The following is a 57671-nucleotide window of genomic DNA, read 5'->3' on the forward strand; positions in this document are numbered from 1 at the left end:
GGAATATAATCGGGAAGCTCATTCGCAGCGATTTCAAGGCCGGCGCGCTCATAAAGGGCTCTGAGGTCCACCATCGCTTGGCCGCGATCGCGGGATTCCCCGTGCACATGCTCGAACAAATGCAGAGACAGCGAGCGCGTGCGGTCGAACAGGAACACATAGCGTTCCTGCAGCTCGTACAGGTCGAGCGACTCCAGCTCGTCGATCAACCGGTCAAGCCGATTTAACGCCCAGATGGGCGCCAGCCTTTCGTCATGAATTATAGCGCGAATATCCTCCGCCGCCTCTCTAATTTCCGCTGTCGGATAAGCGAGCAAAGCGCTCAGGGCCTTGAAGGTGTTGGTCATCGCAGCCTCCTACGCCGTTTCTTTCTGGCCGGTTTTGGCGAACAGGCCCGTCCACTGGATGGCGCGCTTGGGCTCGCCGCACCCCTCGCCGAAGCTGAAACCACATTCCCCGCGCAGGTTATATGCGTCCTCGGCGTATTCGCGGTGCGTCGTCGGAATGACGAAGCGGTCCTCATAATTGGCGATCGCCATCAGCCTGTACATTTCGTCGATCTCGCCCCCTGTCATGCCGACTTTCGCTGGAATGGACTCGTCAGGCGCGCCCTCATATGACTTGGAGCGCATATAGGCGCGCATGGCGATAAGCTTTTCGAGCGCCTGCGCGACGGGCTCCTCGTCGCCGGCCGTCAGCATGTTGGCGAGATATTTGAGCGGAATGCGCAGATCGCGCACTCTCGGCATGTCGCCCCTTTCGCCGAAAGCGCCAGCCTGCGCCATGGACTGGATCGGCGACAGGGGCGGCACATACCACACCATCGGCAGGGTGCGATATTCCGGGTGCAGCGGAAAGGCGATCTTCCATTCCATCGCCATCTTCCAGATGGGCGAGCGGCGGGCGGCGTCGATCCAGGCCTGCGGCACGCCGTCGGCGAGCGCCTGCGCGGCGATCTCCGGATCATTCGGATCGAGAAAGACATCGAGATGGCTTTGATAAAGGTCGGTTGGTTTTTCGACGCTGGCGGCCTCTTCGATCCTGTCCGCATCATAAAGGACGACGCCGATATAACGGATGCGCCCGACGCATGTCTCCGAGCACACCGTCGGCTGACCCGCTTCAAGACGCGGATAGCAGAGCGTACACTTCTCGGATTTGCCGGATCGCCAGTTATAATAAATCTTCTTATACGGACAGCCCGAAACGCACATGCGCCAGCCTCGGCACTTGTTCTGATCGATCAGAACGACGCCGTCCTCCTCGCGCTTGTAGATCGCGCCTGAGGGACACACTGCGACGCAGGCGGGATTAAGGCAATGCTCGCACAATCTCGGCAGATACATCATGAAAGTGTTCTCGAACTGGCCGTAGATTTCCTTCTCGACCTTTTCGAAATTGTAATCCTTTGAACGCTTGGAGAATTCTCCGCCGAGAATCTCCTCCCAGTTCGGTCCTTTGCTCACCTTCTCCATGCGCTCGCCGGTGACGAGAGAGCGCGGACGCGCGGTAGGCGCCGCCCTCATCTCCGGCGCCTTTTGCAGATGCTCGTAATCGAAGGTGAAAGGTTCGTAGTAGTCGTCGATTTCCGGAAGATCGGGATTGGCGAAGATCTTCGACAGAACGGCGAGCTTGCCCCCCATTTTCGGTTCAAGCTTGCCGCTCTTCTTCCGTACCCAACCGCCGTTCCAGCGCCCTTGATTCTCCCAATCATCCGGGTAACCAACGCCCGGTTTCGATTCGACATTGTTAAACCAGGCGTATTCAACGCCTTCGCGGCTCGTCCACACGTTTTTGCAGGTAACGGAGCAGGTGTGACAGCCGATGCATTTGTCGAGATTGAGCACCATGCTCAGTTGCGCGCGAATCTTCATTCCGCCGCCTCCATATGCGGTTTCGCCGGTTCGTCCATCCAGTCGACATTCTTCATTTTCCGGACAACAACAAATTCGTCCCGGTTCGAACCGACAGTGCCATAATAGTTAAATCCATAGGAAAGTTGCGCATATCCGCCGATCATATGCGTCGGCTTCAGCACAGCGCGCGTCACCGAATTGTGGATGCCGCCGCGCTGGCCGGTGATCTCCGATCCCGGCACGTTCACCACCTTCTCCTGCGCGTGATACATCAGCATCATCCCAGGCTTGACCCGTTGCGAGACGACGGCGCGCGCGGTCAGCGCGCCGTTCAGATTGTAGGCCTCGATCCAGTCATTATCCTCGATTCCGGCCTTTCTCGCATCGTCTTCATTAATCCACACGATGGGACCGCCGCGCGAAAGGGTGAGCATAAGAAGATTATCCGTGTAAGTAGAATGTATGCCCCATTTCTGATGCGGCGTGATGAAGTTGAGAACAATTTCCTTCTCGCCGTTCGAGCGTTCGGCCAGCATAGGCTTGATGGTTTTGGTATCGATAGGCGGTCGATAGACGCAAAAACCTTCGCCGAAGGCGCGCATCCACAGATGATCCTGATAAAGCTGCTGGCGCCCTGTCAGCGTGCGCCAGGGGATCAGTTCATGAACGTTAGTGTAGCCGGCGTTGTAGCAGACCTTCTCCGATTCGATTCCCGACCAAATGGGCGAAGAGATGATCTTGCGCGGCTGGGCGACGATGTCGCGGAAGCGGATCTTCTCGTCCTCTTTCGGGACGGCGAGATGCGCATGCGTGCGCCCCGTCGCCTTTCCAAGCGCCTCCCAGGCCTTCACTGCGACCTCGCCGTTCGTCTCCGGGGCGAGCATCAGCACGACTTCCGTCGCATCAATGTCGCTCTCGATACGCGGCAGCCCTTTGGTCGGCCCTTCCTCGGTCACCTCGCCGTTGAGGCACCTGAGCGCCTCGACTTCATGTTCCGTGTTCCAGCTGATGCCCTTGCCGCCGTTGCCGATCTGCGTCATCAGCGGCCCTAGCGCGGTGAAGCGTTTGTAGAGATTTGGATAGTCGCGCTCGACCACGGCAATCTGCGGCATGGTCCTGCCGGGTGCGGGCTCGATCTCGCCTCGCTTCCAGTCCCTCACGTCCGTCGCCTGCGCGATCTCGCCCGGCGTGTCGTGCAGAATGGGCGTGAGCACCACATCCTCCTCCACGCCCAGAACTTCCGGCGCAACGCGAGAGAACGCCTCCGCGATTCCTTTGAAAATCGCCCAGTCCGTACGGCTTTCCCATAACGGATCGACCGCCGCCGTAAGCGGATGAATGAAAGGATGCATGTCGGAAGTGTTGAGATCGTGCTTCTCATACCATGTCGCAGTCGGCAACACGATGTCCGAGTAGACGCATGTCGTCGACATGCGGAAGTCGAGCGTCACGAGAAGGTCGAGTTTTCCTTCCGGCGCTTCGTCGCGCCAAACAACCTCCTCGGGCTTCTGGCCGCCTGTTTCTCCCAGATCCTTGCCTTGCACGCCATGCGACGCGCCGACGAGATGCTTGAGAAAATATTCATGGCCCTTGCCGGATGCGCCTAGCAAATTCGAGCGCCACACAAAAAGATTGCGCGGCCAGTTTATAGGATTGTCGGGGTCGTCGCAGGATAGCCTCAACGCGCCTGACTTGAGTTCTCGAACAACATAGTCCTTAGCGTCGAGATCCGCTTTCCTTGCCTCGCGCGCGACTTCGAGAGGATTGCGTTCGAGCTGAGGGGCGGAAGGAAGCCAGCCCATGCGCTCGGCACGGGCGTTGAAGTCGATGAGCGCCCCGCTCCAGCGTCCCTGCGGCGCGAGCGGGGATAGAATTTCCTTTACGTCAAGCGTTTCATAACGCCACTGATCCGTATGCGCATAGAAGAACGAAGTCGAGTTCATCTGGCGCGGTGGCCTAGCCCAGTCGAGCGCGAAAGCGAGCGGCAGCCAGCCTGTCTGGGGCCGAAGCTTCTCCTGTCCGACGTAATGCGACCATCCGCCTCCAGACTGGCCGACGCAGCCGCACATCGCCAGCAGGTTGATAATGCCGCGATAATTCATGTCCATGTGGTACCAGTGATTAAGGCCGGCCCCGAGAATGACCATGGACTTGCCGTTCGTGACCTCTGCGTTTCGGGCGAACTCGCGCGCGACCATGATCGCCTGCTCGCGCGCAACGCCGGTGATCTTCTCCTGCCATGCAGGCGTATACGGAACGTTGTCGTCGTAGGATTTTGCGACGTTCGCCCCGCCGAGCCCGCGGTCGACTCCATAATTGGCGAGAAAAAGATCGAATACCGTGGCGACGAGCGTTTCGCCGTCTTTCAGCGCCATGCGCCGGGCCGGAACGCGTCGCTCCAGAATCTCCGGATGCTCCACATGCTCGAAATACTCGTGCGCGCGGCCGCCAAAATAGGGGAAGGCGACATCGACGGCCTCGTCGCGCGCGTCGATCAGCGAAAGGCGGGGGCGCAGGGGCGCGCCGTCGCCGGCCTTTTCTTCAAGATTCCATTTTCCTTGTTCGCCCCAACGGAAGCCGATGGAACCGCGCGGCGCAGCGACGCGCCCTGTCGCCTCATCAATGACGACGGTCTTCCACTCTGCGTTATTCGTCTCGCCGAGCGCGTCGTCGAAGTCCGATGCGCGCACGAATCGGCCCGGAACCAGCCGGCCGTCCTTCTTCTCAAGCCGCACCAGCATCGGCATGTCGGTGTATCGGCGCGCATAATCCTGAAAATAGGGAACCTGCCGATCGATATAAAACTCCTTGAGGACGACATGGCCCAGCGCCAGCGCAAGGGCGGAGTCCGTGCCCTGCTTCGGCGACAGCCAGATATCGGCGAACTTGGACGCTTCGGAATAATCCGGCGACACGACGACGCTCTTTGCCCCTTTGTAACGCACCTCCGTATAGAAATGAGCGTCCGGCGTGCGCGTCTGCGGCACGTTCGAGCCCCAGAGAATCAGAAAACCTGAATTGTACCAGTCGGCGCTCTCTGGAACGTCCGTCTGCTCGCCCCATGTCTGCGGCGAAGAAGGCGGCAGGTCGCAATACCAGTCATAGAAGCTCATGCAGACGCCGCCGAGCAGGGACAGATAACGCGATCCCGCCGCGTAGGAGATCATCGACATGGCCGGAATGGGCGAAAAGCCGATGACCCGGTCGGGACCGTATTTTTTCGCCGTATAAGCGTTCGCCGCCGCGATGATCTCGTTCGCCTCGTTCCAGTTTGCGCGCACGAAACCGCCGAGGCCGCGCTTTTTCACATAGGCGGCGCGCGTTTCGGGGTTTTCGACGATCGACGCCCACGCGGCGACGGGGGTCAGGGTCGCGCGCGCCGCGCGCCAGGCTTTCAGGAGTTGCGAACGGATAAGCGGAAATTTCAGCCGGTTGCCGGAATAGAGATACCAGCTGTAGCTCGCGCCGCGCGAACAGCCGCGCGGCTCATGATTGGGCAGATCGGGACGCGTGCGGGGGTAGTCCGTCTGCTGAGTCTCCCAGGTGACGATGCCGCCCTTGACGTAAATCTTCCACGAGCAGGAGCCGGTGCAGTTCACCCCGTGCGTCGAGCGCACGATCTTGTCGTGCTGCCAGCGCTTGCGATAGGCGTCCTCCCAAGAGCGGTCTTCCCTCGTGACGACGCCATGCCCGCCGGAAAACGAGCCTGCGCGATTCTTGAAGAAGGTCAGCCGGTTCAGGATGTGGCTCATGCGGTTCCTCCCTGGGGCGTCGAGAGCGCGACGCCAGTCGACCTTGCGCGGCTGCGTTCGATGTCATGCAGAAGGCCGCCTTTTCGCGCGTAGAAGAACCATGTCGCGGCGGCGCAAACGGCGTAAAATAGGAGAAAGCCCCACAATGCTGCGGCGGGCCCGCCGGTCATCGAGATCGACGTGCCGTAGGCCTTCGGGATGAAGAACGCGCCATAAGCGGCGATGGCGGCGGTGAAGCCGATGATCGCAGCGGATTCCTTCTCAGCCTGGCGCATCTGCTCCTGCGGCGAGAGATGCGGCATCAGGCGCGGCGTTTCCTCGCGCATGATGACCGGGATCATCTGGAAGGTCGACGCGTTGCCCACGCCGCTGGCGAAGAAGAGCAGCATGAACATGGCGAAGAAGCCCCAGAACGCGCCCGGTTGATGCTTGACGTCGAGGAAGTAAAGAACGCCCGCCGCGCCGAGCATCATAAGGACGAACACCCAGAAAGTGACTCGCGCGCCGCCCCAGCGATCGGCGACCCAGCCGGTCATGGAGCGCGACAACGCGCCGACAAGCGGGCCGAGAAACGCAAACTGCAGCGCGTTCCTTTCCGGAAATTCCAGATTGATCAGCAGCGGAAAGCCGGCCGAGTAGCCGATGAATGAACCGAAGGTTCCTGTATAAAGCAGGCACATGATCCAGTTGTGCCGACGGGTGAAGATGATCGACTGCTCGGCGAAGGACGCTTTCGCCGAGGCGATGTCGTTCATGCCGAGCCAGGCCGCCGCCGTCGCGACGAGCAGAAACGGAACCCAGATGAAACCTGCATTTTGCAGCCAAAGCCGCTCGCCCTCAGAGGTGATCTGCGGATCGCCGCCAATCGCGCCGAAAACGCCCGCGGTAATGGCCAAGGGCACGACGAACTGCATGGCGCTGACGCCCAGGTTGCCGAGACCGGCGTTGAGCGCGAGCGCGTTGCCCTTCTCGGCTTTCGGGAAGAAGAAGCTGATGTTCGCCATGGATGAAGAGAAATTGCCGCCGCCGAGGCCGCACAGAAGCGCCAGCACGACGAAGATTACATAAGGCGTATCCGGGTTTTGCACCGCGTAGCCGATGCCGAAAGCGGGGACGAGAAGGGAGGCCGTCGTCAAGGTCGTCCACAGCCGGCCGCCGAAAATCGGGACCATGAAGGAATAGAAAATCCTCAACGTCGCGCCGGACAGCCCCGGCAGCGCCGCCAGCCAGAACAGCTGATCGGTCGCGTAGTCGAAACCGATCGCCGGCAGCTTTGCGACGACGACGCTCCAGACCATCCACACCGCGAAAGCGAGGAACAGCGCGGGGATCGAGATCCAGAGATTGCGGTTGGCGATGCGCCTGCCCTTCTCGCGCCAGAACGTCTCGTCTTCGGGGCGCCAGTCTTCAAGTACGGGACCGATCGCCCTGCCGCGCTCGGGCGTATGGATCTCCTGCATCTCGGGGAATTGCGGCAGCGCCTCGAGCTCCGGCCCAAGCGCCTGACGCTCCATGCGCAGGACCGCCATATGCATCCATATGAGCGCCGTCGCCACGATGGCGAAGAGAAGCATGAAGCAGCTCGTCCAGATGCCGGTAAGATCGTTCATGACGCCGAACAGAATCGGCAGAACGAACCCGCCGAGGCCGCCGATCATGCCGACGAGGCCGCCGACCGCGCCCACATGCTCCGGATAATAGACCGGAATATGCTTGTAGACCGCCGCCTTTCCGAGCGACATGAAGAAGCCGAGCACGAAGATGAGCACGATGAAGGGAACGAGTCCCATCTCCGTCGAAAACGCGATCGGTCCCTCGATGCCGTGAATGATGTAATCCGTCTTCGGATAAGAGAGCATGAACAGCGCGACGATCGAGGCGCCGAACGTCCAGTACATTACTTTGCGAGGCCCGTGCGCGTCCGATAGATGACCGCCATAGATGCGGAAAAGGCTCGCCGGGATCGAATAGAACGCAGCGATCATGCCCGCTTGCTTGACGTCGAGTCCATAAACGCCCACGAGATAGCGCGGCAGCCACAGGGCGAGCGCTACGAAAGCGCCGAACACGAAGAAATAGTAGAGCGAAAACCGCCAGACCTGCAGATTGGCCAGCGGTTTGAACTGCTCGGCGAAACTTCTGGGCTTCGCGCCCGCCTCTCGTCGCGCCGCGCGTTCGGGATCGTCCTTCGCAAAAAGCCAGAAGGCGACGGCGATCACCGCAAGCGCTCCGGCCCAAACCTGGGCGACCGTCTCCCATCCGTACGCCACCATCACGAAGGGCGCGGCGAACTTCGTCACCGCCGCGCCGACATTACCCGCGCCGAATATGCCGAGCGCAGTTCCCTGCTTCTCGGTCGGAAACCACTTCGACACATAGGCGACGCCCACCGCGAATGATCCGCCCGCAAGACCAACCCCCAGCGCGGCGAGAAGAAACTGCGGATAGGTCTCGGCAAGCGTCAAAAGCGCGGTCGCGATGGCCGCCGACAACATCACCATCGTATAGACGATCCGCCCGCCATGCTGATCGGCCCAGATTCCGAGAATTAGCCGGGATAGAGAACCCGTCAGGATCGGCGTGCCGATGAGCAGGCCGAACTGCGTTTCGCTCAACCCCAGATCTTCTTTGATTTGCAAGCCGATGATCGAAAAGATGGTCCACACGGCGAAGCATGCCGTGAAAGCGAATGTGCTGAGCCACAGCGCACGCCGCTGCTCGCCTGTCGAAACATGCGCAAGGTTTTTCAAGGTCCGCCCCGACTTGCGATCGGCAGAAAGCGATCTCTGGATGCCTGACAACGACCTGATAGTCCGTACGGGACGCGCGCGCCGCAAGCCGGCGCGACGCGAAAATCGCAACGGAATCGAAGAAACAAGCCCGGCCGCGCGCGATTTCGCCCGGGCGATTGATGGACGTCGATTGAGGGCGTTATTTATGCGCGCGCCGAATTGACCTGGCGACCGATTTCGCTTGACAATAATCAAGTCCAGAGACGAAGAATCGAGACCCTATCCTGCGCCCCCAACTCGCCGGAGACCCGCATGCGCGACAACGACAAGCAGACGGTTCGCGGCCTCAGGCTGTTTTCAGGGATGGAAGAGGCCCATTTTGAGACGTTGCTCACTGGTTCGTATCTTCAGCGTTTCCCGGCTTCCGTTATTCTGTTTTCCGAAACCGACCCGACTGATTTTCTGCATGTGCTCATCGAAGGGCAGGTCGAGCTTTTCGCCTCTGCGAACAACCGCGAAGGAACGATGACCCTGATCCGGCCGGTGGCGACATTCGTGCTCGCCTCCGCGCTTCTCGACAGCCCTTATCACCTCTCCGCCCGAACGCTGGCTCCTTCCCGCATTTTGATGATTCCCTCCCGGAACGTCCGCGACGCGATGGAGCAGGACGCGAGTTTCTCCCAAATGGCGGTGCTCGAGCTCGCCGGCTGCTATCACGGTGTCGTGCGCGCCTATAAGAATCTCAAACTGCGCTCGGCGGTCGAGCGCCTCGCGAACTATCTGCTCGTCCAGAACGCCCGGCAGGGCGGCGAAGGCCGGTTCACCATACCGGTTGAAAAGCGCGTGCTCGCCTCGATGCTCGGCATGACGCCGGAAAACCTCTCGCGCGCCTTCGCCACGCTCAAACCTTATGGCGTGCGGGTCAGCGGGGCGGACGTCCGGCTCGACAATATCAAGGATCTCGAAACGCTAGCGAAACCCTCTCGTCTGATCGATCTGCGGTAACAAGGAGGCTCAAGTGGTGAAAAAGGCTTCGCTGCCCGCCGCCGCGGGGGACGTCGCGCAGAACTATCCGGAGCTTTGGAGCGCTTACGCCGCGCTCGGCGAAGCGGCGGCGAAGGCGGGCCCCCTTGACGCCCGCGCCTGTCGCCTCGTCAAGCTCGGCCTCGCGATCGGCGCAGGTTCGGAAGGCGCGGTGCACAGCCATGTCCGCCGGGCGCTTGACGAAGGCTTCAGCCCGGAAGAGCTTAAACAGGCCGCGCTCCTCGCGGTCACAACGCTCGGCTTTCCCCGCGCCGTCGCCGCTTTGAGCTGGGTCGAAGATGTCACGTCGCCCGTCCCGGCCGAGGCGCGATGAGATAACGTCCGTATACGATGGCGAAGAGCAGAAACGCCGCGCTCCACAGGCCGCTGGAGGCTCCAACCGCCAATGCATACTCGACGGGCAGGAACGGCGCCGCGACGCGCAGCGCAGCGCCGAGATTGACGAGCGCATAAATTAAGACCGTCCAGCCGTCGGCGACGAGCGGGCGGCCCGTATGGCCGCGCGTCGCGCGCGTCATCACCGCGAGAGTCATCACGCCGGCCGCTCCGGCGGCGAGCGCATGGAGCGCCGCCATCGGCGGAACGGCGCCCGGCGCCAGAGCGGACAGACCCAGCATCAGGAAGCTCGCCGGCAGCCAGAGATAGCCGACGTGAAGGATCGTCACGAGCGGCTCGGCGAAGGTCCGCAGGCCTCCCCACTGGGAAAGCCGGAGGAGATGGGCGACGCCCGCAACAACCAGGAGAATCCCCGTAAGCGGCCCGAACGGCGCGACCGTCCAGACCGCCATGGCCGCGCCAGCCAGCGCGAGCGCGACACTGTCGATCGCCCCGACGCCGGCCTTTATCGGCGCGCGCCCGGTTCTGGCGAGCCAGTTGCGCGTGAAGCTCGGCGTGATCCGCCCCCCGATCAGCGCAAGCAGCATCGCGACCCCGGCGAGGCCCCAGCGATAGCCGAGGCCCGTCTGCGCGCCCGACAACTGCTCCCCGTGCCAGATAATATCGCCGGCGGCGAACAGCGTCAGCAGCGCGCAGACCGGCAGATTGCGCCAGTTCCTGCCGGCGACGATCTCGCGCCATACGAAGAAGCTAACGCCGAGAAGAAAGGCGACGTCGATCGCGGCGGCGGCCCATAAGCCGAACGCGCCGGACATGGCGACGGCGATCCGGCCCGCAAGCCAGATCAGCAAGCTCCCGGCGAGCGGGGCGCCGACGACGGGCATTCGCCCCGTCCAGTTCGGCACGGCGGTCGTGAGAAACCCCGCAATGACGGCGGCGAGATAGCCGTAGACCATCTCGTGGCCGTGCCAGGCGAAAGGACCGTAGGCGCCGCCGACCTCGAACCGGCCGCCAAGCGCCGCCGCCGTGACGACAGGCAGAAGGCCGGCGAGGAGCGCGCCCGCGAGGAAGAACGGCCGAAAGCCGAAACTGAATAGCGCCGGCCCGGCGTATGCGCGGATTTTTTCAACGGATGGCATTACGCCCCTCTACCCTTGCCGGATGCAGACTGCATCGGGAAGCTGCGGCGCGCTGACGCCCGGGATATACTCGCCGAGCAGCCCCAGAGATCGCGCAATGGCGCAGCCGCCCGACACCATCCTGCGCGCCTCGCCGGAAGAAGCCGAAGCGATTCGCCGCGCCATACGATCTGCGCGTTGGGTCGACACGCCTTACGGCGCCTATCGCCCAGCCAGAGCCGCCGATGCGGAAGCGCTCCATGCCCTACTTTCCGATCCGCGCGTCAGCGGCCCGCTCTACACCATTCCCAAGCCCGTACATGCCGACTGGATTGCGCAATGGATCGACGCTCATGCCGCTGAAGCGGCGCGCGGCGAAGGCCTCTTGATGGTCGCACGCGACCGCGAAAGCGCGCTTTCCGGCTTCGTCGATCTTCATGTCTGGCCCGAGCGCGCTTCGGCCGAATTTGGCGGCGGCATTCGCGCCGATCTTCAGTCGGCCTCGCTGGGTTCGTGCGGGGCGGCCGCCCTCTTCTTCTGGCTTTTCGAGACGATTGGCATACGGCTGATCGCCATGACGAACGCGCTCGACAATATCCGCACGTCGCGGCTGCTTGCGCATCTTGGCTTTACACGGGGCGCCGACAGGATTTGCATCACAGCCGAAGGCGCTCGCCGCCCGTCCATGTATTGGGAGCTGCGGCGTAAGGACTGGCGTGCAACTTTCGATCATAACCCGCCCTAGAAAAGAATGCCGTGCGCGCCAAGCACGGCGGCGCCTATCGTCACGAGACTGACGATCAGCAAACAAAAATGGAAACGCTGTATCAACATGAAAGTCGATTCCGGCGCTGCAGCGGCGCGGCGGCGGAACCACGCGTGAAGAAACAGAGGTTCGGCGACGAAAAGAACGAAAGCGAAGAGGGCCCACACGAGCGTCATCGCATGCATCCACCAATATCCGGGATCGAGAAACCGGCCCCAGGCGTCGTAGCGATGCGTGATGTAAAAACCGGTGAGCCCCGCCAGAGTCACCGACAGCTTCGCCTGAGAGGAGAACCGCCTCTCCACCGCCTCGAACAGGGCGACGCGGCGCTCCGGCTCGGCCAGACGCGCGATCGCAGGCAGAATCACCGCCGTCGCCATGAACACCCCGCCGATCCAGTGCACGACGGCGAGAACGTGAAGCCCGCGGGCGATCGCAATGTCTGTCATGGCGTTTCATCCGTGCACATTATTTTTCGGACGCTGTCGCGGCGCGGCGGAAACGCTCGCCCTTGCGCAGCATGACGCCGCTGAAGCCGGCCACGCCAAGCTCGAGGCTCTCGGCGATGCGCTGCGCGCGAACGATGAAATGCGCCGCTGCGGCGGGCGGGCAGACCTCCGCCGCAGTCGCTCGGAAGAGCGTCAGCCAGCGGTCGAAATGCGCCGCGTCGACCGGCAGAAGCATGTGCTTTTCCATCGGCCGGCCGTGATACCGGCCAGTCATCAGCGCCACCGACGACCAGAACGCGCACATGCGCTGAAGATGTCCATCCCAGTCGTCGATGCGCGCATCGAAAACGGGACCGAGCAGCGGATCGGCCCTGACCTTGTCGTAAAAACGCCGCACGAGCCGGCCGATCATCGCTTCGTCGATGCCGGTTTCATGCGCGATTCTGGCTGCGGCCTCGTCGCGTCTGGCGCCGATCATGTTCGAAGTTCACTCCTCTTTTCGTCCGTCTCGGTCTTCACAGGCGGCGTGTAGCGCATTATAGATGTATTGTAAATACATCTTATCTGCGAGCGAGACGACGATGCCTTTCCTTTTCAAAACATGGTCGGCGACGCCTGACGGGCGAGGCGCGCAGACGGAGATGCATCCGACAGTCGCGCCGCCCGCGCATGAACAGCGGCCGCTGGAATTCGCCCCCTTGCTGGACGGCCTGTTGTTGGAGGCGGCCCTTTGCGCCTGCGCCTGCTCGAGCGAAAAGACGAACGAATGAATGCGCGACCTTTATGGCTGTTGCTCGGTTTCGGATGCCTCGCCGCCGGCGCGGCGGGCGCCGTGCTGCCGCTTGTGCCGACGACCCCGTTTCTTCTTCTGGCGGCCTTCGCCTTCGCGCGATCCTCGCCGCGGCTTCACGACTGGCTGCTCGCCCACCCCCATTTCGGGCCGTTGATCGACAACTGGCGCCGGCATGGCGCGATCGGACGACGCGCGAAGATTCTTGCGGTCGCCGTCATGGCGTTCGCTTTCGCGTTCAGCATTGCGCTCGGCGCGGGCGCATGGCCCCTCGTCCTTCAGGCGCTTGTGCTGGGCGGGGCGGCCCTGTTCGTGCTCACCCGGCCAGATGCGCCCTGATCCGGCCGCGCCCGCGCCGTGCTTGCCAAAAGCTTACCTCAGGATACTCCTTTAGCCTTCACAAACGGACACAACCATGCGACTGACCCTGTTCACCGATTATGCGCTGCGGGTGCTGATGTATCTCGGCCTCAAGCGCGACGAACTCGCCACCATCCGGGAAGTCGCGGCGCATTACCGCATATCGGAAAATCATCTCATGAAGGTCGTTCACCAGCTCGGAAAGGACGGCTTCGTGACCACCGTGCGGGGCCGCCAGGGCGGGCTCGCCCTCGCCCGGGCGCCGAAAGACATCAATATCGGCGACGTGGTCAGACGCTATGAAGACGATCTGCGGCTGGTCGAGTGTTTCGACCGCAAGACCAACACCTGTCCCATCGCCGGCGCCTGCGCGTTGACGGGCGTTTTCCACGACGCCCTCGCCGCATTCCTCAAGGCGCTCGACCGCAAGACGCTCGCGGACGTCCTGAAACGCAGCCCGGCGATCGGCGCCCGTCTTGGCATTGCGCAGCAGGCATGATGCGTGTTTAGCCGCTTTCCGCCTGCGGCGGGATGCTCCGCCAACCCGCCGACGCATTTTCACAGCGGCGCCAGGCGAACGCCATGCTCAAAAAGCGCCGACAACGCGGCGCAGCCTCTCGCGCGCCTGGTCGGCGATTTTCTCAAGCGAAGGATTGCCGATGATCGCCATCGCAGCCGTCGGATCGATCGCCGCGATTTCGACGCCGTCATTTTGGAGCTCGCGCAGAACAATGTTGCACGGAAGCATGACGCCTACCCTTTCTTCCGCCTTCAGCGCTTGATGAGCAAGCTTAGGATTGCAGGCGCCGAGGATTACATATCGCGGAAACTCGACGTTGAGTTTTGCTTTCAGCGTCTGACTGACGTCGATTTCTGAAAGCACGCCGAATCCCTCAGCGGCGAGGGACTCGATCATTTTCGCTTTCGCTTCATCAAACGGCGCATCTACGATTTTTGCGATGTAATATTTCATGGCGGCCTCTTTCGTTTCTGCATGAACGGCGAATCGCGCTTACCCTTTCAGCTTGTGAACGCCCATCAGATTCAGAACTGCTTTTTCATATATCGGTTCAGGGTTTCCGCGGCGAACTTTTCGCAAAAAATATTTCTCAAATGCGCCCTTCGCCATGTGAACCCACTTTCCTTGCGCTGACCAATTGACATTACGCGGCGGGATCTGCGGCATGGCGACGAAAGCGACGCCGCCGTCCCCGAAATCGGCGAGGCAAACCGCGTTCCATGTCGCTTCGTTTTCAGGGGAGCGTCCTTCGATCAGCGCTGCGATATTCTTCGCCGTCGCTGCGACCATCGATTCGATCATGAAGCCGGTTTTCGGCACGCCGACCGGGACCGGCGTCTTTCCAACCGGGGGAATGGCCACGCACACCCCGACCGAAAAGACGTTTGTAAACGTTTCATTTTGCTGATGCTTGTCGACGAGCACGAATCCGCGGGGATTGACGAGGCCGTCGATATCGCGCACCGCCTCCACCCCCCGGAACGCCGGCAGAATCATCGCATAATGGAAATCCAATTCATGGCTTGCAACGATGCCGCCGTCGGAGCCGATCTCTTCAACGCTCATCCTGTCGCGCTCGACCTTGGCGATTCTGGCGTTGACGATCCATTTGATATGCCGGTCACGCAGCTCCGACTCCATGAGGCTTTTCGTGTCGCCTACGCCGTCAAGTCCGAGGTGGCCAATGTAAGGTTCGCTGGTGATGAAAGTCATGGGAACCCTATCGCGAATCTTACGACGTCTAAGCTCCGTATCAAGAATGAAAGCGAATTCATAGGCTGGACCAAAGCATGACGCGCCTTGAGATGCGCCGACGACGACCGGTCCCGGATTTTTAACGAACGCATCAAACGCTTCGCCGGCCCTGGCGGCATGTTCGGTCGTGCAAATCGATTGCGTAAATCCTTTCGGACCCAATCCCTCGATTTCGTCGAAGGCGAGTTCCGGCCCCGTCGCGATGACGAGATAATCGTAATCGAGCATCTCGCCGTCGCTTAAAACAATCCTATTCTCCGAGGGGTTCACCTTCGCCGCGGCCTTATGAATGAAATCGATTTCTTTCCGCTTCATGGGAGTCTCAAGCGGAATCTGAATGTCCTCCGGCTTGCGCCAGCCCACGGCGACCCATGGATTAGAGGGCGTGAACTGGAATGACGACCTGTCAGAGACAAGCATCACCCGATCCGACTTCCGCGCCTCCTTGCGCATTTCGTAAGCCATCATCACCCCGCCGAGGCCGCCGCCTAAGATTGCTATCGTCGCCATGGTCTTGTCCCTCTCCGAACCTGTCTAGAAGCTACGGCGCACCGCGAAAAATATATTTGTATTATCTGTAAGCTGACTAAATAAAACGTCTTTACGTGGACCATAGAATAAATTCCCGCCGGCCTCCACAAGCCAGTCATCGGTCAGCTTGTAGCTTGCGCGCAGACGCAAATGACCGTCGTCCTGATTTGGACTCCAGAAATTGAACGCGCTCAAGGTCAGGTTCTGATTCAACGCGAGCTTGGTCAGTCTCATGGTCAGGAGGTGGCGCGTCCACGGCTCGGAGGAAGCATCGACCGGCAGGGCGGACAGGAATGCATTATGATCCGACCTTACTTGCGCATAATACTGGAAGCCGACCGTGAACTCGCTCGCCGCCTCGCGCTCAAAACCCACAAGAAGTCGGAGGTCGCTGTTCGGGAGCAGAGGGTCGTCGCCATCCGAATCGTCGCGGGAAAAATAACGGCCGATCTCAGCGGTCAGAATGCCGCCCAGAAACGGACCGCGCAGACTCGCTCCCACAACGGCAAGGCGCGGAAAAACGAATTCGCCTTCCGGCGACAGGCCGTTCGGCGCCTTGAAATAGCCGATATAACCGTAAACGGCACTCTCGAACGCTCCGATATTACGAAAGATTCTTCCCGCGAATTCGTCGTCTCTGAACCATTCGTCAGGCGTTAAAGAGTCAAGGATGAAACCCTTTCCTACAACGCGGTCACCGAGCGGATTGAAATAGGAAAGCCTTGACCCGTCTATGAAGCGGTCTGCATCGAAACGCGGCGTATAGACAATATCGAGATTGGCGAGATCATGGAAAAAAGAAACGCGGATCGCGTCCGAAGGCGCCTTCAGATACTCGTCATCGCGTCCGATGAAGAAAGATCTGAAATCCTTTGGAAACAGATCATTGATGAAAATGAGATCGCCGACGCCCCAGGTGAGAATTTGACGACCTGCTTTCATGTCGACGAAATCGAGCGGACGCCAAACGATGTTCGCTTCACGAAGATCAAAAGCGCCCTCGCCGGCCTCAAGATCAGGCTCTCGCCGATCATCGACCTCGTCATATACGGCGTCTCCGACGAAGCGCAGAACCAGATCGCCCGGACGCCACTCGGACTCCAGGCGAAGCCGCGTCTCTGCAATCGTGAATGCTCCCTCGTTCGGGTCCTCCTGCAACCGCGGTCCGACGCGCGCTTCCACAAAACCTGCGATCTCGCCGAATATGGCCGGCCGCGAGCCCTCGTTTCGCCATGCCCGCGCTTCCTTTTCGGCCGGTTCGCCGCCAAGACCGGCCGGCAAGGCTGGCTCCTCGGCAGGTTGTTCCTTCTTCTTCTCTTCAGGCTCGGCGAGTCCAGTCGGCAGAGGCGGTTCTTGCGCTACGGACGGCGCGACGAGAGCGAGCGTCAGAGCAAGGTATAGAGCGCGCAGAAACATCGCTTATCGCAGATGCTCGCGCGGCGGCGTGCGCAAATACCGTTCTGAAAAAATATCCATCGGCAGTCCGATGTCGTAATCGACCGCGCGGTAGACCATTGTAGTCACGCCGCCGATATTACGGTCTTCCATGCGCGATTCGACGACAGTCGGATGACCCTCGACATCCTCGACACGCAACGCCGAATAAGTTCTGTAGACTTCGCCGTATTGATCATAGTATTCAGTCTTGACAGGTATAAATGTAGACTTGTGTATCCAATTTTTATACTTTGAAAACTCGACAGCATCCGGCTTCTTCGGAGCGCTTTCGATCACGTAGTAATTTTCGGTCTCCTCAACGAGAATGTGCGTATCTTCTTCGGGGCTCCGGCCCGAGACATCCTCGTAGAAGAAGTGAGATCCGACGAAGCTCGTTCGCTCGTCGCTCGCCGCAATGCGCTTCACGAGGTCAAGCGCAGGAAGATAAAGCCAGCGGTCGTCGTCTGAGCCGACGTGCTTCCACACCAGGAAAGCGGTGCGATTCACGTCCGCGGGTCTGGAGAAATAAACGTAAAAGCGCTGCTCGCCGTTATCGAGGTCATCGACGTCGGCCCGCAGGATCACGAATTCCCTCGTGCGTTTGCGCCCCTGCGCGTCCGCGATGGTCATCGAAACTGTGGCCTTGCCGTCTGCTCCCTGGTAATAAGCCGCCGCGCTTGCCTTATTGACGATCGCCTGGGCGGAAATATCGGTTTCGGCGGACGCAGGAACGACCGCAACTGCTAGCGCAAGCGCGCCGGCCAACCTAGTTCGCATGGCGGACATAAAACTCTCCTTTTCCAGACTTTTTTCGAAACAGGGTCTTTTCGAACAGCGTAATGATCGCCGGCAAAGCAAGCAGGCTCGTCGCGCCGGCTAGCAACAGGATCGCTGATATGAATATGCCGACAGTCTGATACGGCACGAGCGGCGCAAGCAGAAGCGGCAGAAAGCCTACGCCGATGACAATTACGTTGCGCATAATCGCCCGAGCGGGCTCCCCGAATGTCATAGACGCGGTTTCGCGCCATGTCCCCAGTCGCTCGAAGATTTGTCGACTGCGCGCATTAAAGTGAATCGCATAATCAACTGCGAGGCCGAGACTGAGCGCTGACAACACGGCCACAGGCATGTCATAGTCTTTTCCGATAAGGCCAATGACTCCGTATATCATGGCGATCGTCACTGTTAGCGGCGCCATTGACACAAGCCCCCACCAGAACGAACGGAACAAAAATGTCATCAGGATAAGGACGATGAGAAAACTGCCAAGAAAGGCTGTCAACATTCCCCATACCATCTTCTTCTGCCAAATGACGTTGATGTAAGTGAGGCCGAACCAGTCGTGTTTCAATGCAACCGGCGCAGGGTTCGCAGCCATATAGGCGTCGACTTCCTCGATGACCTGGTTCATATCGATATTGTCGCCGCTCTTGAGCTGCAGCCAAATGTTCGCCTTGCGGAAATCGGGCGTCACGAGCTTGAAAAGATCCTGCGGTCGATGGCTGTTCTGATATGTAATGAGCGTTTGCGCCACGGCGCTCGCGCTGTCGGGAATGCGGAAGGCCGACTTCTCTCCGAGGAGAAGCTCCCGATGCACTGTCTTGACGATATCAGGAAGCGCGTTCGTTTTTCCAACAACCCCTTTCTCTTCGAGATGCGCCTGAAGGCCTTCGATAAATCGAAGCATGTCCGGGCGCTTGAAGATGTCGGCCGTCTGACGCGCCTGATCCAGAGCGAGAAGCACGTCGTCCCATTCGTACCATTGCGCATCGTCGCCAGCCGCCTCCCGCGCTTCGAGAGCCTGTTCTTCCAGCGTGGCGAGGAAAAGCTCGGACGAGTCGGCTTGCTCGAAAGCTTCAGGGATGCGCGCCGCCGTCGCTGCGGCGGCATCGGTGTCAAGCGCTTCGATCAGCCGACGGGTCTCTGCCGCCAGCGCAGCGAGTGTTTCAGCGCCAGCGGCGGGCTCCAACGTCAAATAGGCCATGTAGGTTCCGGCGAAACGCTCGTTGAGCGTCCTGTCCGCAACGCGGATCTGATGATCCGGCGCAAACCATTTCACGGGATTGTCGTTTATGCGGATCTGCGAAACGCCGTATAAGGAGACGGCAAGAGCGACGATGAGCATAGATACGATCGCTTTTGGCCGCTCGACAGCAAAATCCCCCACGCCATGTAGAAATCTAGCGAGCAGTCCCCGAGCCTCCCGGCTTTCCGAAGCCGCCCCTTTGGCGCCGAATTTCTCCAGCGCTTTTTTCGGCATGAGCATCACATAAGCTGGAATGAGCGTGATGGTGAACAGCCACGCCAAGAATACTCCTATTGAAACGAACACGCCGAAGACCTGAACCGGCGGAATGGGCGTGAAGGCGAGCGAGGCGAAGCCGGCGCATGTCGTCAAGGTCGTGAACAACATCGGCCGCCACAATTCGCTCATCACATGGAATATCGTTTGCCGCCGATCCTTGTATTGCGGGTAGCGGTCATAGAAGTCCGACAGAATGTGTACTGCATCGAGCACGGCGATCGGCATCACAAAGATCGGAATCATCGAGCTCATGATATGAACGGTGTTGCCGGTCGCGACGAGAAGTCCCATGGCGCCGATCACGGAAATCATTGCAACCAGCATCGGCGATACGATCAGGCCCACATTGCGGAAGAAGAGCCACATGAGAATGAAGATGAGCAGCATCGCCGCCGGAGCGGAGATCGCCATCTGCCGGAACATCTCCACTCCGAACTGATCCTGCGCGATCGGAAGACCCGTAATGTAATACTCTGCGCCGGTTTCAAAATCGGCGATCTTCTCACGCAGGGCGCGCGCGACTCGGTAGCTTGCATCTTTCGAGGTAATGGGAATGTAAAGCGCGAGCGCTTTCCCGTCGCCGGAGACAAGGGTGTCCTTCAGTGTGGGGATGCGCTCGGCGCGCGCGCGCACGGCGCGTGCTTCTTCGTCCGTTTCAGGCGGGCGCGGCATCAGCCAGTCGAAACTTACTGAGCCGAGCCCCGCCTGCTCGATATTATCGACGGTCGATGGCGCGATTATGTCGACGCCGATAACGCCGACCGTCGCACCGTCATCTTCCCAGCGGATGGTCTTGGCGAATTCGGTAAGCGCGTAAACATCGCTTAACGTTCGCGCCGTGAAGACTCCATCTGCAGTCGTCTGGTCTACGACGCCGACGACAATGAGGTCATGCAGCGTGAACTCGTCCTTCATCGCGTTATGATAAACGCGCACCGGCTCGTCCTCGCCGAGCATATTCTCAGGATCGGTGTCGATCTTGAGCGGCTGAAGAAATGAGAAGGTTTCCGGCGCGAGCGTTGGCGCGGCGATGAGCGCAACCATCAACGCGGCGAAGACGCCGGCGAGCTGCATCATCAGTGCCGGGCGGTTCGTCGCCAGTTCCGTTAGGAAGGGCGTTCTCACAGCGGCGTGGCCTTTCCAGTATGCCTGGTCGACAGTCGGTTACTTAAAGGCGGGACCGGGTCTGAAGCCGAGCGCCTTGAAAATTCTGGCCGCCGGGCAAAACCCGGTAAACGCGGCCTGCAACATGTTAAGACCGGCGAAAGCCGTCAGAGCGAGCCAGTAAGGGTGCGCCCACAGTCCCAAAAACAGGCTCGTGAGGATGAGCGCGCCGGCGAAAGCGAAAACCATGCGGTCGATATTCATTGTCGCGCTCCTCTGTTTCCTTTCCGCTTTGCATTCTCTAAACCTCCTCGCGCAGGCCACGCCTTGCGCTGACTCAAACCACGGCGCGCGGCCGTCCGCTCGCTGCGGGCTTGAACTATTTATATATTCGAATGTATGAATGTTCAAGATGGCGCCCCTTGAGAAAATGACTCAAAACGCCGAGGCTGCTTCCGAGCTGCTCAAGGCGATCGCGAGCCCCTCGAGGCTCCTGCTGCTTTGCGCGCTCGCCGAGGGTGAGAAATCCGTTTCGGAGCTTACCGAAACCCTCGGCATGCGGCAGGCCACGGTCTCCCAGCACCTCGCCCGCTTGCGGCAGGAGGGCCTAGTGGCTACACGCCGAGACGCCCAGTCGGTCTATTACCGTATCGCGGATAGGACGGCCCACGAGATCATCGGCATTCTCTATCGACGTTTTTGCGAACCCTGATAGCGCACGCCGTCTGCGGCTGCGCCCGAAATAGGCGCTTTTGAACCGCGCCGGGTTTGGCGGAGGCTCCAATCTTTGAGAGGATGGAGCCATGGATACAGAAAGAAGGCTGCCGAGATATTCGGCTGAGATCCGCGACCGTGCGGTGCGCATGGTCCTTGATCATGAGAACGACTACGGGTCCCGCCGGGCGGCGATATCCTCGATCGCGGAGAAGATCGGCTGCACGTCGGAGACGCTGCGGCGTTGGGTGAAGACGTCGGAGCGCAACGGCGCCGCGGCGACGACTGGCGGGGATGCGAACGCGCGGCTCAAAGCGCTGGAGCGGGAGAACCGGGAGCTCCGGCAGGCCAATGAGATACTCCGCAAGGCCTCTGCTTATTTTGCCCAGGCGGAGCTCGACCGCCGGTTCAAGCCATGATCGCGTTTATCGACGAACATAAAGCATCATACGGGGTCGAGCCGATCTGCCGGCTGCTGGCGATCGCCCCGTCGACTTATTACGCGCATCAGGCGCGCCGCGCCGATCCTTTGAGGCAATCGGCGCGCGCGCCGGGACGCCGATCGCTGCGAGAAGATCCGCCGTGTCTTCGATGAGAACTTCTCCGTCTACGGCGCGCGCAAGGTCTGGCGGCAGTTGCAGCGCGAGGGCGTCGAGGTTGCGCGCTGCACGGTCGAGCGATTGATGCGCAGGATGGGCCTTTCCGGCGCCGTGCGCGGCAAGCCGGTCAGGACGACATTCAGCGACAAAGCGGCGCCGTGCCCGCTCGACAAGGTAGGCCGCCAGGTCTCGGCGGATCGGCCGAACCGGCTCTGGGTCGCCGATTTCACTTACGTCTCGACCTGGAGCGGCTTCGTCTACGCTGCCTTCGTCATCGACGTCTTTGCGCGACGGATCGTCGGCTGGCGCGTCTCGCGGTCGATGGAAGCGCAGTTCGGGCTCGATGCGCTGGAGCAGGCCGTCGCGCAAAGGCGCCCGACTAACGGCCTCATTCATCACAGCGATCGCGGCGTGCAATACGTTTCGATCAAGTACACGGAACGCCCTGTCGATGAGGGGATCGAGCCCTCCGTCGGCAGCGTCGGCGACTCTTACGACAATGCGCTCGCCGAGACGGTGATCGGCCTCTACAAGACCGAACTCATCCATCGGCGCAGGCCGTGGCGCAGCTTCGAGGCCGTCGAGTTCGCGACGCTCGGATGGGTCGACTGGTTCAACAAGCGAAGGCTCTTGGAGCCGATCGGAAACATCCCGCCCGCCGAAGCCGAAGACCGCTTTCACGCGCAGCTTGAAGGAACCCCGATGGCCGCGTAGGACTCACAATCAATCGCCTCCGCCAAACCCGGGGCGGTTCAGTGGTGCCCAGGGGCGGAATCGAACCACCGACACGCGGATTTTCAGTCCGCTGCTCTACCAACTGAGCTACCTGGGCCCCCTGCCCGTTTCGCGCGAAGCGCGTCAGGCATGGAGCGCGGCTTATAGCGAGGCGCGCGGGGCTTGTCCATAATCGGGGCGGGCGGCGGCGCGATCCGGGCATGCGAGCCGGCGCCGGCGCGTGTTATGGAGACTGCGACTCGAGGGTCAAAACTCAATTATCGCGCGGGCTGCGATGGAGGCGAAAATGACCGGCTGGCAGGAGGAAAGCGAAGCGCGTGGCGGGGCCTACGGTCGAGCTTTCCGACGAACCGGCCGATCATTTTCGCCCCGCCCGGCAGGGCGCTCCCGCTTTCGCGCCGAATGCGGCGCGAAAGCGGGGCGTCGCGGCCGCGGAATAATCGCATTTTGACCCTAGCGCGCCCGCGCATTCCTGAACCCATGCGATGACCGAAAGCCAGCGCATCCTCATCGCCGACGATCATCCGCTGTTCCGGCTGGCGCTGAGCGAGGCGGTGCGCGCGGCCGCGCCGGGCTGCGACATATTGCAGGCGAGCACGCTCGACGAGGCGGTCGCGATCATTGAATCGCGCGGCGGGGTCGAGCTCGTGCTGCTCGACCTTCTGATGCCCGGCGCGAACGGCTTTTCCGGCCTCATCTACTTGCGCGTTCAGCGCCCGGAGACGCCCGTGGCCATCGTCTCCGGCGTCGACGAGCCGCGCGTCGTGCGCAAGGCCCTCGCCTTCGGCGCTTCGGGCTACATCCCGAAATCGCTCGCCCCGGCGCGCATCAGCGAGGCGATCGCCGCCATTCTCGCCGGCGCGTGCTGGGCGCCGGACAACGCCGGCGCCGAGGGCGGCGAGGAGTCATCGGAGACCGATTTCGGCCGCCGGCTGGCGGGGCTGTCCGCTCAGCAGTTCAACGTGCTGCGCCTCATCGCCGAGGGCAAGCTCAACAAGGAAATCGCGCATGAGCTCAACCTCTCTATCTCCACGGTAAAGGCGCACACGACTGCGCTTCTCAAGAAGCTCGGCCTGCAGCGGCGCACCCAGATCCTCGCCGCGATGCAGACACTCGATCTTGCCGAGCATCGGCGCGGCGACGGTTTTTGACGATTTTTTTGATTCTCACTCGGCGGGCTCGCGCAACGCCCGCGAGGCGACCATGCCGGCGATGAGCGCGCGCAGCGCCGCCGGACGCGCCGGCTTGGCCAGAAAGCGACAGCCCGCCGCCTCCGCGCGCCGTTTCACCATGTCCGTGCTGTCCGCGGAAATGACGATGCAGGGCGCATCCTCGCCGAAGCGCGCGCGCAGCAGCGCCAGCGCGTCGAAACCGGTCTCCTCCCCGTCGAGATGATAGTCGATGAGAAGAATATCGGGCGGTCTGCCGAGCCGATCGGCCGCAACGATCCCCTCCGCGCCCGAACGCGCGGCCGCGACCTCGCAACCCCAGCCCGACAGAAGCTGGCGCATTCCTTCGAGGATGGCGGAGTCATTGTCGACGCACAGCGCGGCGAGGCCGGCGAGCGGGCCGGCTGCTGCGCCGGCCGGCCGGGGCGCGGCCTGCGCCTTCTCCCGCCCGCAGAGCGGGACAGTCACGGAAAACACCGAGCCCCTGCCCGGCGCGGAGCGCACTCCGACGGGATGATCGAGCAGCCGCGCGATGCGGTCGACGATGGCGAGGCCGATGCCCAGCCCCCGCTCGCCGCCCCCCGCCGCCGAGGGGATGCGGCGGAACTCCTGAAAGATCTCGTTGAGGTGCTCGGCCGCGATGCCCGGTCCGGTGTCCCACACCTCGATGCGAACGCGATCGCCGGCGCGGCGCACGCCGATCGCCACCCGCCCTCTCGCCGTGTAGCGAATCGCATTGGCGAGCAGGTTCTGCACGATGCGGCGCAGATAACGCGGATCGCTCCGTACCAGGAGCGATGTGTCATGGGCGCGCAGCGCGAGCCCCTTTTTCTGGGCCACCGGCGCGAATTCGGCCGCTAGATCGCGCAGCAGCCGACCGAGCGAGACTGTCTGAACCGCGGGCTCGAGCCCGCCCGCGTCGAGCCGCGACAGGTCGAGCACCTCGCTCAACAGGTCCTGCACGGCGTTGAGCGCGCTGTCGAGATTGGCGATCGTCGGGTCGAGCGCGCGGTCGCGGTTCTGCTGGGCCAGCGCGCCGGCGAACAGCCGCGCGGCGTTGAGCGGCTGCAGGACATCGTGGCTGACGGCGGCGAAGAACTTGGTCTTCGAGCGATTGGCGCGTTCGGCCTCGGCCTTGGCCTGGACGAGCGCCTCGTTGAGGCGGGTGAGCGCTTCAGTGCGCTCGGCGACGCGGCGCTCCAGCGTTTCGTTGAGGTCGCGCAGCGCGTTCTCCGCCGACACGAAATCCGTCACGTCCGTGTAGCTGGTCACGAATCCGCCGCCCGGCATGGGGTTGCCGCGAATCTCGATCACGGTCCCGTCGCGGCGGGCGCGCTGGAAGGAGTACGGCGTCGCGGCCCGCAGATGCCGCAGCCGTTTTTCAATCTCCCCATCCGGATCGGTCTCGCCGAACTCGCCGCGCGCGGCGTTATAGGCGAGCAGGTCGCGCACATGCCGGCCTTCGTAGAGAAAGTCTTCCGGATAGCTGAACAGCCTCTCATAGGCCGAGTTCCAGGCGACCAGGCGCAGATTCTTGTCTACCACCGAAATGCCGACGCTGAGATTGTCCAGCGAGGCCTGCAGAAGGTCGCGGTTGAAGCGGAAAACCCGCGCGGTCTCGTTGGCGATCGTGACGACGTCGCGCACATCCATCGCCCGACCGCCCGCCGCGGTCTGGAGCACCACTCGCGCCGAGGCCGCGCCGATCGCGCCGGCGAGCAGGCGCTCCGCGAACTGATAGGTTTCATGATCGGCGGGTGCGTCGGGCGCAGGCGTCTTCTCGGCGGCGCGAAAATAGCGCTCGAAGGCTTCCGCCGCGGCGGCATGACCGATGAATCGCCCGACGGCGGCGATCAGCCGGCCGTTGCTGACCGCAGGCGGCGACGGCGCGCCGGCGTAATCGCTCTCGAGGCTGACGAAAGCTCCGGCGATGCGGGCCAGCGCCGCGTCCTGACGCGCCGAGAGCGAGCCTGCGACATAGGCCGTCGCATTGAACAGGAGCGACCAGAACAGCCCGTGCGCGATGGGATCCCATCCCTCGAGGCCGAAGAGCGCCGTAGGCCTCAGCCACCCGATTCCCCACGGGCCGTCGACGACAAGGCGGGGATCGCCTGCGCCCGCCGCGACGAGCGTCGGCGCGAGCAGCGTATAGGCCCAGACGGCGGCGCCGAAAACGAGCCCAGCCGCCGCGCCGCGCGGATGCCCGCCCTTCCAGTAGAGCCCCCCGATGATCGCCGGCGCGAACTGCGCGGCGAGCGCCATCGACATGAGGCCGATGGATGCGAGCTGATCGGCCCCGCCGAGAAAACGGTAATAGCCGTAAGCGAGCGCGAGGAGAAAAACGATCGACAGGCGACGGATCGTCAGCACGCGCGCGGAAAGATCCGCCCCGCTGCCGGTCAGGGTCTTGCTGCGAATGGCGAAGGGCGTGACGAGGTCGTTGCCGACCATCACCCCGAGCGCGACGGTCGCGACGATCACCATGCTCGTCGCCGCCGACAGCCCGCCGAGATAGGCGAAGACGGCGAGACCGTATTCGCCGGCCGAGAGCGGCAGGACCAGCAGATGATAACCCGAAGCCGCAGCCTCCCCGCCCGCAAGCAGGGCCGCAGCCGCGATCGGCCAGACGAACGCGCCCATTGCAATGAGATAGAGCACGTACCATTTCTGCGCGGCGCGCAAGTCCTCCGTAGACGTGTTTTCAACTACAAGCACGTGAAAGAGCCGCGGAAGGCAGATGATGCTGGTCACGCCGAGCACGATGGAGGCGAGAAAGGCGTGCCGGCCCGTCGGGCTTGCGCTTTCGAATACGCCTTCTTCCACCGCCTTGCGGACGAGATCGCCGACGCCGTCATGCAGGCTGAACAGCGCGAACGCGCCGACCGCCGCGAAGGCGGCGAGCTTGAAGACCGCCTCGAAGGCGATGGCGAGCATCAGGCCGCGATTGTGCTCCGTCGACAGCGAGCGCCGCGCGCCGAAGAGAATCGAAAAGAGCGCCAGAACGCCCGCCACGATCAGCGCCGTATCAGGAAGGCCGGGGCTTCCTTCCGCCGCGCCCGACAGAAGATTGAGGCTTTCCGTCACCGCCTTGAGCTGCAGCGCGATATAAGGCGTCACGCAGATGACCGCGAGAAAGGTCGCGAGAAAGGCGAGCCGGCGCGACTTGCCGTACCGGGCGGAGATGAAGTCGGCGACCGAAACGATGTTCTGGCGTTTCGAGACGACGATCAGCTTGTGCAGGAAGCCCAGAAGAAAAATGAACAGAATGATCGTGCCCACATAAGTGGGCGGAAAAATCCAGCCCGTGGCGGCGGTCTGTTGCGTCGTGCCGTAGAGCGACCATGAAGTGCAGTAGACCGTCAGCGCGAGGCTGTAGACGATGGGCTGGCGCAGCGGCGCGCCCAGCCGATCCGCGCGCTTGTCCCCGTAATAGGCGATCAGGAACAACAGCCACAGATAGGCGACGGAAAGCCCGATCAGCATCCAGCTGCCGGTCAACGCCATAACGACTCTTTCGGCGCGGATGCGCCGGCCCTATCGGGGAACGGCGATCGCGCCCTCCTCTTTTTCTATCGCGTCGCCGTCGGGCTCCGCCCGAATGGCGCCGAGATGCTCTGCGCCGAGCGGCCCCGGCCCGCGCGAAGTCTGGCGCACGACCTGGCTGGGCGGCAGCTTCGCGCCGGCGCGCAGGTGATCGAGCATCAGATCGACGCTTTTCTCGAGATAATACTGCATCGGCGCGAAGCGCGCCGCCATCTCCGGCGCCGTCAGGAAGGCGTCGAAATGCTGGCCGCGCTCGATCTCGTAATAGCGCAGCGCCGCATTGCTGCGCGCGGCGGCGACATAGGCCCGCGAGGCGTGATCGACCGGGATGAGCGCGTCCGCGCGTCCGTGGAGGATGATGGTCGGGACGGCGCGCAGATCGGCCGTGTTGAGGACTTCGTTCACGCCCTCCCGCACCCGGCTTTCGGACTCCGTCCATAACCGGCGAAAGCACATCGCCGCATCGAAAGCCGCGGCCGGACCGTCCCTGTAGAGAATTTCAACCCCGGCGCCGGGGGGAACGCCGCCGCTCCGGGCGGCGAGCGCCTGCTTTTCCTCCTGCGTCGGCGCGCGCTGCGTCCCGTCAGCGTCGGCGAAAGCGTAATAGGCGCCGCACAGGGCGTCGCCGGCGCCGTAGCGGCCATAGGCGTTGGCGTAGGCGACCGTCACCGCCGGCCAGATCCTGACGGCCACGGAATAATGAAAGAGCGGGTCCGTGTCCGGCGCGAAGCCGTAGGCGCGCAGGGCCGCCAGCGCGCGCTCGGCTTGGCGCTCGACCGTCGCGCCCTCGACGAGGCCGGCCTCGGCCAGCTTCGCGCACCAGCCGGCGAAAGCAGGCGCCGCCGAAGCGGAGAACGTCGCGCCCGGCTCGTCCGCGAGCGACGGCGCAAGCGCCGCGCAGGGCGCGAGCAGATTGGCGAAAGAAGCGTAGTCGTAAAGCGGCCGGCCCGCGCCTTCGATCTCGGCGCCGTCGACGACGACCCGGCCCGGCGATGCGGGGGCGACACTCGGCTCGGAGACGACCACGCCGTCGAGAAGGCCCGTCTCGTCGGCCTCGGCCGCCATCAGCGCCGCGCGCCCGCCGTTGGAAATGCTGACGGCGAGGACGCGCGTATTCTCGCGCGTCATCTTCCTGTCGGCGAAATGGCGGTCGAGAACGGCGAGGCCGTATTCGGCGGCCGCCAGCGTCGCGCGCCCCCAGAAGCGCTCGACATTCTCGCCCGAATGGGCGTGCTTGACCGCGATCGCCCCGGATCCGAGCGCCGCGGCGGCTTCCCGCCTTTCCGACTCGTCGAGCGCATAGAGCATTTCGGCCGGGTCGTCCGTAAGCGCCAGATCGACGTCATAGCCCTCGCCGGTCTCAAGATGGACGTAGCCTGTTCCCGTCGTCTTGTCGGTCAGCGCGACGGCGCAGCCGCGCGCCAACCCGATCGCCCCGCCCGTGCCGATCGCGCCGTAAAGCCCGCGCGAGCCAGAAGACGGGGCGACGATGAGACACGGATCATCCGCATCGAAATCATCCGGAATCAGCACCGCGACCGCGAAAGAGGTCTTCATGCCGTCGACGCGCAGGAGCGCGCGATATTCCGTCCCGGCGACCTTGAGCCTGTCCTTCGCCGGCCCGTAAAGGCGGGTGAAGCCGCCCGCTTCGGTCACGTCGATGATGGCGCGGAAGTTGTAGTGGATCGCCTTCGAGCGCAGGGAAGCGTCCGCCGGCGGCGCGGCCGCGTTCAGTCCTTCAAGACCCAGCCCGCCGGTGAGTAGATCGTCCGCGACGCCGTCGAAATAGGCGGGCGGGCGCTCCAGCGCGACCGAGCCCAAGGATAGCGCCGGCGCGGTCGCCATCTCAGGCGCCTCGCCGGCGCAGGCCGCCATGAGCGACGCGCCCAATGCGCCGAACACCTCCCGCATCAGTCGATGGTTCCGCATGTCCCTTCATCCCTAGAAGATTATGAATATCGCAATCGCCATGACCAGCCCGATAAGGGGCGTGATCACCGTCAGCGCCCAGACCGCGCCATAGGCCGCCTTGTGCGTCTCGCCGCAGATCGCCCGGATCGTCGTCACCACATAACCGTTATGCGGCAGCGAATCGAGCGCGCCCGAAGAGATCGCGACGACGCGATGGAGCTCGTTCGGATTGACTCCGGCGTCGAGATAATGCGGCGCGATGAGCGGCAGCGCGATGGTCTGCCCGCCCGAAGCCGAGCCCGTGAGCCCGGCGATCACCGTCACCGCGATCGCCGCGCCGATCAGCGGATCGCCCGGCAGGCTCTGCACGAAGACAAGCGCCTCCTGAAACGCGGGCGAGAGCTTGGCGATGGCGCCGAAGCCGACGACGGCGCAGGTGTTGGTGATCGCCACGACCGCGCCCGTCGCGCCGGTCGAGAACGCCGCAGGAATCTGTGCGAATTGCTTCAGGCCGATCAGCGCCGCGACGAAGGCGCCGGCGCCAAGCGCGCCGATGAGCGCGTATTTGCCGAGCGAGGCTTCCGGCATCGCGAACCCCAGAAAGTCCGGCGCGTATTCCGGATACTGAAGCAGGAGAAAGACGCCGAGCACCGCGACGAGCGGCGCGAGACTCACCAGCGGATTGGGCAGATCGCGCACGTCGCGCGGCGGGCGGTCGTTCGCCCGCGGCTCGAAGCGCTCGCCCTTCGCCGTCGCGCGGCGGATCATTCGCGACAGCCAGACGAAGCCGAACGCCGCCATGAAGATCGCGACGACGAGGCTCGTCTCCCAGGCGGCGTAGGCGGTGGTTCCCAGATATTGCATGGGAATGAGATTTTGAATCTCCGGGGAGCCGGCCGAGGTCATGGTGAAGGTCACCGAGCCGAAAGCGAGCGCGCCGGGAATGAACCGCCGCGGCAGATCGGCCTCGCGAAACAGGCTCACCGCCATGGGGTATACGGAAAAAGCCACGATGAAGACGCTCACGCCGCCATAGGTCAGCACCGCGCAGGCCGCCACCACAGCCGCCGCCGCGCGCCGGATTCCGAACGTCTTGACCACCCAGCGCGCCACGCTGTCGGCGGCGCCGGATACGGCCATCACCTCGCCGAAGATCGCGCCGAGCAGGAACATGAAGAACCAGTCGGCGAAAAAGCCGGTGAAGCCGGCCATGTAGGACGTGACGAAATCCGGCGCGCCCTCGCCCGCCAGCGGCGGCATCCAGGCGACCCCGCTGGTGGCCGCCACGATCGCGGCGCATAAAGGCGCGGCGATGAGGATGTTGACCCCCCGGATGGTCAGAAAAATGAGAAGGGCGAGCCCCCCGACAAGACCGATCGCGCTAATCATCCCGTCCCTTTCGAAGGCCCCTTCTGACGCCAGGGCTCTTTTTCCGCCGCGACGGGCTCAATACTGGGCCGATCGCCTCTCGCCGCAACTAAGACCAAGGTCCTAGCATGGCTCGACGGCGAGCGGTGCTAGCGTGTTCGTGAAGAGGGGCGTTCCGCCGAGGGCGAGACCCCTTGCGCATGTGCAACTGGAGGGGAAACGACCATGTCATCTGCAAGATCCGTCATCCGCAGCCTGCTGCTGTCGGCGTCCTCGCTAAGCGCGGCGGCGATCGCGTTGCCGGCCGCGCCGGCGTTCGCGCAGAACGAAGACGCCGCAAGGGGCGATGAAATCATCGTCTCCGCCCGCCGGCGCGACGAATCGCTGAAGGACGTGCCGCTCGCCGTCACAGCCGTCAGCGGCGAGCAGCTCGAGCAGGTCGGAGCGCAGGACATCACCTATCTGACCCAGTCGATCCCCAACACGACCCTCAAGGTCTCGCGCGGCACCAACTCGACCCTGACCGCGTTCATCCGCGGCGTCGGCCAGCAGGATCCGGTCGCCGGCTTCGAGGCGGGCGTCGGCATCTATGTCGACGACGTCTATCTCAACAGGCCGCAAAGCGCCGTGCTCGACATTTACGACGTGGAGCGCGTCGAGGTGCTGCGCGGCCCGCAAGGCACGCTTTACGGGCGCAACACGATCGGCGGCGCGCTGAAATATGTGACGCGCCGGCTCGGCGACGAGCCTTTGTTCAAGCTGCGCGCGTCAGGCGGCACGTTCGGACAGTTCGACATCATCGGCACGGTCGAGCTGCCGATCACCCAGACCTTCGCCGTTGGCGGCTCGGTCGCCTATCTCTCCCGCAACGGCTATGGAGAAAATCTGACCACCGGCAAGGAGAACTACGACAAGGACATCCTCGCCTTCCGCGCCAGCGCCGAATATGAGAACGGCCCGGTCTCTATCCGCCTCAGCGGCGACTATCTCGACGACGATTCCAATCCAAAAGGCGGCCACCGGCTCATCCCCGGCCTTCTGACCGGCGCGCCGGTGCTCGACGACGTTTTCGATTCCCGCGGCGGCATCGAAGGCGAGAACGAAGCCGAAGCCTACGGCCTCGCGGCGCATGTCGAGATCGAGCTCAACGACCAGTGGACGCTCAAGAACATCGCCGCCTGGCGCAAGGACGACAATGTCCAGCAGATCGACTTCGACGCCCTGCCGGCGGCAGATGTCGATGTGCCCGTCATCTATGAGAACGAGCAGTTCACCGAGGAGCTTCAGCTTCTTTATGAGGGCGACGCGGTGAGCGGTGTCGCGGGCTTTTACTATATCGACGCCAACGCCTTCGACCATTTCGACGTCGTTCTCGACGTCGTCGGCACGGCGATCTTGCTGCCCGGCCTCAACGCCAACACCCAGGGCGATATCGACACCAAGTCATGGTCCTTCTTCGCGGATCTGACCTTCGACCTCGAACAGGCGATCGGTCTGCCCGGCGTCGAGCTTGCGGTGGGCGGGCGCTACACCAGCGACAAGCGCTCCGCGCGGGTGCTGCGCCGGACCTTCATCGGCGGCAACACCGAAGAATTCGGCGGCAGTCCGACCCTCATCGCCACCACGTCTGACTTCGACGGATCGGAGAAGTTCACCGACTTCAGCCCGCGCGTGTCGCTCGCATGGAGCCCGAACAACGATCACAACTTCTATGTGTCTTACTCGCAGGGCTTCAAGGGCGGCAGCTTCGACCCGCGCGGCCAGACCTCGCAGGTCTTCGCCAACAATCTCGACGTGGACGGCGACGGCGACGTCGATGACGACGACGTGTTCGAGTTCATGCTGTTCGAGCCCGAAACCGTCGATTCCTACGAGATCGGCTGGAAGGCGGCTCTGTGGGGCGGGCGCGCGACCTCGAACCTCGCCGTGTTCTACGCCGATTACACAGACGTTCAGATCCCCGGCTCGCAGGGCGGGACCGATCCGACGACGGGCGCGCCGACCTTCCTGGGCGTGACCACCAACGCCGGCGGCGCGGAGTTCTTTGGCGTCGAATGGGAGGGGACGGCCCTTCTCGGCCAGGACATCTTCGGCGCGGGCGACTCCTTCTCCGTCGCCTGGGGCGGGGGCTGGATCGACGCCGAATACACCGAGTTCGTCACCGGCACGCCGCCGACGGACATTTCCGACCTGCGCGTCATTCAGAACACGCCGGAATTTTCAGGCGCGCTGACCACGACCTACACGCATCCGCTCGGCCTGATGGGCCGCGGCGGCGAGATCGCTTTCATCACCCAGACGTCCTACAAGTCGCGCACGCATCAGTTCGAAGTGCCCAACGCCTTCCTCGATCAGGGCGGCTACGGCCTCGTGGATGCGAGCCTCGTGTGGACGTCCGACGACGGAAAGCTGCAGATCGGCGTGCACGGCAAGAACCTGCTCGACCGCGAATATCGCATCGCGGGCTATAACTTTCTGGCCCAGAACCTCGACGGGAGCTTCGTGACTCCCTTGACGCCGACGCTCGGTCTCGAAGGCGTTCAAACCGCCTTCTACGGGCCGCCGCGCACGGTGACCGGCACGATCCAGGTGCAGTTCTGATTTTCAAAAGAGCCTGTTTCTCCCTCAGGCTTCTTATCCGGCCCCTTCGGGGGCCGGATTTTTTGCGGCGGCCCGCGCGGCTTTTTCCTCCCGCGTCAGGCGGCGCAGGAAGAACAGGGCCGCGAGAATCCCCGCCATCGGGGCAAGGGAGAGATAAAACGCCGCCTCCCCGCCGAACGCCGCGAAGGTCCGCCCGGTGATGAAAGAGCCGGTTGTGCCGCCGAGCGCCGAGAAGACGACGATGAGCCCCGCCATGCCGGCGTGGCGCTCGCGCGGCAGCGCCGAGAGGATCACCGAATTGATCGCCGGATAGATGGGGGCCATGAACAGCCCCACCAGCGGCAGGATGAACGCCGCCAGCGGCGCCGTCATCCAGGTGAGCTCCGCCGCGGGCTGAAGATCGCGCGTCAGCGGCAGGGTCAGGAGGATCAGCGCGCCCATCGCGACGACGCAGATGTTGAGAAGCGGATACCAGTCGATCCGGCGCAGCACGAAGCCGGCGCTGAGGCGGCCCGCGGCGAGCGCCGCGGCGAAGATGCTCGTCGCCTGCACGCTCATGGAATGGGGCAGATGCAGCACCTCGTTGTTGAAGGTCGGAAGCCATGTGCCGATGCCCTGCTCGATGAGCACGTAAAGAAACGCCGAAATCACGAAGACGAGCACCGCCGGCTTCCACAACAGGGCGAGCATGGCGGCGAAATCGCCGAGAAGCCCGCCCGTCTCGCGCGAGACCGGCGCAGGGGGGAACTTCACGGCGACCAGCAAAACGACGTTCGCGACCGCGACCGCGGCGAGCAGCCAGTAAACGTCGAGCCAGCTTAGCGAGCCGGGGTCGGCAGGATCGATGAAAGCGGCGAATACCCAGTAACCGGCCAGGACCCCGACCATGAAGAACCCCTCGAGGAGATTGAGAAAGCTCGCATGTTCGTTGCTGTCGCGGGTGATGAGCCCGATGGTCGAATAGACGGAGACCTTCACCAGCGCGAAGGAGGCGCCGACCGTGAAGAACAGGAACTTCGTCATGGCGAAGCTCGGCATGAGCGGCATCAGCGCGCAGGCCGCGCCCACGGCCGCAAAACCGATGACCATCGCCCGCCGGTAGCCGAGCCTGGGCAGAAACGAGGCCACCAGAAAGGAGACCAGGGCGATCGGCAGGTCTTTAAAACCCTCGAGAACGCTTGCAGCCTCTTTCGACGCGCCGAAGGAGGCGATCGACTGCAGGATGACCGTCCCGACGCTGTTCAGCAGCACCGCGAACAGGAAATAGGCCGAAAAGAGCGCGATGCGCACCGCAAGGACATTCATGGCGCCGCCGTTCCTCCCTTGTCGTCTCGTTGCGGCGCCGTCGACGCGCCGGGCCGTTGATCGGCCGGCAGTATCGTCGAAGCCGAGGCGCATGGCAATCGATTGCGCAAACCCCCGAGCGCGTATAAGGTTTCCCCGCCGGCCCTCTCGCGGCGCGGCGCAGGACGGGCGCGGAAAGGAAGGGAAGGAAGGTCATGGCCGAATGGTGGCGGGGCGGGGTCGTTTATCAGATCTACCCGCGCAGCTTCTGCGATTCCAACGATGACGGCGTCGGCGATCTCAGGGGCGCGGCCTCAAGGCTCGACTATCTGAAGCGGCTCGGCGTGGACGGCGCGTGGCTGTCGCCCTTCTTCCGCTCGCCGATGAAGGACTTCGGCTACGACGTTTCCGATTACCGCGACGTCGATCCGATCTTCGGTTCGCTCGAAGATTTCGACGCCCTTCTCGACCGCGCCCATCGCCTCGGCCTGAAGATCGTCATCGACCAAGTCTATTCCCACACCTCCGACCAACATCCCTGGTTCAGGGAAAGCCGGTCCTCGCGCGACAATCCGAAGGCGGACTGGTATGTCTGGGCGGACGCAAAACCGGACGGGACGCCGCCCAACAACTGGATATCGCTGTTCGGCGGCCAGGCCTGGTCCTGGGACACGCGCCGGCGGCAATATTACATGCACAACTTTCTGGCCGAGCAACCGGATCTGAACTTTCACAATCCGCAAGTGCGCGAGGCGATCCTCGACGTCGCCCGCTTCTGGCTCGACCGCGGCGTCGACGGATTCCGCCTCGACGTCGCGAATTTCTACTATTGCGACCGTCAGCTTCGAGACAATCCGCCAAAACGGCCTGAAGGCGGTTTCGCCCGTCCCTATCAGCACCAGCGCCACCTTTACGACCGTTCGCAGCCCGAAAACGTCGCCTTCATGGAGACGTTCCGCAAGCTCGTCGATCAGTATCCGGACCGCATGACCGTCGCGGAGATCGGCAGCGACTCATACATCGCGCGCAGCATCGAATATACCGAGCCCGGCCGGCTGCACACCGCCTACAATTTCATGCTGCTGGAGAACGGGCCGCTGACGGCGAAGCTCGTGCGCGACGCCCTTGAAAGCTGGACGAGCGAGACGGCCTGGCCGAGCTGGTCGTTCTCCAATCACGACGTGGTGCGCGCGCGCACCCGCTGGGGCGGCGAGGAAGCGAGCGACGCCTTCGCGCAGATGCTGATGGGCCTCCTCCTGTGCTTGCGCGGCACGATTTTCCTCTATCAGGGCGACGAGCTCGGTCTTCCGCAGGCGGACGTTCCGTTCGATAGGCTGAAGGACCCCGAAGGCATCCGCTTCTGGCCGGACAGTCTCGGCCGCGACGGCTGCCGCACGCCCATCCCGTGGCGCGCGGGCGAGCCGAACGCCGGCTTCTCGACGGTCGAGCCGTGGCTTCCCGTCGATCCCCGTCACGAGGCGCTTGCTGCGGACCGGCAGGAAAAGGATCCCGAATCCACGTTAAACAGGACGCGGGGCTTCATCGCCTTCCGCCGGGCCCATCGGGCGCTGCGCCTCGGCGCGATCGACTTTCTCGACGCGCCGGAGCCCGCGCTCGCCTTCCGCCGCGCTTACGAAAAAGAAAGCCTCCTATGCGTCTTCAATCTCGGCGGCGAGGAAGCCGCGCTTGAGACGCCGCGCGGCGGACGCGCGCTCGATTACGGCCTGCCCGGCCGGCTTGACGGCCGGCGCGCCGTTCTGCCCCCTTACGGCGGCCTCGTCATCGCGGAGGAGGACTGACCAGCGTGCCCCAGCCTGACGACAGCGAGGACAAACCCGTCCGCGCCCGAACCATGGCCGAGATCGCCGCGCTGGCCGGCGTCGCCGAATCGACCGTCTCCCGCGCGCTCGCCGGCAGCGAACGCGTTTCCGAAGAGACTCGCGAGCGCATCCGAAAGCTGGTGCAGGAAAGCGGCTATCGCATCAACAGCCGCGCGCGCAGCCTGCGCACGCGCCGCTCGCGCACCATCGAGGTGGTGATCGGCATATCCGAAACGAACCGGCAGCATTTCTCCGACCCGTTCTTCAGCCAGATCGTCGCCGCCATCGCTGACGCCCTCGCCGAAAACGATTACGACCTTCTGTTGTCGCGGGCCCGCCCCTGGGACGATGTCGAAGGCGCCGACGCTATCGCCTCGAACCGCGCTGACGGCGTCATCATCATCGGCCAGGGGCGGGAGCCGGAAAAGCTTGCGGAATACGCGGCCAGCCGGCGCAACGTCGTCGTGTGGGGTGCGGACATTCCGGACAGGTCCTATCCCGTCGTGGGCAGCGACAATCTGCTCGGCGGACGTCTGGTGGCGCGCCGCCTGCTGGCGCAGGGCCGCCGGCGGCTGGTCTTTCTCGGCGACATCCGGCATGTCGAGATCGGCCTGCGCCATCGCGGCTGCATGGAGGAGATGACCTCCGCCGGCGCGGCGCCCGACCAGACCCTCACCCTTTCCATGCCCTTCGACAGCGAGTCGGCCTATGGCGCGACGCGCGAGCTGTTCCGCGGCGGGATTTGGCACGACGCCGTCTTCGCGGCGAGCGACGTGCTCGCCGTCGCGGCGATGCAGGCGCTTTCCGATCTCGGCGTCCGCGTGCCGGAGGACGTGTCTGTGATCGGCTATGACGACATCGCGCTCGCCGCTTACGTCTCGCCGGCGCTCACCACGATCCGCCAGGACACCGTCGCGGGCGGCCGGGCCCTCGTCGAGAATCTGCTGACCCTACTCGACGGCGGCGAGGCGCGCGACGCCATCCTGCCGACCGAGCTGATCGTGCGGCGCTCCTGCGGCGGAAGCTGACGCCGGACGCACAAATCTTGCGCATTCTTGCGCAAAAATCGTTGCAACGGCGCATCACCTTCCGGATTTGATCGTAGATTTTTCGCGATCCTTTTGAGCAATCGATTGCGCAATCCGGCGGCGCGTAGCATCCTTGGCGAAGGATTAACCGGCCGGCGGCGGCGCCTGCGTCACCGCTAAGAACATCACCCGCGCCGGCACAGGAGGAGGAAACCATGAAGACTCGCGTTCCCGCACGCATCCCCCATTCGTCCTTCCGCGGGGGTCTCGCCTGCGCGGCCAGCGCCGCAGCGCTGCTCGCCGCCGGCGCGCCCGCCTTCGCGCAGGACGCCGCATCGGAAAGCGCCCCGCGCGCGGCGACGGAGAGCTATGACGAGATCATCGTAGTCGGCACGCCCGGCGGCGCCGGCGTGCGCCGGCAGCAGGCGAGCTTCGCCATCACCACGATCCAGCCGGACGACATCACCAAGTTCTCGCCGAAGAGCACGGCGGACCTGCTTAAATCCATCCCCGGCGTCTGGGTCGAAAGCTCGGGCGGCGTGGCCGGCGCCAATATCGACGTGCGCGGCCTGCCGGGCGGAGGCGACGCGCCCTTCGTGCTGCTCGCCATCAACGGCTCGCCGCTTTACGGCACGGAGATGCTCTCTTTCTTCGAGCAGAGCTCCATCTTCCGCATCGACGAGACCATCGCCAGCGTCGAGGGCCTGCGCGGCGGCCCGAACTCCGTCTTCGGCAAGGGCGAGCCGGGCCTTACGGTCAACTTCAACCTCAAGGAAGGCGGCGAGGAGACCGAGGGCCGGGTGAAATACACCACCAGCGATTACGGCCTGCAGCGCTTCGACGCGGTGCTGAGCGGCAAGCTCGCCGACGACCTCTACTATATGGTCGGCGGCTATTTCCGCCGCTCCGACGGCATCCGCGACACCCAGTTCACCTCGGAGGAAGGCCAGCAGTTCACGGTCAACCTCACCAAGCTGTTCGACAACGGCAAGGTCAACCTGTTCGCGCGCTGGACGGACGATCACGGCCAGTGGGTGCTGCCCTTCGCGCTCAACACCGGCAACGATCTCGGCGAATTCGCCCAGCTCGGCAACGCCACCCGTTTCCGCGAGATTCAGATCAATCCCGCCGGCGACACCGAGGTTTTCGACTTCGCCGACGGGCGCGGCTGGGACGGCATCGTCACCGGCGGCAGCGTCGAGTTCGATCTCGGCGCCGGCTTCACCTTGCGCGACCGCTTCACCTTCATGACCGGCGACGCCGACACTTTCGGCTTCGTGCCGGCGGGCTCGGCGGTGACCGCAGGCGACGTCGGCGCCGTCATCGGCGGGCCGGTTAACACTGTCAGCGGGCGGACGCTCGATCCTTCGGAGTTCGTACAGACCTACGGCCACTGGGTCGTGATGAAGGACCTCGATGCGGTCATCAACGACCTCAGCATCAATAAGGTCGTCGCCAATCACGACATCACCGTCGGATTCTACCAGTCGAACTGGTCGTCGGACGACACCTGGTATCTCGGCAATCCGCTGCCGGTTCATAACGTCGCCAACGGCGAGCCTCTCGATCCCTCGATCACGCCGGCTGATATCGCGGCGGCGGGCGGGAACGCCGGCTTTTCCTTCGGCCTCGAATCGGCGGGCGACGCCCATGCGCGCGCGCTTTACATAGCGGACTCCTGGCAGGTCTTCGACCGTTTCCGCCTCGACGTCGGCGCCCGGCGCGAATGGCTGGAGCTCGACTACGTGCTCGACACCGGACCGGGCTTCGCGGACGGGACGACCGACCTGACGGAAGATCTCAATGGCAAGGAATGGGCCTACACTTTCGCGGGCAACTATGACGTAACCAACGACATCGGCGTCTTCGCCCGCTACACCAAGGGCTTCCTGTTCCCGCATTTTGACGAGATCCGGGAAGGCCGCAATCAGGTCGACAACGTCAAGCAGGTCGAGGCCGGACTGAAATACGCCGGCGACTGGCTGACCCTCTACGCCACCTTCTACAGAAACACCAACGACGCCTTCAGCTCCACAGTCGGCGGCGTGGTGCCGGCGGCGGCCTTCAAAACGCGCGCGATCGGCGTCGAGTTCGACGGCACGGTGCATTACGGACCGTTCTCGACGAGCTTCATCGCCACCATTCAGGATGCGGAGATCACGGAGTCCGACACCGCCTCCGACGTCGGCAACCGCGTGTTGCGCCAGCCGCGCTGGCAGGCGCGCATCTCGCCGGCCTACACGCTGGAGATGGCGGATTTCGACGCGACGCTCTACGGCGCCGTTTCGCTGGTCGGCGAGCGCTTCGGCGACAACGCCAACACGGTGGAGCTGCCCTCTTACGAGAAGGTCGATCTCGGCCTTCTGGTCAACCACAAGTCGGGCATCTTCGTGCAGATCCACGCCGATAACCTCAACGACTCGCACGGCATCACCGAGGGCGACCCGCGTAATCCGGCCGCGCCCAACGGCCGGCCGATCTTCGGGCGCTCCGTGCTGTTCAGCGTCGGCTACGACTTCTGAGGCCGGCGGCGCGCTCGCCCGCACCCCTCCCGCGGGCGAGCGCAAGCATTTTGCTCATGTTGCATCGAGGCCGCCGGACTCCGCCGCCGGCAGGCTCGTCGCATTGTCATGAAGCGGTCTGCAGCGCGCCGCTGGGCGAAGTTTGGACAGAAGAGCGAGCGCCATGCGCATCTATGCAGTTCATGCCGAAAAAGGACGAATGCGATCGACATTTACGCATCAATCTTTCCCCGTAAGGATCATTCACGCGACGCTCGCCGTCGTCGTCATGGCCGGCGCCATCGCCTGCGGGCCGACGGGGCAAGCGGGAGACGCAAATCTCGAGTCCGTCGCGGCGGACGACGTCCTCGCCTTTTCCATCGAAGAAGGGCGCATGCTGAACGAATTCTATCGCGCGGGACCTGTCGCGGCGCATCTCGCGCTGACATCGGGACGCGCGCCGCGCCTTGTCGTCGCCTTCCCGGCAGGCAATAGCGGCGCGGGCCTGTGGTTCGAGGAAAGCGACGCCGAGGCGACATGGCGCGTCGTCTCTCTTCTGCGCGGCGCGGCGCAGACGGACGATCACGGCCAAACGCTCTACGGCATAGAGGCGGAGGCGACGCTGACGGGACCGGCCCTGACCGTGAAGCGCGCGCTTGTCGGCAATGTGCGCAGCCTGCGCAATTACGCCGACAGGGGCGAGATCGCGCAGGGCGTGGAGGTCGCGCCGGAACTGAGCGCGCGGCGCGTTACATGGCGGCGCACGCGGCTCGACGACGCGCCGGGTTATCATCTCTCGGTCGAAGCGCTCGAAGGGACGATTAGGCGGACCGACGGCCGGATCCGGCTCATTCCATCCGGAGACGGACGGCTTCGCCTGCGCATCGTCGCCTTGACCGGCGAGACGCCGCTGACGCCGATCCCGACCGATCGGCTCCTGAAGACTGAGTCCTCCGACGCCCGTTCGTTACAGGTCCTCGCCTTTCTCAGCTACCGCGAGAAGCTGCTCGCCGGCTCCTGGCGATTCCTCACCTATTTCGGCCGCGACACCCTTCTGTCGCTGAAGATGCTCGCGCCGGCCGCAGCGCCCCAACTCATGGAGGCCGGCCTTTCCGCCGTTCTCGAACGATTGAACGCGCATGGCGAGGTCGCGCATGAGGAAGACGTCGCCGAATATGCGATCCTTCGCCGGCGCGCGGCGGGCGAGCCGCCTTCACCCGAGCCGATCTTCGATTACGCGATGATCGACGACGACTTCCTGCTCGCGCCCGTCGCGGCGGACTACCTGCTCCAGCGGCCGGCGCAAAGCGCCCGCGCTTTCCTCGAACGCCGCACGACCGGGGGCGAGTCCTACGGCGCGGCGCTCTTGCGTAATTTGACATTCGTCGTCGAGGCGGCGCGCCCCTTCGCCGCCGTCCCCGAGCGCGCCAATCTCATCCATCTGAAGCCCGGACGATACGCCGGCGACTGGCGCGACAGTAAGGAAGGCCTCGGCGGCGGCCGCGCGCCCTACGGCGTCAATGCGGTTCTCGTTCCCGCGGCGCTGGAAGCGGCGGCGCGGCTTCATGCGAGCGGACTGCTCGCCGCTTATCTGGACGAAGCGGCCGGAACCGCGCTCGCCGAAGCCGGCGCGATGGCGGCGGTCTGGTCCGATCATGCGGCGGGCTTTTTCCGCGTGCGCATCGATAACGCCGCAGCGCGCGAGCAGGTCGCCGCCTATGCGGCCGCCGTCAGCGCGCCGGAAGAGCCGGCGCTCGCCGCGCTCGGCGCGGATGACGTCGTCTTCAACGCGCTCGCCCTCGACGGCGACGGCGCGCCCATACCCGTTCTCCACTCCGACGAGAGCTTCCTCCTCGCTTTCCGCGAACCGTCGCCCGAAGCGCTGACGCGCGCGCTCGAAGCGATCATGCGGCCTTTTCCGGCGGGCCTGATGACTCCGGCGGGCCTTCTCGTCGCCAACGCGGCCTATGCGCCGGCGGCGATGCAGAGAGACTTTTCAAACGCCCATTATCACGGCGCGGTCGTGTGGTCGTGGCAGCAGGCGCTTCTGGCCGCCGGACTCGACCGCCAGCTCCGCCGCAAGGATTTGGACGAAGGCCTGCGCGCGAAGCTGGAGGCGGCGCGACGCGCGCTATGGGCCGCGATCAAGGCCGGCGAAACGGTCAAAACCTCCGAACTGTGGTCCTGGTCGGTTCGCGACGGGGCGTTCGTCATCGAGCCTTTCGGCCAGCGCGAAGGCGACGCGACTGAATCGAACGCCGCGCAGCTCTGGAGCGCGGTCTATCTCGGCGTGCGCCGGCCTGTTTCGGAATGACGCCGCGCGCGCCGCGTCGCGCGCTTCATCATTCTGTCATGGGAAGGCGCCACCGATGGCCGCGCCGTCTGCGGCCGCGCTTGTCCCGTCGTCCCGATTTCGGCGAAGATGCCGGCCGCAGCGATGTTTCAGAAAGGGCGCGCGCATGATTAAGGCTTTGTTTCGTTTTCGCTTCCGTCCCGCCCTTGCGGCCGTTCTCGCCGGTTCGACCGCGCTCGCCGCCTGCGCGCATATCGGAGGCGACGCGCCTGACGCCGCCGGCGCCCAGACAGGCGGCCGTGCGACGAACGTCATTCTCTTTGTCGGCGACGGCATGGGCGTGAGTACGGTCACGGCGATCCGCATCCTCGAAGGCCAGATGCGCGGCGAGCCGGGCGAGGAAAACATGCTGTCATGGGAGACTTTTCCCCATGTCGCCCTGTCGAAGACCTACAACGTCAACCAGCAGGTGCCGGACTCCGCCGGCACGGCGACGGCCATGCTTTCGGGCGTGAAGACCAAGGCGGGCTTCATCGGGGTCGGCCCGGCGCCGGCGCGCGGCGATTGCGCGGGCGCGCTGCGCGCCTTGCTGCCGACGCTGATGGAGCAGGCGGAAGCGGCCGGGCTCGCCGCCGGCGTGGTGACGACGACCCGCCTGACCCATGCGACGCCGGCCGCGGCCTTCGCTCATGTTCCCGAGCGCGACTGGGAATCCGACGCCGACATGCCGCAAGACGCCCTCGCCGCCGGCTGCAGGGACATCGCCCGCCAGCTCATCGAATTTCCGTATGGGGACGGAATAGATGTCGCGCTCGGCGGCGGGCGCGCCAATTTCATGCCCGAAAGCGCCGCCGATCCCGAATATCCGGACCGGACCGGCAAGCGCCGCGACGGCCGCGATCTCGTCGCCGCCTGGCTCGACCGGCCCGGCGCGCGCTATGTCTGGAACAAGGCGCAGTTCGACGCGCTTGATCCGGTCGAAGCAGGTCCGGTGCTCGGCCTGTTCGAGCCGAGCCACATGCAGTACGAGCTCGATCGCGCCGAAGACGCCGCCGGCGAGCCCTCCCTTGCTGAAATGACGGCCAAGGCGATCGAACTGCTCCGGCGCAAGCCGGGCGGCTTCGCGCTGCTCGTCGAGGGCGGGCGCATCGACCACGCCCACCATGCGGGCCGCGCCGCGCTCGCGCTTCATGACGGGGTCGCGATGGCGGAAGCGGTGAAGGTCGCCGACGCCATGACCGACGACGCCGACACGCTCATCATCGTCACCGCCGATCACAGCCATGTCCTCACCATCGCGGGCTACCCCACGCGCGGCAATCCGATTCTCGGCAAGGTCGTCGCCAACGACGCGCGCGGCGAGCCGCAGAATGAGCCCGCCCGCCTGCAGGACGGTCTGCCCTACACCACCCTTGGCTACCACAACGGGCCCGGCGCCGTCCGATCCCTTCCGCGCCCGGACATTTCCGACGTGGACACGCAGCACAAGGATTATCGCCAGCAGGCGCTGCTTCCCATCTACAGCGAGACCCATGCGGGCGAGGACGTGCCGGTCTACGCCAAGGGGCCGGGCGCCGAGCGCGTACGCGGCGTGATGGAGCAGAACGAGATCTACGACGCGCTCGCCGGCGCGCTTGGCCTTGGCGGCGAATAGCCTCGCCGCCTGTTTTCGGCTCGACGCCAGAATGCCATTTCGACGATGCGCCGCAACGTCGCGCCGCCGAAGCGCGCGCTTTCGCTCGCCGCGCGTCAGCCGGTGATCTCGTAGTCGGGATCGACGACGGCGAGCGCGGCTTCCTTCGGCTGAAAATCGCGGTCGAACAGCAAAGGGTGATTGGGGCGGCTTATGGGGAAATTGTTCAGCCAGCTGTCCGCGTCCGAAACGCCCCATACGGTGACCGACGTCACGCTCGGCCGCGCGACGGCGCCGTCGAGCACGGCGCGATAGATCTCCGCCTGCGCGCGCCGCACGTCCTGCGGCACGTCGGCGAAGTCGGCGCCGTAACCGGGAGCGCAGTTCGTCTGCGACGAGAAGCACTCGCCGGGATCGACATAGACGGAGACGTCAAGCTCCGTGATGTGATTCTCAAGCCCCGCGCCCAGCGAGTCGACGGCGTCGATCGCCGCCATCAGATCGGCCGGCGAAGAGCCGACGTTCAGATGCGCCTGATGGCCGACGCCGTCGATCGGCACGCCGCGATCGAGAAGATCGCGGACGATTTCAAGCAGTCGCTCGCGTTTTCCTGAAAGCTCCGTGTTATAATCATTGATAAAGAGGCTCGCGTCCGGGTCGGCCGCGCGCGCCGCGTTGAAGGCCCAGTCGATATAGTCCTTGCCGACGGCGGCGTGCCAGTTGGAATTGCGATAGGGCGCGGTCGGGTCGGCCGGATTATCCGTCGCCGCCTCGTTCACGACATCCCAGGCGTAAATACGGCCGCGATAGCGCGAGACAATGGCGTCGATGAAAGATTCGAGATTGAAGCGGATGACGTCGGGCGAGCCTTCGAGCATGTAGTCCGGCGTCGACTGATGCCATACCAATGCGTGGCCCCTGACGGCGATGCCGTTCGCCTCGGCGAAGTCCATAAGCCTGTCGGCGGCCGTGAAATCGTAGACGCCGGGGCTCTGGGTGATCTGGTCCGCCTTCATCTCGAATTCGGCCGTGATCGAACTGAATTGCGCGCGGATGATCGGCTCTTGCGGCGCGCCGATATTGGTATGCGCGCTCTGGATCGCCGCGCCGAACGGAAAGTTCGACGCATAGGCCTGTTTGAGGCTCTGCGGCAGAGTCACCCTCGGAGGGGGCGGCGGAGGCGGAGGCGGAGGCGGAGGGGGCGGCGGCGGACCGCCCGTCGGCGGCTGGACGCCGCCGGAAGAGCCTCCGCTCCCCCCGCAGGCCGCCAGCGGAAATGCGACCAGAAGCGACATCATTTTCAGGCGCTCGCGGGCGGTGATCCGGCGCATGGCGTTCCCCTACCCCTACCTTCTCCCCGGCTATTGATAACGCTAACATATTAAGACGAGAAAGAAAACCCGATCGTCTCCGCGTCGTCGGGATCACGTGCTCTTGATCGGACAGCCGACTCCTGGAGCAAGATGACCGCTTTCACCCCATCGTGGGAATAACGAATTCCGAGCCTTGGATGTCTTCGGGCCAGCGCTGGGTGACGGTCTTGATCTTCGTCCAGAAGCGCACGCCCTCCGGCCCGTGCTGGTTCGTGTCGCCGAAGGCCGAGCGCTTCCAGCCGCCGAAGGTGTGATAGGCGACCGGCACCGGGATCGGCACGTTGACCCCCACCATGCCGACATTCACCCGCCAGGCGAACTCGCGCGCCGCGTCGCCGTTGCGCGTGAAGATCGCCACGCCGTTCCCATACTGATGATCTGAAGGAAGGGCGAGCGCCTCCTCGAAATTCTTCGCGCGCACGACCTGCAGGACAGGGCCGAATATTTCGTCATTATACGACTTGTGGCCGGGCTTCGCATGGTCGAGCAGAGTCCCGCCCATGAAGAAGCCGTTTTCGTATCCCTGCAGCGCGAAGTTCCGCCCGTCGACGACGAGGCTTTGGCCTTCCTCGATCGCGAGGTCGATATATTTGCGCACCCGCTCGCGATGGGCCGCCGTCACCAGCGGGCCGAGATCGGAATCCTCCGAAAGCGACGGGCCGATGCGCAGGCTCTCCACCTTCGGCTTCAGCATCTCAACCAGCGTCTCGGCCGTCTTCTCGCCCACCGGAACCGCCACCGGCGTCGCCATGCAGCGCTCGCCCGCCGAGCCGTAAGCGGAGCCGACGAGCTGGTTGACCGCGTTCTCCATATCCGCGTCGGGCAGGATGACCATGTGGTTCTTCGCCCCGCCGAAGGCCTGGACCCGCTTTCCATGCCTGGCCCCGTTCGCGTAGATGTAATGGGCGATGTCCGACGAGCCGACGAAGGAGATCGCCTTCACCCGCGGGTCCTCGATCAGCGCGTCCACCGCCTCCTTGTCGCCGTTGACCACGTTGAGCAGGCCTTCCGGCGCGCCCGCCTCCAGCATCAGCTCGGCAAGCCGCAACGGCGCCGACGGGTCCTTCTCGGACGGCTTCAGCACGAAGGCGTTGCCGCAGGCGATCGCCACCCCGAACATCCACATCGGGATCATCGCCGGGAAATTGAACGGCGTGATCCCGGCGCACACCCCCAGCGGCTGGCGCATCGAATAGACGTCGATGCCGGGGCCGGCCCCTTCCGTGTAATCGCCCTTCTGCAGATGCGGGATCCCGCAGGCGAACTCGATCACCTCGAGCCCGCGCTGCACGTCCCCGCGCGCGTCCGGCAGGATCTTCCCATGTTCCAGCGAAATCAGCCGGGCGAGATTGTCCATGTCTTTCTCGACCAGCTCCTTGAAGCGGAACAGAAGCCGCGCCCGCCGCTGCGGATTGATCTCGCGCCAGCCCGCGAAGGTTCGCTCCGCCGCCGAAACCGCCGCCTCGACCTCCTTGCGGCTGGCGAGCGCCGCCCGCGCCTGAACCTCCCCCGTCGTCGGATTGAAAACATCCCCAAAACGGCCGGAGCCGCCTTCGACATGCGCGCCGTTGATGAAATGTCCGATTGACCGTGTCATGACGTTTCCTCGCCGTACAGGATTTGCAGGCGACCGTAGTCGCCTCGCGAGTTTCCGGCAAGTTGACGGGCGTTTCAGCCTGATCGTCTGAGATTCTGGCAAAAGATCGCGCGTCGCGCGCCTCGCCGAAGCGTTTCGTCCAACGCGCCGGCCTCGGCGCGCAGCGTCTAGTCGGCGAACCTGCCGCTCGCCGCGCCGGCGACATGGGTGATGGTGCGGCCGTTGTCGGCGAGCGGCGTCGTCACGCAGCGAAACAGAATGCGCCGGCCGTTGCAGAGCGTCAGCTCGTCCTCGCGGAAATGCGGCGCCTCGGCCGCCACGGCGGCGTGGATTTCCGCCGTCGCCTTGTCGAGCAGCGACAGCGCCCAGTCGGAATCGCCGGTGAGATAGACGTCCGACAGCTTGGCGAGCCGGGCGCCGAGATAGACGAAGTAGGGAAAGCCGGCGCTGCGCCGCAGATCCACGGCGAACACCCAGTCCCAATCCTCGCCCAGATCCATCGACCGCATCGCGCGCCAGCTTGGAAAGGCGCCGCGCGCGGCCCTGGTCCAGGCGTCGAGGAAACGGCGGGTGATCCGTCGGTCCGCGGGCGGGGTCACGGCGACGGCGTCGAAAAGAGAGGCGACTTCGCTGAGCATGTTTCCGAAATCAGGCTGCGCGAGAGGGTTGCAACGACGCCCATCCTACGCGCCGAACCTCACCCGCCGCTTTCCGCATGAACCGGAATTCATCTAAAAACGCCCGGCGCCGGTTAACCGGCGAATGAGATTCTGTACCCGTGACACCGCCTGCGAGCGCCCCTATAAGCAGCGCTTAATCCGACGCTCGCACGGTCGGCCGCGCCGAAGCGGCCAGGGCGCCATTTCGAGGGGTTCTCGCATGTCCGCCGTCTACATGATCGCAGCATTCATTCTCTTCCTGGCGGTTCTCAATCTCGTCGAAAAGGGCCGCATCGATTAGGCGCCTTCCATATAAGCCGCGGCTTCACGGTCGACGGACCGGTCAAGGCTGAGGGGGCTCATGGCGATACAAATCGCGTTCGTCGTGCTCGGGCTCGCCGTCCTGCTCATCGCGGGCGATCTCTTGGTGCGCGGGGCCGTCGGGCTCGCCAGCGCGCTCAAAATTCCGGCGCTGATCGTCAGTTTGACGGTGGTCGCCTTCGGCACCTCCGCGCCGGAGATGTTCGTCTCTGTCGAGGCCGTGCTATCGGGCAGCGCCGGCATCGCGCTCGGCAACATCGTCGGCTCGAATATCGCCAATATCCTGCTGGTGCTGGGCGTTCCGGCGCTGATCTATCCGATCTCGGCCCATGTGACCGGGCTGCGGCGGCACGGCGTGTTCATGCTGCTGGCGACAGCCGTCTTCTGCGCCTTCGCCTATCGGCAAGGCCAGCTGCAGCTGTCATCGGGGCTCATTCTGTTCGCCGGGATCATCCTTTACATCACCTATATGTGGATCCGGGCCGCGCGCGGCATGGCAGACGATCCGGTCATCGACGATCCGTCGGAATACGCCGAATCGGCGCGGCTCGGGCCCAAGATCCTGCTCTTCCTCGCAGCCGGCCTCATCGGCTTGCCGGCCGGAGCGCACCTGCTGGTGACCAACGCCGCCGAGCTCGCCGCCGTCCTCGGCGTGCGCGAAGCGGTGATCGGGCTTACGGTGGTCGCTTTCGGCACTTCCCTGCCTGAGCTGGCGACGGTGACGGCGGCGGCGTTTCACAAGAAATCCGACGTGGCGATGGGCGGCGTGGTCGGCTCCAACATATTCAACCTGCTCGCCGTGGGCGGCGTCGCGGGCATGGCGGGCGTGTCCAGATTCGACCCCGATTCCCTGGTCCTCGACATGCCGGTGATGATCGCAACGACGATCGCGATTTCGGTCTATATTTTCCTGCGGCGCGATATCGGCCGGGTTTCGGGCGCGCTGATGTTCCTGGCCTATGTCGCCTTCATCGCGGCGCTGGCGATCGACGCCGGATTGTGAGGATATGACGACATCCCCGGGCGGAAAGACGGAGCGCGGGGCGGCGCTGGTGACCGGCGCGGCCAAACGGCTCGGTCGCGCCATGGCGCTCGCTCTGGCCGAGGCGGGGTTCGACGTTGCGATTCACTACCGCCGTTCGGAAAAGGAAGCGCGCGCCGTCGCCGATCTTGTCGCCGCGACGGGCCGGCGCGCCGCGACGCTCTGCGCAGACCTTTCGAAAGAAGCCGAAACGGCCGGGCTGGTCGCCCGCGCCGGCGCGGCGCTGGGCCCCCTGCGGCTTCTCGTCAACTCCGCCTCGGTTTTCGAGCATGACGACATCGACACGATGACCCGCGCAAGCTGGGACGCGCATATCGAGACCAATCTGCGCGCGCCGCTGAAGCTTGCGCAGGATTTCGCCGCCCAGGCGCCGGCGGGCGGGGACAATCTCATCGTCAATCTCATCGACCAGCGGGTGCTGAAGCTTACCCCGCAGTTCCTGTCCTACACGACGGCGAAGGCGGCGCTTTTCGCCCTGACCAAGACTCTCGCCCAGGCGCTGGGGCCGCGCGGGATCAGGGTGAACGCCATCGGGCCCGGACCGACCCTGCGCAATCCCCGCCAGAGCGAGGCGGACTGGCGTCGCCAGAACGAGTCGACAATCCTCGGGCGCGGCGCGAGCCCCGAGGACGTCGTCGGCGCGCTCCTTTATCTCGTTGACGCCCCCGCCGTGACCGGTCAGATGATCGCGGTCGACGGCGGCCAGCATCTGGTCTGGCGCACGCCGGACGTTCTCGCAGGCGAGTAAGCCATGCCGCGATCCAAACCCGGCGACATCGCCCCCCTTCCCCGCCCCGCGAACGCGCCGCGGCGCAAGGTGTTCGTGCGCGGGCTGGCGCTTGACGCCTATATCGGCGCCTACGATCATGAACAGGGACGCGCCCAGCCGGTGCGCATCGACATCGAGCTGGAGGTGCTCGAACCGGCGAGCCCCGCCGCTGACAGGCTGGAAGACGTGGTCTGCTACAACAGGCTGACGCAAGGCGTGAAGGCGATCATCGCCGAGGGCCACATCAAGCTCGTCGAGACGCTCGCCGAGCGCATCGCCGAGATGGCCATCGCCCATCCCATGACCCTTTCGGCGCGCGTGCGGGTCGAGAAGCCCAGGGCCATCGCCGAAGCCGACGCCGCCGGGGTCGAAATTCTGCGAACGAAAAAAGCCGGCGAGAGCTATTCGTAGACGACCTGCGCGCCGCCGCTCGCAGTCTGCTCGTCCAGAACCGCCGCTTCGGAAAGCAGGCGGACGATTCCGCCAAGGCCGAGAAAGGTCAAAAGCGCGCCGGCCGCGACGGTCGCGAAAAAGACCGAGCCGGCGCCCCCGGGCTCCAGCACCGACCGCGACGGGCGCGCCGGATCGTAAGCGGCCGGAACCACGTCGCCCGGCCGCGCGTCGATCCCGGCCGCCCGCTGGAAGGACGCCGTGAAAAAGCGCGCGCGGCGGGATTCGTATTTCCGCCCCGCCACGGAATAGGCGTATCGCACGCCCTCCCCGTCGGGCGCGCTCAGCATGACCGCCTCGACCGTCGGCCAGGAAAGGCTCGCCCGCGCGAAGGCGAAATCGCGCACGCCGAAACCGGCCAGAAGGACGCCGCTTACGGCCAGAATAACGAAAAAGCCCGCCGCCAGAAGAAGCTCGGCCCTGTATTTGGCGTCGTCCGACATCTCGCCCGACCCTATCCGCCGCGCCGCCGGTCTATTGAATTCCGCGCCCGTTCCTCGGAAAACCCGCGGAGAAAGACGGCGGCGCTTCGCGACGCTAGGCCGCCGCGCGTGAACGGGAAGTTAACCGGCCTCGAATGACCGACTCAACGTCCGCAGCGAGCGAGGCGCCGGCGCTCAAGGGCGCGGCGCTCATCGCCGATCATGTCCGGCGCCTGCCGGCCAGGCCCGGCGTCTATCGCATGATCGGAGCGAAAGGCGACGTGCTTTATGTCGGCAAGGCCCGCAATCTGAAAGCGCGCGTGTCGAGCTACGCCAAGCCCGGCGGACACTCGAACCGCATCATGCGCATGATCGCCGAGACGCGGGCCATGGAGTTCGTCGTCACGGAGACCGAAACCGAAGCGCTGCTGCTCGAAGCCAATCTCATCAAGCAGCTCAAGCCGCGCTATAACGTCATCCTGCGCGACGACAAGTCGTTTCCCTATATTCTGATTACGGAAGATCACGCCGCTCCGCAGATCCTCAAGCACCGCGGCGCGAGGAAACGCAAGGGCAGCTATTACGGCCCCTTCGCGTCGGCGAGCGCAGTCAACCGCACGCTGAATACGCTTCAGAAAGCCTTCCTTCTCAGAAGCTGCAGCGACAGCGTTTATGAAAGCCGCACGCGGCCTTGCCTGCTGCATCAGATCAAGCGCTGCTCGGCGCCCTGCGTCGGGCTCATCTCGCCGGAGGCCTACGGCGCGCTCGTCGCCGACGCCAAGGCGTTCCTGTCGGGCAGAAACGCGCAAATCCAGCGCGCGTTATCGAAAGAGATGGAGCAAGCCGCCGCCGCGCTCGATTTTGAACGCGCCGCGAGCCTGCGCGACCGCATTCGCGCGCTCACCTATGTGCAGGGCGGCCAGGCGATCAACGCCAGCAGCATCGGCGAGGCCGACGTCTTCGCCGTCCACGGCGAAGGCGGACAGGCTTGCGTCCAGGTCTTCTTCTTCCGGGCCGGCCAGAACTGGGGCAATCACGCCTATTTCCCTAGGCACGCCCCGGAGGAGGAGCCGGCCGCCATTATCGACGCCTTCATCGCCCAGTTTTATGACGGACGCGAGCCGCCCGCCCTTATTCTTGTGAACACGCCCCCCGCCCAGGCCGATCTGCTTGCCGAAGCGCTCTCCCTGCGCGCGGGGCGCAAGGTGACGATCCACGCCCCGCAGCGCGGCGAGAAGCGCGATATCGTCGAAGCGGCCGCGCTCAACGCGCGCGAAGCGCTCGCCCGCCGGACGGCGGAAAGCGCCAGCCAGATGAAGAACCTGGAACGGCTGGCCGAAGTGCTCGGCCTGCCCGCGCCGCCGCGCCGGATCGAAGTCTATGACAATTCGCACATTCAGGGCGCGAACGCCGTTGGCGCGATGATCGTCGCCGGGCCTGAAGGCTTCGTCAAAAATCAGTACAGAAAGTTCAACATCAAGACGGCCGCGCTCGCGCCCGGCGACGATTACGCCATGATGCGCGAGGTGCTGACGCGCCGTCTCTCCCGGCTGCAGACGCAGGACGCGGAGGCGGAGACTCCCGACCTCATCGTGCTCGACGGCGGAAAGGGGCAGCTCTCGGCCGCGCTCGAGATCGCGCGCGATCTCGGAATCGATCCGGAGGCGGACGGTCCCGCCGTCATCGCGGTCGCCAAGGGCCGCGTCGGGGATGCGCAGGGCCGCCGGCGGGCCGACCGGACCGCCGCCGCGACCGGCGAGCAGATCTTCATGCCCGGCCGGGCGCCTTTCCTGCTGCCGCCGCGCGAGCCGGCCCTGTTCTTCCTTCAGCGGCTGCGCGACGAAGCGCACCGCTTCGCCATCGGCGCGCATCGAGCCAAACGCATGAAAGCGCTCGGCGCCAATCCGCTGGACGACATCCCCGGCGTCGGCGCGGCGCGCAAGCGCGCGCTCCTCCATCATTTCGGCTCGGCCAAGGCCGTCGCCGCGGCCAAGCCCGAAGACCTCATGGCCGTCGAAGGCGTCTCGGAAGCTCTCGCGCAGCGGATATACGACTTTTTCCACGGCGGATGAGGCGCGCATCGTTATCGCGGCGCATTGCCATGGCCGCCGATTATGTTACCGTTAACAGCATAACATGCCGGATCACCGCCGCCTGAGAGCGCCTCGCGCAACCGCAAGTCGACAAGAGGGAGGAGAACATGATTTCGCCGACGCTCCGCCGCTCCAGCGCCGCGCCGCGAGCCGCGCGATGGCTCGCCGCCGGCGCCGCTCTGGCCCTCGCCGCCGCCTGCGGCGAACGCCCGGCCGACACCGCGCCGTCGGAGCAATCCTCGCGCGCATCGGAGGCCCAGGCCGCGCTCGCACCTTGGCGGGACCCTTCCCTTTCTCCTGAAGAGCGCGCGGCGGACCTCGTCTCCCGCCTGACCCTGGAGGAGAAGGTCTGGCAGATGTACGACAAAGCGCCGGCGATCGAGCGGCTCGGCGTGCCCGAGTACAACTGGTGGAACGAGGCGCTGCATGGCGTCGCGCGCGCCGGCGAAGCCACCGTCTTCCCGCAAGCGATCGGCCTCGCCGCGACCTGGGACGAGGACTTGATGCTCCGTGTCGCGACGGTCATCTCCGACGAGGCGCGCGCCAAGCATCACTATTATCTTTCCGAGGACGTGCGCGCGATGTATGGCGGCCTCACCTTCTGGTCGCCCAACATCAACATCTTCCGCGATCCGCGCTGGGGCCGCGGGCAGGAGACCTATGGCGAGGACCCGTTCCTGACGGGCCGCATGGCGGTCAACTTCATCAACGGAATGCAGGGCGATCACGAGAAATATCTCAAGACCGTCGCCACGGTGAAGCATTACGCGGTCCATTCCGGGCCCGAGCCCACACGGCATTCCGACGATTATCATCCGAGCGAAGCCGACCTTCGGGAGACCTATTTGCCCGCCTTCAAGATGGCGTTCGACGAAACCGGCGTCGCTTCGGTCATGTGCGCCTACAACGCGGTGTGGGGCGCGCCGGCCTGCGGCAGCGAGCGGCTGATGGTCGATCTGTTGCGCGGGGAGCTCGGTTTCGACGGCTATGTCGTCTCCGACTGCGGCGCCATCGGCGATTTCTATTATCCCCACGCCCACGCCTATGTGGAGACCCGCGCGGAAGCGGCCGCGCTCGCGGTGAAGATGGGCACCGACCTCAACTGCGGCGACGGCGAGGGCAACAAGATGGACGCCCTGCCCGAGGCGGTCGAGAAGGGCCTTATCGCTGAAGCGGAGATCGACAGGGCCGTTGAGCGCCTTTTCGCCGCGCGCTTCCGCCTCGGCATGTTCGACGACCCGGCGGACGTTCCATGGGCGTCTATCCCCTACTCCGTCGTAGCGAGCCCCGAGCATCTCGCGTTGTCGGAAGAGGCTGCGCGCAAGTCGCTTGTTCTTCTGAAGAACAACGGCGTGCTGCCGCTGAAGGGCGGCGAGAAGGTCGCGGTCATCGGTCCGAATGCGGACAACAAGATGACGCTGATCGCCAATTATCACGGCGTGCCGACCGCGCCAGTGACGGCGCTCGAGGGAATCGTGGAGAAAATCGGCGCGCAGAACGTATCCTACGCGCCCGGCTCGCCCCTCGCCGGCGACGTCTACGCGCATTACGAGCCGGTAGGCCCGGACGTTCTGTTCCATGAAAACGAGAACGGCGCGCTCAGCCCTGGCCTCAAGGCCGCCTATTATGAAGACCCGCAGCGTTCGGGCGAACCCGTCCTGACGCGGATCGATCCCAATATCGACTTCTACTGGCATCGTTCGCCGACGACGAACGGCCTCAACGACGAATTCGGCGCGACTTGGCGCGGCTACATCGTTCCGAAGAAGGACGGCGCCTACCGTTTCAAGGTCTCGCGCTGGGCCGAGGCTAGCATCGACGGCCGTCCGGCGAACGGCGAGACCTTCGAGATGAAGGCGGGCGAACGCTACGCCCTTTCCGTGGATTTCGGCCTCGTCAGCGGCTGGACGCGCGACGCGCTCGAAAAGTTCGTTCATCTCGAATGGGTCGACGTCTCCCGCGACCTGCGCGCCGAAGCCATGGCGGCTGCCGCCGAAGCCGACGTCATTCTCTTCTTCGGGGGCATCGACGCCACGCTCGAAGGCGAGGAGATGAAGGTCGAGATCGACGGCTTTCTCGGCGGCGACCGCACGCATCTGAACCTGCCGAAACCGCAAGAAGACCTGCTCAAAGCGCTCAAAGCGACCGGCAAGCCCGTCGTGCTCGTCAATTTCTCGGGCAGCGCCATGGCGCTCAACTGGGCGGACGAGAATCTCGACGCGATCGTGCAGGCCTTTTATCCGGGAGAGAAAGCCGGAGCCGCGATCGTGGACCTTCTGTGGGGCGAATTCAGCCCGTCGGGGCGCCTGCCCGTGACGTTCTACCGGTCGCTCGACGGCCTGCCGGCCTTCGACGATTACTCGATGCGCAATCGCACCTACAAATATTATGAAGGCGAGCCGCTATATCCGTTCGGCTACGGACTGAGCTACACGACCTTCGCCTATTCCGATCTAGCGGCCCCCGAGAGCCACGACGCCGGCGAGCCGATGCCGGTCAGCGTCACGGTGACTAACACAGGCGCGCGCGCAGGCCGCGAGGTGGTTCAGGTCTATCTCCAGCGCGAGGACCGCCCGCACCCGTCCGCGCCGCGCGTCGAGCTGGTCGCTTTCGATGTGGCGGAACTCGAACCCGGCGAAAGCAGGACGGTCAGCTTCGTCCTCCCGCCCGAGCGTCTCGGCTTCTACGACGAGGACGGCGCGTTCGTGACGCCGAACGGCTCAGGCGCGATCGTCAGCATCGGCGGCGGCCAGCCCGGCATGACTCCTGAAGGACAGGCCGCGTCGCGGCGCGTCGTTTTCGCGGCTGACGCCTCGGACGGGCGATGAGCGATCGCAGGCGGCTTACGACGCATCGGTCAGCACCCTGATTTCGTCCTCCGCGAGGCCCGCCTCGCGGAGGATATCCGTCGTATGCGCGCCGCGCGCCGGGACTGGACCAGGCTCCGGCGCCGGCGCGCCGTCGAAACGCGGCGCCGGCGCGCCCTGCAGAACCCCGCCGACGATCCTATAGGCGTCCCGCGCGCGCATGTGCGGGTGCTCGGCGGCCTCGCCCGGCGAGAGCACCGGGGCGAAGCAGACGTCGGTTCCTTCAAGCAGCGCCGTCCACTCCCCGCGCGTGCGCGAGGCGAACAGATCGCGCAGCCGCGCCTTCAGCGCCGGCCACTTCGCCGCGTCATACTGGTTCGCGAAGTCGGGATCGCCGGAAAGCCCGAGCTTCTCAAGAAGCAGCGCATAGAACTTCGGCTCCAGCGGGCCGATGGAGATCCAGCCGCCGTCCTTGCACTGATAAACGTCGTAGAAATGCGCGCCGTCGACCATAGATCGCCCCCGCTCGTCGGGTAGGCCGCCGGCCGCGCGCAGCGACAGGAGCAGATTCATCATATGCGCCGCGCCATCGACGATGGCGGCGTCGACGACGCTTCCCTCGCCCGTCTCCCGCGCGCGCAAGAGCCCCGCGAGAATCCCTACGGCAAGATAGAGCGCGCCGCCGGCGACGTCGCCCGCGAGAGTCGGCGGCGGAACTGGCGCTTCGCCCGCCCGGCCGGCGTACCACGCCGCGCCGGCGAGGCTCGCATAGTTGAGGTCGTGCCCTGCGGCCGCGGCGAGCGGGCCGGTCTGGCCCCAGCCCGTGAGCCTGCCGTAGACGATCTTCGGGTTGACCGCGCGCACGTCGTCCGGACCCAGACCAAGCCGCTCCATGACGCCGGGCCGCAAACCTTCGATCAACGCCTCGGCGTTCGCGCAGATGCGCAGCGCCGCCTCGCGCGCCGCCGGCCGCTTGAGATCGAGCGCGATCGAGCGCTTGCCGCGGCGGAAGATCGCGCCCGGCCCGCCGACGGCGCCGTCGGGGCGTTCGATCACGATCACATCCGCGCCCAAATCCGCCAGCAGCATCCCGCAGAAAGGGCCGGGGCCCAGCCCTTCGAACTCGACGACGCGCAGGCCGCGTAAAATCCCCACGGCTTATTCTCCTCCATCATCTTGCAAACCATGAGGGGGCGCGTTTTCCCGCGCAAGCGCGCGGCGCAGGAGCAGCTGCCGTAGAGCGAAGGATAGACCCCGCGCGCGGCCTCATTCAGCCGCGTGGAGACGGGACTCGTCCGTGGGATCGAGCCGGCCGCCGTTGAAGACGAAGCCTTCGACGCCCGGCACGTAGAGCATGTTCGTCAGTCGCCCGGCGAACGGCGCAAAATCGCCGTCCTGCGTCTTGAGGCATACATGCGCGAGCGGAATGACCTCGCCGAGCTTCGAAAGCGTCTTCTCGCCCACCGCCCGGAACAGCGGCAGATCGTCCGGGTGCACGATATCCTTCGTGGTCTTGCCGAGCAGCGCCTGGGGCGGGCCGCCCAAAGCCTGCGCGACCGAAGGGCTGGCGTAGGTGACGCGCCCCTCCGGCGAAAAGATGATGGTCACGTCCTGCGAGGATTCGACAAGGGCGCGGAAGCGCTTTTCGGACTCGTGCGCCGCATCGACCTGCTTCTTCAGCGCGTCGAGCAGGCGGTCGTTGCGCGAGCGCAGCCGGATCGAACGAATGACCATCTGGTTCGTGGTCCAGGCGAGATAAATCGTCGCCGCCGCGAACAGGCACACGATGACCGCGATGGCCGGCCCGTAAGGCGGCTGACTGAAAGCATAGACGGCCGCGAAAGGCGTGAGCGCCGGCACGTTGAACAAGAGCACCGCGCGCATGAAAGCCCCAGCCGAGGCGATGGAAGCCGCCGCCATCGCCGCGATCATGAAAGGCAGAAAGGCGTTCCCGAGCAGGCCGTGCACGGCGAAGATCGGCGCCAGAGCGCCCCACAGAACGCCGTTCAGCGCCATGCCGCCCATGTAGAACTTCGCAAAGGCGGCGAGCCCGTGCGACTGCGCCGCGGAGGGACGCGAATACCGGAACCACAGCGCGAACAGGGCGAGGCCAAGACCGACGACGAGGCCGGCCCAGCTCATCAGCAGCAGATTGTCGATGCTCCGCCACGCCACGGCCGCGACGATCGCGGCATTGACGACGCTGACGCCGATGCCGACCGGCGCGCTGCGCATGAGCAGCGCCATCCGGTCCGCGCGAATCTTCACACGGTCGGCGACGGTCAGTCGGTGCTCGACGGCCCGGCGGCGCGGCGCATTGGATATCGCCGTCTGCAGACCTGCGATCATGCTCCCGCCTCGCTCCTGCCCTTCGTCCCCTGATGAAACCACAGGCCGCGCGCGAATGGAAATAGCCTAATCGCGCGTGGGGCGATCCGCGCAGCAGGCAGATTGTCCAGAAATTTCCAGAAAATACAAGCGGTTATATTATCCGGCGCCTTCGAGGCCCTCAGCCCGCACCCCGTAGCCCCATAACCTCAGGACCCCCGCGGTCGCCTGGGCCGTTTCGCCGACCGGCCGAG

At 64.5% G+C, this 57671-nt stretch carries 42 protein-coding genes, 1 tRNA gene, 1 pseudogene and 1 other annotated feature (1 of these 45 running past the window's edge); of the genes and pseudogenes, 20 read left to right on the forward strand and 24 right to left on the reverse strand.

Annotated features, from left to right (window positions below):
- The 4 genes in view from narJ to CHB64_RS06990 are tightly spaced (at most 9 nt apart) and all read right to left on the reverse strand, a layout consistent with a single transcriptional unit that may run on beyond the window.
- Window positions 1–347: the start of a nitrate reductase molybdenum cofactor assembly chaperone gene (narJ, locus tag CHB64_RS06975; RefSeq protein ID WP_089411865.1), read on the reverse strand. It extends 370 nt beyond the left edge of the window; 347 of the gene's 717 nt are visible here — the first part of the coding sequence; its start codon is at window positions 345–347; its stop codon lies off the left edge, out of view.
- A 9-nt stretch (window positions 348–356) separates the two neighbouring features.
- Window positions 357–1874: a nitrate reductase subunit beta gene (gene narH, locus CHB64_RS06980; RefSeq protein ID WP_089411866.1), complete on the reverse strand. Its 1518-nt coding sequence runs from the start codon at window positions 1872–1874 to the stop codon at window positions 357–359.
- Complete coding sequence (locus tag CHB64_RS06985) at window positions 1871–5608, reverse strand: nitrate reductase subunit alpha (RefSeq protein WP_089411867.1); 3738 nt, start codon at window positions 5606–5608, stop codon at window positions 1871–1873. The genes narH and CHB64_RS06985 overlap by 4 nt, the downstream gene beginning before the upstream one ends.
- Entirely contained in the window at window positions 5605–8313 is a 2709-nt protein-coding gene (locus CHB64_RS06990) for a nitrate/nitrite transporter (RefSeq protein WP_375790375.1), read from the reverse strand. Before CHB64_RS06990 ends, CHB64_RS06985 begins: the two co-directional genes overlap by 4 nt.
- Between CHB64_RS06990 and CHB64_RS15360 the strand changes: the two genes are divergently transcribed.
- The 3 genes from CHB64_RS15360 to CHB64_RS07000 all read left to right on the forward strand — a co-directional run bounded on the left by CHB64_RS15360 (window position 8195) and on the right by CHB64_RS07000 (window position 9697).
- Window positions 8195–8563, forward strand: a complete 369-nt coding sequence (locus CHB64_RS15360) for a hypothetical protein (protein WP_200815262.1) — start codon at window positions 8195–8197, stop codon at window positions 8561–8563. The two genes, CHB64_RS06990 and CHB64_RS15360, sit on opposite strands and share 119 nt — an antisense overlap.
- 89 nt (window positions 8564–8652) lie before the next feature.
- The gene (locus tag CHB64_RS06995; protein ID WP_089411869.1) at window positions 8653–9345 is read left to right on the forward strand and encodes a cyclic nucleotide-binding domain-containing protein; all 693 of its coding nucleotides are present in this window, start codon (window positions 8653–8655) and stop codon (window positions 9343–9345) included.
- A 13-nt stretch (window positions 9346–9358) separates the two neighbouring features.
- Entirely contained in the window at window positions 9359–9697 is a 339-nt protein-coding gene (locus tag CHB64_RS07000) for a carboxymuconolactone decarboxylase family protein (protein WP_089411870.1), read from the forward strand.
- Here the strand turns inward: CHB64_RS07000 and CHB64_RS07005 are convergent.
- A complete protein-coding gene (locus tag CHB64_RS07005) occupies window positions 9666–10859 on the reverse strand; it encodes an NnrS family protein (RefSeq protein WP_089411871.1) in 1194 nt (397 codons plus the stop codon). The two genes, CHB64_RS07000 and CHB64_RS07005, sit on opposite strands and share 32 nt — an antisense overlap.
- A gap of 97 nt (window positions 10860–10956) precedes the next feature.
- Here CHB64_RS07005 and CHB64_RS07010 point away from each other — a divergent pair, with 97 nt between their 5' ends.
- Complete coding sequence (locus CHB64_RS07010; protein WP_159462437.1) at window positions 10957–11583, forward strand: GNAT family N-acetyltransferase; 627 nt, start codon at window positions 10957–10959, stop codon at window positions 11581–11583.
- Here the strand turns inward: CHB64_RS07010 and CHB64_RS07015 are convergent.
- Window positions 11580–12053 (reverse strand): hypothetical protein, encoded by a 474-nt coding sequence (locus CHB64_RS07015; RefSeq protein WP_089411873.1) that lies wholly within the window; start codon window positions 12051–12053, stop codon window positions 11580–11582. The genes CHB64_RS07010 and CHB64_RS07015 overlap by 4 nt on opposite strands.
- A gap of 19 nt (window positions 12054–12072) precedes the next feature.
- A complete protein-coding gene (locus CHB64_RS07020; protein WP_089411874.1) occupies window positions 12073–12531 on the reverse strand; it encodes a group III truncated hemoglobin in 459 nt (152 codons plus the stop codon).
- 288 nt (window positions 12532–12819) lie between these two features.
- On the opposite strand from CHB64_RS07020, the gene CHB64_RS07030 reads away from it, so the two are divergent.
- The gene (locus CHB64_RS07030; RefSeq protein ID WP_089411876.1) at window positions 12820–13182 is read left to right on the forward strand and encodes a YbaN family protein; all 363 of its coding nucleotides are present in this window, start codon (window positions 12820–12822) and stop codon (window positions 13180–13182) included.
- A gap of 76 nt (window positions 13183–13258) precedes the next feature.
- The gene (locus CHB64_RS07035) at window positions 13259–13702 is read left to right on the forward strand and encodes an RrF2 family transcriptional regulator (RefSeq protein ID WP_089411877.1); all 444 of its coding nucleotides are present in this window, start codon (window positions 13259–13261) and stop codon (window positions 13700–13702) included.
- Between the two features lie 87 nt (window positions 13703–13789).
- Here the strand turns inward: CHB64_RS07035 and CHB64_RS07040 are convergent, their stop codons facing one another.
- The 6 genes from CHB64_RS07040 to CHB64_RS07065 form a co-directional block, all read right to left on the reverse strand.
- On the reverse strand, window positions 13790–14176 hold the full coding sequence (locus CHB64_RS07040; protein WP_089411878.1) for a DUF302 domain-containing protein: 387 nt from the start codon (window positions 14174–14176) through the stop codon (window positions 13790–13792).
- A gap of 39 nt (window positions 14177–14215) precedes the next feature.
- On the reverse strand, window positions 14216–15487 hold the full coding sequence (locus CHB64_RS07045) for an NAD(P)/FAD-dependent oxidoreductase (RefSeq protein ID WP_089411879.1): 1272 nt from the start codon (window positions 15485–15487) through the stop codon (window positions 14216–14218).
- A 24-nt stretch (window positions 15488–15511) separates the two neighbouring features.
- Complete coding sequence (locus CHB64_RS07050) at window positions 15512–16924, reverse strand: hypothetical protein (protein ID WP_089411880.1); 1413 nt, start codon at window positions 16922–16924, stop codon at window positions 15512–15514.
- 3 nt (window positions 16925–16927) lie between these two features.
- Window positions 16928–17731, reverse strand: a complete 804-nt coding sequence (locus CHB64_RS07055) for an outer membrane lipoprotein-sorting protein (protein ID WP_089411881.1) — start codon at window positions 17729–17731, stop codon at window positions 16928–16930.
- Window positions 17712–20327 carry an efflux RND transporter permease subunit gene (locus CHB64_RS07060; RefSeq protein ID WP_200815263.1) on the reverse strand — a complete coding sequence of 872 codons (2616 nt, stop codon included), beginning with the start codon at window positions 20325–20327 and terminating at the stop codon, window positions 17712–17714. The genes CHB64_RS07055 and CHB64_RS07060 overlap by 20 nt, the downstream gene beginning before the upstream one ends.
- A gap of 90 nt (window positions 20328–20417) precedes the next feature.
- On the reverse strand, window positions 20418–20621 hold the full coding sequence (locus tag CHB64_RS07065) for a YgaP family membrane protein (protein WP_089411883.1): 204 nt from the start codon (window positions 20619–20621) through the stop codon (window positions 20418–20420).
- 166 nt (window positions 20622–20787) lie between these two features.
- Here CHB64_RS07065 and CHB64_RS07070 point away from each other — a divergent pair, with 166 nt between their 5' ends.
- Both CHB64_RS07070 and CHB64_RS07075 read left to right on the forward strand, forming a co-directional pair.
- A complete protein-coding gene (locus CHB64_RS07070) occupies window positions 20788–21069 on the forward strand; it encodes an ArsR/SmtB family transcription factor (RefSeq protein WP_089412031.1) in 282 nt (93 codons plus the stop codon).
- Between the two features lie 91 nt (window positions 21070–21160).
- Window positions 21161–22384: pseudogene (locus tag CHB64_RS07075) on the forward strand (IS3 family transposase).
- Window positions 21445–21561 (forward strand) — a sequence feature (AL1L pseudoknot). Its footprint overlaps the pseudogene before it by 117 nt.
- Before the next feature lie 42 nt (window positions 22385–22426).
- Here the strand turns inward: CHB64_RS07075 and CHB64_RS07080 are convergent.
- Window positions 22427–22502, reverse strand: a tRNA-Phe gene (locus CHB64_RS07080).
- Between the two features lie 388 nt (window positions 22503–22890).
- Between CHB64_RS07080 and CHB64_RS07085 the strand changes: the two genes are divergently transcribed.
- Entirely contained in the window at window positions 22891–23556 is a 666-nt protein-coding gene (locus tag CHB64_RS07085; protein ID WP_089411884.1) for a response regulator, read from the forward strand.
- 15 nt (window positions 23557–23571) lie between these two features.
- Here CHB64_RS07085 and CHB64_RS07090 read toward each other — a convergent pair whose 3' ends face one another.
- Genes CHB64_RS07090 through CHB64_RS07100 form a run of 3 tightly spaced genes read right to left on the reverse strand, consistent with a single transcriptional unit; the run spans window position 23572 to window position 30417 of the window.
- Window positions 23572–27078 (reverse strand): PAS domain-containing hybrid sensor histidine kinase/response regulator, encoded by a 3507-nt coding sequence (locus tag CHB64_RS07090; RefSeq protein WP_089411885.1) that lies wholly within the window; start codon window positions 27076–27078, stop codon window positions 23572–23574.
- Between the two features lie 30 nt (window positions 27079–27108).
- The gene (locus CHB64_RS07095; RefSeq protein ID WP_089411886.1) at window positions 27109–29046 is read right to left on the reverse strand and encodes a 3-hydroxybutyrate oligomer hydrolase family protein; all 1938 of its coding nucleotides are present in this window, start codon (window positions 29044–29046) and stop codon (window positions 27109–27111) included.
- A gap of 12 nt (window positions 29047–29058) precedes the next feature.
- Window positions 29059–30417 carry a GntP family permease gene (locus CHB64_RS07100; RefSeq protein ID WP_089411887.1) on the reverse strand — a complete coding sequence of 453 codons (1359 nt, stop codon included), beginning with the start codon at window positions 30415–30417 and terminating at the stop codon, window positions 29059–29061.
- A 204-nt stretch (window positions 30418–30621) separates the two neighbouring features.
- On the opposite strand from CHB64_RS07100, the gene CHB64_RS07105 reads away from it, so the two are divergent.
- Entirely contained in the window at window positions 30622–32997 is a 2376-nt protein-coding gene (locus CHB64_RS07105) for a TonB-dependent receptor (RefSeq protein ID WP_089411888.1), read from the forward strand.
- 33 nt (window positions 32998–33030) lie between these two features.
- On the opposite strand, the gene CHB64_RS07110 is transcribed toward CHB64_RS07105, so the two are convergent.
- Entirely contained in the window at window positions 33031–34302 is a 1272-nt protein-coding gene (locus tag CHB64_RS07110) for an MFS transporter (RefSeq protein WP_089411889.1), read from the reverse strand.
- Between the two features lie 194 nt (window positions 34303–34496).
- Here CHB64_RS07110 and CHB64_RS07115 point away from each other — a divergent pair, with 194 nt between their 5' ends.
- The 5 genes from CHB64_RS07115 to CHB64_RS07135 all read left to right on the forward strand — a co-directional run bounded on the left by CHB64_RS07115 (window position 34497) and on the right by CHB64_RS07135 (window position 43577).
- Complete coding sequence (locus CHB64_RS07115; RefSeq protein ID WP_089411890.1) at window positions 34497–36080, forward strand: alpha-glucosidase; 1584 nt, start codon at window positions 34497–34499, stop codon at window positions 36078–36080.
- A 5-nt stretch (window positions 36081–36085) separates the two neighbouring features.
- Window positions 36086–37129: a LacI family DNA-binding transcriptional regulator gene (locus CHB64_RS07120; protein WP_143265957.1), complete on the forward strand. Its 1044-nt coding sequence runs from the start codon at window positions 36086–36088 to the stop codon at window positions 37127–37129.
- Window positions 37130–37344: 215 nt separating this feature from the next.
- Window positions 37345–39651: a TonB-dependent receptor gene (locus CHB64_RS07125; protein WP_089411892.1), complete on the forward strand. Its 2307-nt coding sequence runs from the start codon at window positions 37345–37347 to the stop codon at window positions 39649–39651.
- A gap of 199 nt (window positions 39652–39850) precedes the next feature.
- The gene (locus CHB64_RS07130; protein WP_089412032.1) at window positions 39851–41944 is read left to right on the forward strand and encodes a hypothetical protein; all 2094 of its coding nucleotides are present in this window, start codon (window positions 39851–39853) and stop codon (window positions 41942–41944) included.
- Window positions 41945–42089: 145 nt separating this feature from the next.
- Window positions 42090–43577 carry an alkaline phosphatase gene (locus CHB64_RS07135; RefSeq protein WP_089411893.1) on the forward strand — a complete coding sequence of 496 codons (1488 nt, stop codon included), beginning with the start codon at window positions 42090–42092 and terminating at the stop codon, window positions 43575–43577.
- A 95-nt stretch (window positions 43578–43672) separates the two neighbouring features.
- Here the strand turns inward: CHB64_RS07135 and CHB64_RS07140 are convergent, their stop codons facing one another.
- The 3 genes from CHB64_RS07140 to CHB64_RS07150 form a co-directional block, all read right to left on the reverse strand.
- Complete coding sequence (locus CHB64_RS07140) at window positions 43673–44716, reverse strand: endo-1,4-beta-xylanase (protein ID WP_200815264.1); 1044 nt, start codon at window positions 44714–44716, stop codon at window positions 43673–43675.
- 313 nt (window positions 44717–45029) lie between these two features.
- Window positions 45030–46526, reverse strand: coding sequence for a CoA-acylating methylmalonate-semialdehyde dehydrogenase (locus CHB64_RS07145; RefSeq protein ID WP_089411895.1), 1497 nt, complete (start codon window positions 46524–46526; stop codon window positions 45030–45032).
- 167 nt (window positions 46527–46693) lie between these two features.
- The gene (locus tag CHB64_RS07150) at window positions 46694–47164 is read right to left on the reverse strand and encodes a hypothetical protein (protein ID WP_089411896.1); all 471 of its coding nucleotides are present in this window, start codon (window positions 47162–47164) and stop codon (window positions 46694–46696) included.
- Window positions 47165–47546: 382 nt separating this feature from the next.
- Here CHB64_RS07150 and CHB64_RS07155 point away from each other — a divergent pair, with 382 nt between their 5' ends.
- From CHB64_RS07155 to folB, 3 genes are read left to right on the forward strand one after another with little or no spacing between them, the layout of a single operon-like run.
- The gene (locus CHB64_RS07155; protein WP_089411897.1) at window positions 47547–48509 is read left to right on the forward strand and encodes a calcium/sodium antiporter; all 963 of its coding nucleotides are present in this window, start codon (window positions 47547–47549) and stop codon (window positions 48507–48509) included.
- A 4-nt stretch (window positions 48510–48513) separates the two neighbouring features.
- Window positions 48514–49296 (forward strand): SDR family oxidoreductase, encoded by a 783-nt coding sequence (locus tag CHB64_RS07160; RefSeq protein ID WP_089411898.1) that lies wholly within the window; start codon window positions 48514–48516, stop codon window positions 49294–49296.
- Window positions 49297–49299: 3 nt separating this feature from the next.
- Entirely contained in the window at window positions 49300–49728 is a 429-nt protein-coding gene (gene folB / locus CHB64_RS07165; RefSeq protein WP_089411899.1) for a dihydroneopterin aldolase, read from the forward strand.
- Here folB and CHB64_RS07170 read toward each other — a convergent pair.
- Window positions 49719–50210, reverse strand: coding sequence for a DUF3592 domain-containing protein (locus CHB64_RS07170; RefSeq protein WP_089411900.1), 492 nt, complete (start codon window positions 50208–50210; stop codon window positions 49719–49721). The two genes, folB and CHB64_RS07170, sit on opposite strands and share 10 nt — an antisense overlap.
- A gap of 134 nt (window positions 50211–50344) precedes the next feature.
- Between CHB64_RS07170 and uvrC the strand changes: the two genes are divergently transcribed.
- Window positions 50345–52261: an excinuclease ABC subunit UvrC gene (gene uvrC, locus CHB64_RS07175; protein ID WP_089411901.1), complete on the forward strand. Its 1917-nt coding sequence runs from the start codon at window positions 50345–50347 to the stop codon at window positions 52259–52261.
- A 128-nt stretch (window positions 52262–52389) separates the two neighbouring features.
- Entirely contained in the window at window positions 52390–55110 is a 2721-nt protein-coding gene (locus tag CHB64_RS07180; protein WP_089411902.1) for a beta-glucosidase H, read from the forward strand.
- A 15-nt stretch (window positions 55111–55125) separates the two neighbouring features.
- On the opposite strand, the gene CHB64_RS07185 is transcribed toward CHB64_RS07180, so the two are convergent.
- Both CHB64_RS07185 and CHB64_RS07190 read right to left on the reverse strand, forming a co-directional pair.
- Entirely contained in the window at window positions 55126–56244 is a 1119-nt protein-coding gene (locus CHB64_RS07185; protein WP_089411903.1) for a CaiB/BaiF CoA transferase family protein, read from the reverse strand.
- Window positions 56245–56355: 111 nt separating this feature from the next.
- Window positions 56356–57438: a PAS domain-containing protein gene (locus tag CHB64_RS07190; RefSeq protein ID WP_089411904.1), complete on the reverse strand. Its 1083-nt coding sequence runs from the start codon at window positions 57436–57438 to the stop codon at window positions 56356–56358.
- Window positions 57439–57671: the final 233 nt, after the last annotated feature.

This window comes from Amphiplicatus metriothermophilus (genome assembly GCF_900199215.1).
Lineage (GTDB): Bacteria > Pseudomonadota > Alphaproteobacteria > Caulobacterales > Parvularculaceae > Amphiplicatus > Amphiplicatus metriothermophilus.

What these genes read in the sequence shown, in the direction of transcription:
- narH (WP_089411866.1), bottom strand. Translation starts at nt 1,874, where the DNA reads ATGAAGATTCGCGCGCAACTGAGCATGGTGCTCAATCTCGACAAATGC.
- CHB64_RS06985 (WP_089411867.1), bottom strand. Translation starts at nt 5,608, where the DNA reads ATGAGCCACATCCTGAACCGGCTGACCTTCTTCAAGAATCGCGCAGGC.
- CHB64_RS15360 (WP_200815262.1), top strand. Translation starts at nt 8,195, where the DNA reads ATGAGCAGGCCGAACTGCGTTTCGCTCAACCCCAGATCTTCTTTGATT.
- CHB64_RS06995 (WP_089411869.1), top strand. Translation starts at nt 8,653, where the DNA reads ATGCGCGACAACGACAAGCAGACGGTTCGCGGCCTCAGGCTGTTTTCA.
- CHB64_RS07005 (WP_089411871.1), bottom strand. Translation starts at nt 10,859, where the DNA reads ATGCCATCCGTTGAAAAAATCCGCGCATACGCCGGGCCGGCGCTATTC.
- CHB64_RS07010 (WP_159462437.1), top strand. Translation starts at nt 10,957, where the DNA reads ATGGCGCAGCCGCCCGACACCATCCTGCGCGCCTCGCCGGAAGAAGCC.
- CHB64_RS07015 (WP_089411873.1), bottom strand. Translation starts at nt 12,053, where the DNA reads ATGACAGACATTGCGATCGCCCGCGGGCTTCACGTTCTCGCCGTCGTG.
- CHB64_RS07020 (WP_089411874.1), bottom strand. Translation starts at nt 12,531, where the DNA reads ATGATCGGCGCCAGACGCGACGAGGCCGCAGCCAGAATCGCGCATGAA.
- CHB64_RS07030 (WP_089411876.1), top strand. Translation starts at nt 12,820, where the DNA reads ATGAATGCGCGACCTTTATGGCTGTTGCTCGGTTTCGGATGCCTCGCC.
- CHB64_RS07035 (WP_089411877.1), top strand. Translation starts at nt 13,259, where the DNA reads ATGCGACTGACCCTGTTCACCGATTATGCGCTGCGGGTGCTGATGTAT.
- CHB64_RS07040 (WP_089411878.1), bottom strand. Translation starts at nt 14,176, where the DNA reads ATGAAATATTACATCGCAAAAATCGTAGATGCGCCGTTTGATGAAGCG.
- CHB64_RS07045 (WP_089411879.1), bottom strand. Translation starts at nt 15,487, where the DNA reads ATGGCGACGATAGCAATCTTAGGCGGCGGCCTCGGCGGGGTGATGATG.
- CHB64_RS07050 (WP_089411880.1), bottom strand. Translation starts at nt 16,924, where the DNA reads ATGTTTCTGCGCGCTCTATACCTTGCTCTGACGCTCGCTCTCGTCGCG.
- CHB64_RS07055 (WP_089411881.1), bottom strand. Translation starts at nt 17,731, where the DNA reads ATGTCCGCCATGCGAACTAGGTTGGCCGGCGCGCTTGCGCTAGCAGTT.
- CHB64_RS07060 (WP_200815263.1), bottom strand. Translation starts at nt 20,327, where the DNA reads ATGCAGCTCGCCGGCGTCTTCGCCGCGTTGATGGTTGCGCTCATCGCC.
- CHB64_RS07065 (WP_089411883.1), bottom strand. Translation starts at nt 20,621, where the DNA reads ATGAATATCGACCGCATGGTTTTCGCTTTCGCCGGCGCGCTCATCCTC.
- CHB64_RS07070 (WP_089412031.1), top strand. Translation starts at nt 20,788, where the DNA reads ATGACTCAAAACGCCGAGGCTGCTTCCGAGCTGCTCAAGGCGATCGCG.
- CHB64_RS07085 (WP_089411884.1), top strand. Translation starts at nt 22,891, where the DNA reads ATGACCGAAAGCCAGCGCATCCTCATCGCCGACGATCATCCGCTGTTC.
- CHB64_RS07090 (WP_089411885.1), bottom strand. Translation starts at nt 27,078, where the DNA reads ATGGCGTTGACCGGCAGCTGGATGCTGATCGGGCTTTCCGTCGCCTAT.
- CHB64_RS07095 (WP_089411886.1), bottom strand. Translation starts at nt 29,046, where the DNA reads ATGCGGAACCATCGACTGATGCGGGAGGTGTTCGGCGCATTGGGCGCG.
- CHB64_RS07100 (WP_089411887.1), bottom strand. Translation starts at nt 30,417, where the DNA reads ATGATTAGCGCGATCGGTCTTGTCGGGGGGCTCGCCCTTCTCATTTTT.
- CHB64_RS07105 (WP_089411888.1), top strand. Translation starts at nt 30,622, where the DNA reads ATGTCATCTGCAAGATCCGTCATCCGCAGCCTGCTGCTGTCGGCGTCC.
- CHB64_RS07110 (WP_089411889.1), bottom strand. Translation starts at nt 34,302, where the DNA reads ATGAATGTCCTTGCGGTGCGCATCGCGCTCTTTTCGGCCTATTTCCTG.
- CHB64_RS07115 (WP_089411890.1), top strand. Translation starts at nt 34,497, where the DNA reads ATGGCCGAATGGTGGCGGGGCGGGGTCGTTTATCAGATCTACCCGCGC.
- CHB64_RS07125 (WP_089411892.1), top strand. Translation starts at nt 37,345, where the DNA reads ATGAAGACTCGCGTTCCCGCACGCATCCCCCATTCGTCCTTCCGCGGG.
- CHB64_RS07130 (WP_089412032.1), top strand. Translation starts at nt 39,851, where the DNA reads ATGCGATCGACATTTACGCATCAATCTTTCCCCGTAAGGATCATTCAC.
- CHB64_RS07135 (WP_089411893.1), top strand. Translation starts at nt 42,090, where the DNA reads ATGATTAAGGCTTTGTTTCGTTTTCGCTTCCGTCCCGCCCTTGCGGCC.
- CHB64_RS07145 (WP_089411895.1), bottom strand. Translation starts at nt 46,526, where the DNA reads ATGACACGGTCAATCGGACATTTCATCAACGGCGCGCATGTCGAAGGC.
- CHB64_RS07150 (WP_089411896.1), bottom strand. Translation starts at nt 47,164, where the DNA reads ATGCTCAGCGAAGTCGCCTCTCTTTTCGACGCCGTCGCCGTGACCCCG.
- CHB64_RS07155 (WP_089411897.1), top strand. Translation starts at nt 47,547, where the DNA reads ATGGCGATACAAATCGCGTTCGTCGTGCTCGGGCTCGCCGTCCTGCTC.
- CHB64_RS07160 (WP_089411898.1), top strand. Translation starts at nt 48,514, where the DNA reads ATGACGACATCCCCGGGCGGAAAGACGGAGCGCGGGGCGGCGCTGGTG.
- folB (WP_089411899.1), top strand. Translation starts at nt 49,300, where the DNA reads ATGCCGCGATCCAAACCCGGCGACATCGCCCCCCTTCCCCGCCCCGCG.
- CHB64_RS07170 (WP_089411900.1), bottom strand. Translation starts at nt 50,210, where the DNA reads ATGTCGGACGACGCCAAATACAGGGCCGAGCTTCTTCTGGCGGCGGGC.
- uvrC (WP_089411901.1), top strand. Translation starts at nt 50,345, where the DNA reads ATGACCGACTCAACGTCCGCAGCGAGCGAGGCGCCGGCGCTCAAGGGC.
- CHB64_RS07180 (WP_089411902.1), top strand. Translation starts at nt 52,390, where the DNA reads ATGATTTCGCCGACGCTCCGCCGCTCCAGCGCCGCGCCGCGAGCCGCG.
- CHB64_RS07190 (WP_089411904.1), bottom strand. Translation starts at nt 57,438, where the DNA reads ATGATCGCAGGTCTGCAGACGGCGATATCCAATGCGCCGCGCCGCCGG.